General features: G+C 68.6%; 51 protein-coding genes (2 of these 51 only partly in view). 29 read left to right on the forward strand and 22 right to left on the reverse strand.

Annotated features, from left to right (window positions below; translation table 11 throughout):
- Positions 1 to 123, reverse strand: the start of a protein-coding gene (locus ACFTSF_RS30200; RefSeq protein WP_380157600.1) for an amidase. The gene continues 1281 nt to the left of window position 1, outside the view; 123 of the gene's 1404 nt are visible here — the first part of the coding sequence; its start codon is at positions 121 to 123; its stop codon lies beyond the left edge, outside the window.
- Positions 124 to 183: 60 nt separating this feature from the next.
- Positions 184 to 1677 (reverse strand): PfkB family carbohydrate kinase, encoded by a 1494-nt coding sequence (locus ACFTSF_RS30205; protein ID WP_380157602.1) that lies wholly within the window; start codon positions 1675 to 1677, stop codon positions 184 to 186.
- 122 nt (positions 1678 to 1799) lie between these two features.
- Here ACFTSF_RS30205 and ACFTSF_RS30210 point away from each other — a divergent pair, with 122 nt between their 5' ends.
- Entirely contained in the window at positions 1800 to 2462 is a 663-nt protein-coding gene (locus tag ACFTSF_RS30210; RefSeq protein WP_380157604.1) for a class I SAM-dependent methyltransferase, read from the forward strand.
- A 96-nt stretch (positions 2463 to 2558) separates the two neighbouring features.
- Complete coding sequence (locus tag ACFTSF_RS30215) at positions 2559 to 3008, forward strand: DUF805 domain-containing protein (protein WP_344158548.1); 450 nt, start codon at positions 2559 to 2561, stop codon at positions 3006 to 3008.
- 51 nt (positions 3009 to 3059) lie between these two features.
- Here ACFTSF_RS30215 and ACFTSF_RS30220 read toward each other — a convergent pair whose 3' ends face one another.
- Both ACFTSF_RS30220 and ACFTSF_RS30225 read right to left on the reverse strand, forming a co-directional pair.
- Positions 3060 to 4466 carry a metallopeptidase TldD-related protein gene (locus ACFTSF_RS30220; protein WP_380157606.1) on the reverse strand — a complete coding sequence of 469 codons (1407 nt, stop codon included), beginning with the start codon at positions 4464 to 4466 and terminating at the stop codon, positions 3060 to 3062.
- The gene (locus tag ACFTSF_RS30225) at positions 4463 to 5980 is read right to left on the reverse strand and encodes a TldD/PmbA family protein (RefSeq protein WP_380157608.1); all 1518 of its coding nucleotides are present in this window, start codon (positions 5978 to 5980) and stop codon (positions 4463 to 4465) included. The genes ACFTSF_RS30220 and ACFTSF_RS30225 overlap by 4 nt, the downstream gene beginning before the upstream one ends.
- A 95-nt stretch (positions 5981 to 6075) precedes the next feature.
- On the opposite strand from ACFTSF_RS30225, the gene ACFTSF_RS30230 reads away from it, so the two are divergent.
- The 3 genes from ACFTSF_RS30230 to ACFTSF_RS30240 are packed head-to-tail and all read left to right on the forward strand — an operon-like array spanning position 6076 to position 7941.
- Complete coding sequence (locus ACFTSF_RS30230) at positions 6076 to 6588, forward strand: RNA polymerase sigma factor (protein WP_380157610.1); 513 nt, start codon at positions 6076 to 6078, stop codon at positions 6586 to 6588.
- The gene (locus tag ACFTSF_RS30235) at positions 6585 to 7241 is read left to right on the forward strand and encodes a hypothetical protein (protein ID WP_380157612.1); all 657 of its coding nucleotides are present in this window, start codon (positions 6585 to 6587) and stop codon (positions 7239 to 7241) included. Before ACFTSF_RS30230 ends, ACFTSF_RS30235 begins: the two co-directional genes overlap by 4 nt.
- A gap of 22 nt (positions 7242 to 7263) precedes the next feature.
- Positions 7264 to 7941 (forward strand): hypothetical protein, encoded by a 678-nt coding sequence (locus tag ACFTSF_RS30240; RefSeq protein WP_380157614.1) that lies wholly within the window; start codon positions 7264 to 7266, stop codon positions 7939 to 7941.
- On the opposite strand, the gene ACFTSF_RS30245 is transcribed toward ACFTSF_RS30240, so the two are convergent.
- Positions 7938 to 8936, reverse strand: a complete 999-nt coding sequence (locus ACFTSF_RS30245; RefSeq protein WP_380157616.1) for a TerC/Alx family metal homeostasis membrane protein — start codon at positions 8934 to 8936, stop codon at positions 7938 to 7940. The genes ACFTSF_RS30240 and ACFTSF_RS30245 overlap by 4 nt on opposite strands.
- The gene (locus tag ACFTSF_RS30250; protein WP_380157618.1) at positions 8891 to 9808 is read right to left on the reverse strand and encodes an alpha/beta fold hydrolase; all 918 of its coding nucleotides are present in this window, start codon (positions 9806 to 9808) and stop codon (positions 8891 to 8893) included. The genes ACFTSF_RS30245 and ACFTSF_RS30250 overlap by 46 nt, the downstream gene beginning before the upstream one ends.
- Before the next feature lie 146 nt (positions 9809 to 9954).
- Between ACFTSF_RS30250 and ACFTSF_RS30255 the strand changes: the two genes are divergently transcribed.
- Genes ACFTSF_RS30255 through ACFTSF_RS30275 form a run of 5 tightly spaced genes read left to right on the forward strand, consistent with a single transcriptional unit; the run spans position 9955 to position 15578 of the window.
- Positions 9955 to 10884, forward strand: coding sequence for an ABC transporter permease (locus ACFTSF_RS30255; RefSeq protein ID WP_344158532.1), 930 nt, complete (start codon positions 9955 to 9957; stop codon positions 10882 to 10884).
- Positions 10884 to 11888: an ABC transporter permease gene (locus ACFTSF_RS30260; RefSeq protein ID WP_380157620.1), complete on the forward strand. Its 1005-nt coding sequence runs from the start codon at positions 10884 to 10886 to the stop codon at positions 11886 to 11888. The genes ACFTSF_RS30255 and ACFTSF_RS30260 overlap by 1 nt, the downstream gene beginning before the upstream one ends.
- A complete protein-coding gene (locus ACFTSF_RS30265; protein ID WP_380157624.1) occupies positions 11881 to 12879 on the forward strand; it encodes an ABC transporter ATP-binding protein in 999 nt (332 codons plus the stop codon). Before ACFTSF_RS30260 ends, ACFTSF_RS30265 begins: the two co-directional genes overlap by 8 nt.
- Positions 12876 to 13892, forward strand: a complete 1017-nt coding sequence (locus tag ACFTSF_RS30270; RefSeq protein ID WP_380157626.1) for an ABC transporter ATP-binding protein — start codon at positions 12876 to 12878, stop codon at positions 13890 to 13892. The genes ACFTSF_RS30265 and ACFTSF_RS30270 overlap by 4 nt, the downstream gene beginning before the upstream one ends.
- 9 nt (positions 13893 to 13901) lie before the next feature.
- Complete coding sequence (locus ACFTSF_RS30275; protein WP_380157628.1) at positions 13902 to 15578, forward strand: ABC transporter substrate-binding protein; 1677 nt, start codon at positions 13902 to 13904, stop codon at positions 15576 to 15578.
- 3 nt (positions 15579 to 15581) lie between these two features.
- Here ACFTSF_RS30275 and ACFTSF_RS30280 read toward each other — a convergent pair whose 3' ends face one another.
- Complete coding sequence (locus tag ACFTSF_RS30280) at positions 15582 to 16079, reverse strand: HAD family acid phosphatase (RefSeq protein ID WP_380157629.1); 498 nt, start codon at positions 16077 to 16079, stop codon at positions 15582 to 15584.
- On the reverse strand, positions 16072 to 16617 hold the full coding sequence (locus tag ACFTSF_RS30285; RefSeq protein WP_380157631.1) for a GNAT family N-acetyltransferase: 546 nt from the start codon (positions 16615 to 16617) through the stop codon (positions 16072 to 16074). The genes ACFTSF_RS30280 and ACFTSF_RS30285 overlap by 8 nt, the downstream gene beginning before the upstream one ends.
- 1512 nt (positions 16618 to 18129) lie before the next feature.
- Here ACFTSF_RS30285 and ACFTSF_RS30290 point away from each other — a divergent pair.
- Positions 18130 to 19260, forward strand: a complete 1131-nt coding sequence (locus ACFTSF_RS30290) for an exonuclease SbcCD subunit D (RefSeq protein WP_380157632.1) — start codon at positions 18130 to 18132, stop codon at positions 19258 to 19260.
- A complete protein-coding gene (locus ACFTSF_RS30295) occupies positions 19257 to 22022 on the forward strand; it encodes an AAA family ATPase (RefSeq protein WP_380157634.1) in 2766 nt (921 codons plus the stop codon). Before ACFTSF_RS30290 ends, ACFTSF_RS30295 begins: the two co-directional genes overlap by 4 nt.
- Here the strand turns inward: ACFTSF_RS30295 and fdhD are convergent.
- Both fdhD and ACFTSF_RS30305 read right to left on the reverse strand, forming a co-directional pair.
- The gene (gene fdhD, locus ACFTSF_RS30300; protein WP_380157636.1) at positions 22006 to 22839 is read right to left on the reverse strand and encodes a formate dehydrogenase accessory sulfurtransferase FdhD; all 834 of its coding nucleotides are present in this window, start codon (positions 22837 to 22839) and stop codon (positions 22006 to 22008) included. The two genes, ACFTSF_RS30295 and fdhD, sit on opposite strands and share 17 nt — an antisense overlap.
- Before the next feature lie 9 nt (positions 22840 to 22848).
- Positions 22849 to 23829 carry a phosphotransferase gene (locus ACFTSF_RS30305; RefSeq protein WP_380157638.1) on the reverse strand — a complete coding sequence of 327 codons (981 nt, stop codon included), beginning with the start codon at positions 23827 to 23829 and terminating at the stop codon, positions 22849 to 22851.
- Between the two features lie 155 nt (positions 23830 to 23984).
- Between ACFTSF_RS30305 and ACFTSF_RS30310 the strand changes: the two genes are divergently transcribed.
- Together ACFTSF_RS30310 and ACFTSF_RS30315 are read left to right on the forward strand one after the other, a co-directional pair.
- A complete protein-coding gene (locus ACFTSF_RS30310) occupies positions 23985 to 24437 on the forward strand; it encodes a hypothetical protein (RefSeq protein ID WP_380157640.1) in 453 nt (150 codons plus the stop codon).
- A 61-nt stretch (positions 24438 to 24498) separates the two neighbouring features.
- Positions 24499 to 25104: a trimeric intracellular cation channel family protein gene (locus tag ACFTSF_RS30315; RefSeq protein WP_344158508.1), complete on the forward strand. Its 606-nt coding sequence runs from the start codon at positions 24499 to 24501 to the stop codon at positions 25102 to 25104.
- Here ACFTSF_RS30315 and ACFTSF_RS30320 read toward each other — a convergent pair.
- Complete coding sequence (locus tag ACFTSF_RS30320) at positions 25101 to 25976, reverse strand: MerR family transcriptional regulator (protein WP_380157642.1); 876 nt, start codon at positions 25974 to 25976, stop codon at positions 25101 to 25103. The two genes, ACFTSF_RS30315 and ACFTSF_RS30320, sit on opposite strands and share 4 nt — an antisense overlap.
- Before the next feature lie 41 nt (positions 25977 to 26017).
- On the reverse strand, positions 26018 to 27217 hold the full coding sequence (locus tag ACFTSF_RS30325; protein ID WP_380157644.1) for an MFS transporter: 1200 nt from the start codon (positions 27215 to 27217) through the stop codon (positions 26018 to 26020).
- A gap of 93 nt (positions 27218 to 27310) precedes the next feature.
- Here ACFTSF_RS30325 and ACFTSF_RS30330 point away from each other — a divergent pair, with 93 nt between their 5' ends.
- The 3 genes from ACFTSF_RS30330 to ACFTSF_RS30340 all read left to right on the forward strand — a co-directional run bounded on the left by ACFTSF_RS30330 (position 27311) and on the right by ACFTSF_RS30340 (position 29768).
- On the forward strand, positions 27311 to 28384 hold the full coding sequence (locus tag ACFTSF_RS30330; RefSeq protein ID WP_380157645.1) for a ferrochelatase: 1074 nt from the start codon (positions 27311 to 27313) through the stop codon (positions 28382 to 28384).
- Positions 28381 to 29172, forward strand: a complete 792-nt coding sequence (locus ACFTSF_RS30335; protein WP_380157647.1) for an inositol monophosphatase family protein — start codon at positions 28381 to 28383, stop codon at positions 29170 to 29172. The genes ACFTSF_RS30330 and ACFTSF_RS30335 overlap by 4 nt, the downstream gene beginning before the upstream one ends.
- Before the next feature lie 296 nt (positions 29173 to 29468).
- The gene (locus ACFTSF_RS30340; protein WP_130379292.1) at positions 29469 to 29768 is read left to right on the forward strand and encodes a DUF4193 domain-containing protein; all 300 of its coding nucleotides are present in this window, start codon (positions 29469 to 29471) and stop codon (positions 29766 to 29768) included.
- A gap of 77 nt (positions 29769 to 29845) precedes the next feature.
- Here the strand turns inward: ACFTSF_RS30340 and ACFTSF_RS30345 are convergent, their stop codons facing one another.
- Positions 29846 to 30160 (reverse strand): DUF4235 domain-containing protein, encoded by a 315-nt coding sequence (locus ACFTSF_RS30345; protein ID WP_344158498.1) that lies wholly within the window; start codon positions 30158 to 30160, stop codon positions 29846 to 29848.
- A gap of 30 nt (positions 30161 to 30190) precedes the next feature.
- Positions 30191 to 30646, reverse strand: coding sequence for a DUF3093 domain-containing protein (locus tag ACFTSF_RS30350; protein ID WP_380157649.1), 456 nt, complete (start codon positions 30644 to 30646; stop codon positions 30191 to 30193).
- 52 nt (positions 30647 to 30698) lie between these two features.
- Here ACFTSF_RS30350 and dut point away from each other — a divergent pair, with 52 nt between their 5' ends.
- The 4 genes from dut (at position 30699) to ACFTSF_RS30370 (ending at position 33044) form a co-directional block, all read left to right on the forward strand.
- Complete coding sequence (gene dut / locus ACFTSF_RS30355) at positions 30699 to 31151, forward strand: dUTP diphosphatase (RefSeq protein ID WP_344158494.1); 453 nt, start codon at positions 30699 to 30701, stop codon at positions 31149 to 31151.
- A 93-nt stretch (positions 31152 to 31244) separates the two neighbouring features.
- Entirely contained in the window at positions 31245 to 31904 is a 660-nt protein-coding gene (locus ACFTSF_RS30360; protein WP_380157651.1) for a DUF3710 domain-containing protein, read from the forward strand.
- 20 nt (positions 31905 to 31924) lie between these two features.
- Positions 31925 to 32314, forward strand: a complete 390-nt coding sequence (locus ACFTSF_RS30365) for an OB-fold nucleic acid binding domain-containing protein (protein WP_344158490.1) — start codon at positions 31925 to 31927, stop codon at positions 32312 to 32314.
- Positions 32307 to 33044 (forward strand): DUF3159 domain-containing protein, encoded by a 738-nt coding sequence (locus tag ACFTSF_RS30370; protein ID WP_380157653.1) that lies wholly within the window; start codon positions 32307 to 32309, stop codon positions 33042 to 33044. Before ACFTSF_RS30365 ends, ACFTSF_RS30370 begins: the two co-directional genes overlap by 8 nt.
- A gap of 174 nt (positions 33045 to 33218) precedes the next feature.
- Here ACFTSF_RS30370 and ACFTSF_RS30375 read toward each other — a convergent pair whose 3' ends face one another.
- Positions 33219 to 33899, reverse strand: coding sequence for a TrkA family potassium uptake protein (locus ACFTSF_RS30375; protein WP_344158486.1), 681 nt, complete (start codon positions 33897 to 33899; stop codon positions 33219 to 33221).
- The gene (locus ACFTSF_RS30380; protein WP_344158484.1) at positions 33899 to 34561 is read right to left on the reverse strand and encodes a TrkA family potassium uptake protein; all 663 of its coding nucleotides are present in this window, start codon (positions 34559 to 34561) and stop codon (positions 33899 to 33901) included. The genes ACFTSF_RS30375 and ACFTSF_RS30380 overlap by 1 nt, the downstream gene beginning before the upstream one ends.
- A 92-nt stretch (positions 34562 to 34653) precedes the next feature.
- Here ACFTSF_RS30380 and ACFTSF_RS30385 point away from each other — a divergent pair, with 92 nt between their 5' ends.
- From ACFTSF_RS30385 to acnA, 5 genes are all read left to right on the forward strand, one after another.
- Complete coding sequence (locus ACFTSF_RS30385) at positions 34654 to 36681, forward strand: APC family permease (RefSeq protein ID WP_380157655.1); 2028 nt, start codon at positions 34654 to 34656, stop codon at positions 36679 to 36681.
- Positions 36678 to 37859, forward strand: coding sequence for a class I SAM-dependent RNA methyltransferase (locus tag ACFTSF_RS30390; RefSeq protein WP_380157657.1), 1182 nt, complete (start codon positions 36678 to 36680; stop codon positions 37857 to 37859). The genes ACFTSF_RS30385 and ACFTSF_RS30390 overlap by 4 nt, the downstream gene beginning before the upstream one ends.
- A gap of 64 nt (positions 37860 to 37923) precedes the next feature.
- A complete protein-coding gene (locus ACFTSF_RS30395; RefSeq protein WP_380157659.1) occupies positions 37924 to 42189 on the forward strand; it encodes a hypothetical protein in 4266 nt (1421 codons plus the stop codon).
- 10 nt (positions 42190 to 42199) lie between these two features.
- Positions 42200 to 43132, forward strand: coding sequence for an LLM class F420-dependent oxidoreductase (locus tag ACFTSF_RS30400; protein ID WP_380157660.1), 933 nt, complete (start codon positions 42200 to 42202; stop codon positions 43130 to 43132).
- 139 nt (positions 43133 to 43271) lie between these two features.
- Complete coding sequence (gene acnA, locus ACFTSF_RS30405) at positions 43272 to 46046, forward strand: aconitate hydratase AcnA (protein ID WP_380157662.1); 2775 nt, start codon at positions 43272 to 43274, stop codon at positions 46044 to 46046.
- 51 nt (positions 46047 to 46097) lie between these two features.
- On the opposite strand, the gene ACFTSF_RS30410 is transcribed toward acnA, so the two are convergent.
- The gene (locus ACFTSF_RS30410; protein ID WP_380157663.1) at positions 46098 to 47171 is read right to left on the reverse strand and encodes a hypothetical protein; all 1074 of its coding nucleotides are present in this window, start codon (positions 47169 to 47171) and stop codon (positions 46098 to 46100) included.
- Positions 47168 to 47719, reverse strand: coding sequence for an RNA polymerase sigma factor (locus ACFTSF_RS30415; protein WP_380157665.1), 552 nt, complete (start codon positions 47717 to 47719; stop codon positions 47168 to 47170). The genes ACFTSF_RS30410 and ACFTSF_RS30415 overlap by 4 nt, the downstream gene beginning before the upstream one ends.
- A 99-nt stretch (positions 47720 to 47818) precedes the next feature.
- Here ACFTSF_RS30415 and ACFTSF_RS30420 point away from each other — a divergent pair, with 99 nt between their 5' ends.
- Positions 47819 to 48880: a hypothetical protein gene (locus tag ACFTSF_RS30420; RefSeq protein ID WP_380157667.1), complete on the forward strand. Its 1062-nt coding sequence runs from the start codon at positions 47819 to 47821 to the stop codon at positions 48878 to 48880.
- 35 nt (positions 48881 to 48915) lie between these two features.
- Positions 48916 to 49473, forward strand: a complete 558-nt coding sequence (locus ACFTSF_RS30425) for a HEAT repeat domain-containing protein (RefSeq protein ID WP_380157668.1) — start codon at positions 48916 to 48918, stop codon at positions 49471 to 49473.
- Here the strand turns inward: ACFTSF_RS30425 and ACFTSF_RS30430 are convergent.
- Positions 49470 to 52148: a S8 family serine peptidase gene (locus tag ACFTSF_RS30430; protein WP_380157670.1), complete on the reverse strand. Its 2679-nt coding sequence runs from the start codon at positions 52146 to 52148 to the stop codon at positions 49470 to 49472. The genes ACFTSF_RS30425 and ACFTSF_RS30430 overlap by 4 nt on opposite strands.
- Before the next feature lie 30 nt (positions 52149 to 52178).
- Positions 52179 to 52541: a hypothetical protein gene (locus tag ACFTSF_RS30435; RefSeq protein ID WP_380157672.1), complete on the reverse strand. Its 363-nt coding sequence runs from the start codon at positions 52539 to 52541 to the stop codon at positions 52179 to 52181.
- A gap of 154 nt (positions 52542 to 52695) precedes the next feature.
- On the opposite strand from ACFTSF_RS30435, the gene ACFTSF_RS30440 reads away from it, so the two are divergent.
- Positions 52696 to 54333: an alkaline phosphatase D family protein gene (locus ACFTSF_RS30440; protein WP_380157674.1), complete on the forward strand. Its 1638-nt coding sequence runs from the start codon at positions 52696 to 52698 to the stop codon at positions 54331 to 54333.
- Here ACFTSF_RS30440 and ACFTSF_RS30445 read toward each other — a convergent pair.
- Positions 54330 to 54755: an HIT family protein gene (locus tag ACFTSF_RS30445; RefSeq protein ID WP_380157676.1), complete on the reverse strand. Its 426-nt coding sequence runs from the start codon at positions 54753 to 54755 to the stop codon at positions 54330 to 54332. The genes ACFTSF_RS30440 and ACFTSF_RS30445 overlap by 4 nt on opposite strands.
- On the reverse strand, positions 54755 to 56499 hold the 3' portion of the coding sequence (locus ACFTSF_RS30450) for a Na+/H+ antiporter (RefSeq protein WP_380157678.1). 163 nt of this gene lie beyond the right edge of the window; 1745 of the gene's 1908 nt are visible here — the last part of the coding sequence; its start codon lies off the right edge, out of view — the gene reads right to left on this strand; the stop codon is at positions 54755 to 54757. The genes ACFTSF_RS30445 and ACFTSF_RS30450 overlap by 1 nt, the downstream gene beginning before the upstream one ends.

Here is a 56499-nt window from a genome sequence, read left to right on the forward strand (position 1 = left end):
GGCGAGCAGTTCCCGCGCGGAGAGCGTGCGGTTCGCGAGCATCGGCAGCAGTTCGGTGAGAGTGAGATCTGCAGCATCAGTCGCGATGACGGCTCGGCGAGATGGGCGCGCTCGGGTGGCCATGCCGCTCAGTCAAGGCCACGGCAACTGGCTGTCAAGGCGCTGCCAATTGGCAGCTGGCCGCTACAACTGGCCGGTGAGGCCGAACGGCGAGCGCGCCAGCAACCCTTCGATCCGGGCGCGGTCGGGCATCGAATCAGACAGCGGGAACCCGGCCACCGCACAGGACATCGACGCGGCCGCCCACAACGCGACCTGCGCGGAGAACTTGCCGTGGTTGTCGAGCAGCCGGGCCGCGAGCGCCGTACAGAACGCGTCCCGGGCGGCGGCCGACTCCTTGAAGATCGACGGAATCGTCGGCACGCTGAGAACGTCGCCCGAGGGATCCGAGTAGATCGTGCAGCCACCGTTCACCAGCAGACACAGGTGCCCGACCCCGGCGGCGACCAGGTCCCGGGCGACCGAACCGGGGTCGAACGGACCGGTGCCTTCGGCAACCAAATGGCCGAGCTCCCAGGCATGCGCGACCAGGTAGTCGATGCGCGCGAAGGTGTCCGGCGAGAGCCGTTCGCCGACGTACGGCTGGCCGGGCGTGACGATCACGACCGGTCGGGTGGCCGGCGAGCGGTGGGCCAGTGCGAGCGTGTGTTGCATCGTTTCGCGTGGCACCTCGAACGTCATCAGCAGCGCGTCGCAACCGGCGATCTGGGCGGCGCGTTCGTCCAGGTCCTCGGTGGACAGGTAGACCTCGCTCTGGTTGCGCCAGTTCACAGCGATGCTGTCGCCGAGCTCCTTCTCGAAGACTCCGGTGAACGGCGTCCGCCGGCCACGGATGCGCTTCACCAATGAGGTGTCCACGCCTTCGTCGCGCAGGTACTGCAGGATCTCGGTCCCGAACGGGTCGTCGGTGACCGCGGCGATCAACGAGGTCTGCAGGCCGAGGCGGACGGCCGCGACCGCCTGGGTGAGGCCCTTGCCGCCAGGGGAGAGGTAGAAGTCGAATGCCTCAGTCGACGTCTCCGGCTCCGGCAGCGCCTTGGTCCGGAACGTCGCGTCCATCACCGCGCCGCCGACCACGATCACCCGTCCTGTTGACGGCGAGTCGGCCGAGTACACGTCGCGGCGGATCAGCTGGTTCGCCAGCTGACGCAGTACGGCGGGCTCCGTCGTACCGCGGAGTGCGCGATCGCTCGGCGCTTCACCGGCCCGGTGCCCGAGGGCTTCGTGCAGGCGGTGCCAGTTGTTCAGCAGGGTCTCGCGTCTGCGGCCGAGCGAGGTGCTGTAGAGACCGCGGGTGATGCGCTCGTCAAGACCGGCTCCGCGGTACAGGTCGGCGTACAGGCCGAGTGCCAGGATGGTGTCGGCGACGAGTTGCTTGCTGCCGTGCAGGTCGTCGCGGACACAGCTGGTAACCAGATCGAAGGCGGCAGCTGCCGGATCGAGGTCGTGCGCGCTCGCCAGCTGTCTGGTCGCGGCCAGCTCGAGCAGCGGCGCCGCGATCCCGGTGCGGCCAGCGCTGAGCCGGGCCACGGTCAGGCCGTCGTGCGTGCGCAGCTTCTCCAGCACGCTGGTCAGCAGCAGCACATCGGCCGGCAGCTTGTCGCTGGGGTTCGTCACACCGCTCCTGGGTCGTGGATCTGGTCGCACCAAGTATGCGGGCCAACGCAGTCGGTTCGCACGGTAGGCTGGCGCGGTCCGTCGATCGTCCAGATCGGTGTGACGACCACGGGGAGCAACACATGAACACTGGACACGTCGAGCTCGCACGGGCTCAGCAGGAACGGTGGGAGACCGCTTACGCGCGGCAGCCGCAACTGCACGGAGCGGAGCCGTCGGTGGCGGCGCAACGAGCAGCGGAGACTTTTGGTGCCGCAGGCATCGATGACGTCCTCGAACTCGGTGCCGGTCACGGCCGCGACGCACTTTTCCTGGCCAGGCAGGGATTCAGCGTCCATGCCACCGACTTCAGCGAGACCGCGCTCGACCAGTTGCGGCAGCAGGCACAACGCGAAGGTCTCGACGACCGCGTCACCGCCGCCCTGCACGACGTCCGCGATCCACTGCCACCGGCCGACGCCACAGTGAACGCGGTCTTCGCGAACCTGCTGCTGAACATGGCGTTCACCCCCGACGAGCTGCGCGGCCTGGTCGGCGAGATCCACCGCGTCCTGCGCCCCGGCGGCCTCTTCGTGTACGCCGTCTGGTCGGCCGACGACCCGTGTGCGGCGAACTGGCAGGACCTGGGTGGCGGTCTGTCGGTTCACGACGGTTTCGCCGGCCGCTTCTTCGACCGCGCCCGCCTCGACGAGCTGACCGCGGGCTGGCAGCCGGTCGACACCACGGCGTACACCGAAGGCCCGAAACCACACCGGCTGTGGCGGGTCACGGTCGCGAAAAGGTGAAGTTAGCTCGAAGTACGGCGCGCCACGTTGCAGTGTGATCACCGAAGGGTGACCGTGCTGTGACGCGCCTCACCTTCTCACTATCGGAGAGCAGCAATGCACTGGTTCACAGATGTGATCACCAAGCGGTACGCGCAGTTCAGTGGTCGCGCTCGCCGCAAAGAGTTCTGGATGTTCGCCCTGATCAGCTTCGTGATCTCGATCATCCTCGGGATCCTCGACCAGCTCCTCGGGCTGGACTTCAAGAGCGGCAGCGGCAGCACCGCCGTGCGCAGCGGCGGTTGGCTGGAGACCATCTTCGGCCTGGCCGTGCTGATCCCGACGATCGCGGTCGCCGTCCGGCGGATGCACGACAAGAACCGCAGCGGCTGGTGGGTCCTGATCTGGCTGATCCCCTGTATCGGGTGGATCTGGTTCATCGTCTGGCAGGCCCAGGAAGGCGACGCCGGCGACAACCAGTACGGTCCGGATCCGAAGGCGGCCGAGCGTGGCCAAGGGTTCGGTGGACCGGGTGGTCCGGCCGAGCCGGGATACCCGACGGTCTGAGCAGCACGACGCCCCGCGAACCGGTTCATGGTTCGCGGGGCGTTTTCTGTTTCAGCTGGCCTGGCTGACGCTGGACATGTTGAAGTCCGGGATGAGCAGTGGCGGGGTGGCGGTGCGGGAGAACTCGTCGCCCCACTCGCGGGAGAACGACGGCACGGTCGCGCCGGCGGCGCCGATTCGGGACAGGAGGTCGACCGGGCTCTCGTTGAAGCGGAAGTTGTTGACCGCGCCGGTGACCTCGCCGTTCTCGATCAGGTAGACGCCGTCCCGGGTGAGGCCGGTCAGGAGTGAGGTCTGCGGGTCGACCATCCGGATGTACCAGAGGCAGGTCAGCAGCAGGCCGTTCTCGACCCCGGCCACGAGGTCGTCCGTCGTACCGGTGGCCCCGTCGACCGAGAGGACGTAATTGTCGATCGGGGGAGCGGGGTTGGTGGCGCCGATGAGGTCGGCGGTGTGCCGGCTGGTCATCAGCGTTTCGAGTTTGCCGTCGCGGATCCAGTCGGTCGCGGACAGCGTGAGGCCGTTGTCGAACACGCTCTCCGAAGCACCCGACGAGCGGGCCACCGCGAACGGGAAGGTCTCCAGGCCAGGCAGGTTCGGATCCGAACGCAACTGCACCGGCCGCGACGACAGCGTCTCGCCGACCCGGGTGCCACCGGACGCCTTCGCGAAGACACTGCGACCCTCGAAGGCCTGCCGGCCGTCCAACTGCCAGAACAGGTACGTCGTCAGGTCGGCCACCGCGGCCGGCGGCAGAACGGTTGCGTGGCGACCCGGGTCGACGGCAACTGTCCTCGACGCCCATCCCAGTCGCCGAGTGAGCTCGGCATCGAGCGCCAGCGGGTCGATGTCGGTGAAGTCGCGGGTCGCCGCACCGGCCCACGCGGACTGGCTCAGGTCGCCGGACTTGCCGGTGGAGCTGACGAAACCGCGCGGCAGGGACTGACGAAGCCGGAGCCCGGCCGACGAACCGACGTACAGGGTGATGACCTGGTGGTCGGCGAATCCGTAGAGCCAGCGGCTCTCGTTGGTGGCCCGCTTCAGGGTCTCGCCGAGCGCCGGGGCGAACTTCTCGTAGACGGTGACCGAGGTTTCCTCCGGCTCGTCGTCCCAGTCCGGGCTGGTGGTGCCGTCGACCAGCGGTCGCGCGTCCTCGGCCGGTGTGGCGGCCCGGGCGGTCGCGACCGCGGCCGAGACCTGCTGACGCAGCGATTCGTCGGTGACCGCGGTACGGCGGACCACACCTGTCGCAGTGCCTTCGCCGGCACCGACCGTGGCGATCACGGTGACGTCCGAGCCGCGCATCGCGCCGTTCGTGGTCAGGGTGTTGTTGGCCCAGCGCAGGTTCGCGCTGGAGGTCTCGGCGACGATGACCACGCAACCGTCGGCGCCCTCGGCCGCGGCGAGCGCGAGCCCGCGCTCGACGGTGTCCTGCGGGGTGAGCTGAATGGCGGTCACCGGCCGGCCTCCTGCGTGGTGTTGAGAATGCGGACGCCCCGGAACAGGGCGGACGGGCAACCGTGGCTGACGGCACCGGACTGGGCGGGCTGGGCCTTGCCGCAGTTCAGTGCGCCGTGCAGGACGTAGGTCTCCGGGCCGCCGACCGCCTCCATCGAGCCCCAGAAGTCGGTCGTGGTGGCCTGGTAGGCGATGTCGCGGAGCTGACCGTCCAGCTTGCCGTTGGTGATCTTGTAGAACCGCTGACCGGTGAACTGGAAGTTGTACCGCTGCATGTCGATCGACCACGACTTGTCGCCGACGATGTAGATCCCGTTCTCGACCCGGCTGATCAGCTCCTCGGTGGAGGGCCCGCCTTCCGCCGGCTGCAGGGACACGTTGGCCATCCGCTGGATCGGGATGTGGCCGGACGAATCGGCGTACGCGCAACCGTTCGAGCGGCCGGTGCCGAGGAGTTCCTCGTTCACTTTCGCCATCCGGCGGTCGACCTGATACCCGACCAGTACGCCGTCCTTGACCAGATCCCACTGCTGGCCGGCGACCCCTTCGTCGTCGTACCCGACCGTGGACAGGCCGTGCTCGGCGGTGCGGTCACCGGTGACGTGCATGATCGGCGAACCGTACTTGAGGTTGCCGAGTTTGTCGGTGGTCGCGAAGCTCGTGCCGGCGTAGTTGGCCTCGTAGCCCAGTGCGCGGTCCAGCTCGGTGGCGTGGCCGATCGACTCGTGGATCGTCAGCCACAGGTTGGTCGGGTCGATGACCAGGTCGTAGACCCCGGCCTCGACACTCGGCGCGACCATCTTCTCGGCCAGCCAGCCCGGGATCTGCGCGAGCTCGTCGTCCCAGTCCCAGCCGGTACCGGTCAGGTACTCCCAGCCGCGGCCGGCCGGCGGCGCGCAACTCGTCATCGAGTCGAACCGCCCGGTCTCGGCATCCACGGCGTACGCGGTGATGTCCGGTCCGATCCGCACCCGCTGCTGCGTGTACGACGTACCTTCGGTGTTCGCGTAGAACTTGCACTCGTGGACCGACGCGACATGCACACTCACGTGCGCGACGCCGTCCGCCTTGAGCAGCCGGTCGCTGTAGTCGGTGAGCAGCGCGACCTTCTCGGTCCGCGGCACGCTGAACGGGTCGATCTCGTACGACGAGGTCCAAGTGACGTCGTCGTACACCGGCTCGTCGGCGAGCTCGATCGTCTCGGCGTTGATCGGCCGCGACACCTGCGCCATGTGCACGGCCTGCTCGGCGACCTGCACCACCTCGTCGGTCGTCAGCGCCACCCCGGCCGCGAAACCCCAGGTGCCTTCATGGACGACGCGCACCGCGAGACCGAGGTCCTCGCCGTCGCTCGCACTCTCCAGCACACTGTCGCGGAGCGCGATCGACTCCGACCGGATCCGCTCGAGGCGGAACTCGGCGAAGGTGGCCCCGAGGTCCCGGGCGCGCTGCAGAGCGGCCTCCGCGAGCTCATGCCGGGGAAGGGCAAGGAACGATTCATCGATGTCTGGCACGAAACCGACCCTATACAGCGGAACCGACAGACCGGCTGCGGTGTAGTGACAATGACCTGAAGGTGTCAGGAGGTTGTATCAGCGATCTGGATGAAGTGGCGATTCTGGCTCGGGCGCGTGGCGGGGATTCCGCCGCGTACGGCGAGCTGGTGCTGCGGCATGCCCCGATCGCCAAACGTACGGCGGTCTTTCTCGGGGCCGGTGCGGATGCCGACGACGTGGTGCAGGAGGCGTTCGTGAAGGCGTACCGGGCGCTGGGTGGTTTCCGGAGCGAGGCAGCGTTCCGGCCGTGGCTGCTGCGGATCGTCGCCAACGAGACGCGGAATGCCATTCGGTCGCGGAGCCGCCGGAGTCGGCGGGAAGAGATCGCTGCGCCGCTGGACGTCGTACTGGATCCGGCTGACGAGACGGTGTCGCTGGAACGGCGGGCTGAGCTGCTGAGCGCCGTACGGGCGCTGCCGGAGCCGCAGCGGCTGGTGGTCACGTGCCGATACTTGCTGGAGCTGGATGAGCAGGAGACGGCTGTCGTGCTGGGCTGGCCTCGGGGCACGGTCAAGTCGCGGCTGCATCGGGCGTTGGAGCGACTCAGGAAGGAGGTACGGCCATGAACCTGGATGACGAGCTGCGGGCGTTGGGGCGCTCGGCTGTGGTACCTCCGGTCGACCCTGAGCTGACTGCTGCGGTGCTGACGCGGGTGGCCGCCGTACCGGTGCGTCGGCGGTTGCGGGACCGGTGGCGGGCCTTCCTGGCCGGACTGTGCGTGCTGCTGGCCGGTCTGGCGCTCACGCCGCCGGTGCGGGCGACTGTGGCCGAGTGGCTGCGGATCGGGGGAGTGGAAGCGCACCCGGTTGGTACTGGACCCAGTACGGCGCCTCCGGTGCCTGGGGTGCCAGGGCGCATGTCCCTGGAGGACGCTGCGCGGGTTGCTGGTTTCACTCCGGCTCTTCCGCGTGAGCTGGGGACGCCGAAGGGTGTCGAGGCCTCGCCGGGCTTTGTCGCGCTCGGGTGGGACGGGGTGCGGCTGGAGCAGTTCCGGTCGACGGTCGATCCGGTGTACTGGAAGAAGAACTACACCGCGCTCGAGTACGTGCCGGCCGTCGAGGGCTACTGGTTCGGCACGCCACATGAGCTGGTGCTGGTCGACAAGCGCATCGTCCGCATTGCCGGTCCGACGCTGGTGTGGGAGCGCGCTGGCGTCACCTACCGACTCGAGACCGCAGATAAGGCGGATGCCATTCGACTGGCGGCCGGAACCTCCTGACCGCCGGCGGTGTATCCGGTTCATGATCAGACGGTTGCTCGCCCTGCCAGCTGTTGTCCTGTTGCTGCTCACCACGGCCACACCCGCCGCCAACGCGGGCGGTCCCACCAGCGTGTTGCTCAGCGCGCCGCCACACGTGATCGCCTTCGGCTACGAAGACCCGGAGTACACCGAGCTCCAGAAGCTCACGGACGCCAACGGGGCACGCGGCGGTCCCGATCAGGAGCAACACGACCTCGGCTCGTTCGTCCGCCTCACCTGGCTCATCCACGACATGTCCGTCTGGCGTCGCGACATCATCTACCCCGACGCGCCCGGCGGCCCCTGGATCGCCACCACCGAAGTCACCGACGAGGCCAGCGCCCCCACCCACCCGACCTGGCACCGCGCCACCGACCCGGTCGCCCTGGTCAAACTCCTCAGCAGCCTCAAACTCCTCCCCGGCCTCCGCAACGGCGAGCAGACCTCCGGCGGCCCCACCGCCGTCCCACAACCCCAACCGGAGGCCCAACCTCCCGCCGCCACCACCGAGCTGCCCGCCACCACTGAAGCGCCCGCCTCGACTCAGTCCGCCGCCACGTCAGACTTCTTCACCGGCTGGCGTTGGCTCCTCCCCGGCGCGCTCCTAGGTGCGCTGATCAGCTGGGCAGCAACCCGCTTCCTCCGCCAACGCCAGTGGGACCTGGTCGACGCCGACTAGTCCTCGGTCGTCTTGCGCTGGCCTGTCAGCGATCCTGCGTGGGCGACGGCGGTCGGGTCGTTGCGGGTCTTCAGCAGGCTGGCGACGACGACGATCACCAGGATGCCGATGATGACGCCGAGGCTGACGGGGGTGGAGACCTCGGGGATGGACTTGTGGATGTCCACGTGGCCCCAGTGCAGGATGAGTTTGACGCCGATGAAAGCGAGGATGATCGCGAGGCCGGCCGACAGGTACACGAGACGGTCGAGCAGGCCCTTGACCAGGAAGAACAGCGCTCGCAAACCGAGCAGGGCAAAGGCGTTGGCGGCGAAGACGATATAGGCCTCGTCGGTGACCCCGAACACGGCCGGGATCGAGTCGAGGGCGAAGAGCAGGTCGACGCCGCCGATTGCGACCAGTACGACGAACAGTGGGGTGACCACCTTGCGGCCGTCGATGCGGGCGGTCAGCTTGCCGCCGACGTACTCCTCGCTGACCGGGAGGACGCGACGGGCGGTCTTCACGATCACGTTGTTCTCGACGTCGGGGTCCTCGTCGCGGTGCCGGAACAGCTGGACCGCGGTGTAGAGCAGCAGCAGCCCGAAGATCAGGAACATGAACGAGAACAGCGACAGCAGGGTCGCGCCGAGCGCGATGAACGCCGCCCGCATGACCAGCGCGAGCACGATGCCGAAGGTGAGCACCTTGTGCTGGTGCTCCTCCGGTACGGCGAACGTGGTCATGATGATGACGAAGACGAACAGGTTGTCGACCGACAGACTCTTCTCGACGATGTAGCCGGCGAAGTACTGCGCGCCGAAGTCACCGCCGTACTGGCTCATGAACCAGAGGCCGAAGGCGATCGCGACAGCGACGTAGAACACCGACCAGGCGGCCGCCTCCTTGAACCCGACCCGGTGCGGCCGGATCGCCGCGAGCAGCAGATCCACGGCAAGCAGTACGACGATCAGTCCAATCGTGATCGCCCATGTCGTCCCACTGAGCTCGAGCATGGTGCCGAGCCTACCGACCCGCACCAGCCCCGTTCGTTGCGCCGCGCAACCATTCGAGAATTTTCCCGGTATGCCGCGGATGGCGGGACGTGGCCGCCGTCGTACTGGATGGATTCGGCGGCCGGGATCGCCTCGGTCAGCAGCACGGCATGCCGGCCGGCTCGCTCATCGGCGGTGCCGTGCCAGATGATCGTCGGCACCCGAACGTCGGCGAGCTCGAATCCCCAGGGCGTGGCGAACGCGACGTTGTCGTCGAGACAGCCGTCGGCGCTGCCGCTACCGAACGTTGCGGTCAGGCGGGCCATCGCGGCAGCGTCGTCGCGCGCGGGCGGCCCCGGCGGCGAGCCCGGCGCGGGCGGGAACTCCGGCCCGCCGGCGGCGACCGCGGCCATGATCTGCTCGGCCCCCGCCGCGAATCGCGCGCGGAACCGGGCCGGGTCGTGTACGGCGAGCCACGCCGTCAGGCTCCGTCGCGGGTCGGCCACTTCATCGTCATCCGTCGGCTCAGGGCCCTCGGCGGTCAGCGGGGCGATCCCGCCGACCACGGCACAGCAGGTGACCCGATCGGGCAGCAATGCGGCACACGCGAGCGCGTGCGGCCCGCCGCCGGAACCGCCGATGACGGCGAAGGTCGTCCAGCCGAGCGCATCGGCCAGCCGCGCCACATCGTCGGCCCCGTCGGCGACCGAACGACCGAGCCGACGCGGAGAACCGCCGTACCCGGGACGGTCCGGGATGAGGATCCGCAGACCGGATGCCGCCATGTCTTCGACGGCCTCCGGCCGTTTCCAGCGGGTGCTGGGAGAGCCGCCGAGCGACATCACTGGGAAACCGTCGGTGGGACCGTAGAGGCTGTACTCGAGCAGTTCCATGAGCGGAGAGTAGTCAGCCGACGGGAGGTAAACGAATCCGGAGTTATCGAGTCGAGATTCTCAGGATTCAAGATGGGCCGGACGTGGTGGGAGGATGCGGCCTAGCTTGTGTCGGCTGTTCGAAAACAACCTCGTCGGGAGTGCGTGTGAGTTCGTCGGTTGCCGGGGCCGTCTCGCCTACTCGGCAGGCGCTGCGTCGGGTACGACGGGACCGGAGTGCACGAGTCGGTCTGGGACTGGTGGTTGCGCTGATCGTGGTCGCGGCCGCGTCGCCGTTGCTGGTCAAGTTGTCAGGGCAGGATGCGTTCACCTATCACATCGACCTGCTCGATCCGGTCCGCGGCAACGCGCCGCGAGGGTCGTTCGGTGGGGTCAGCGGTGAGCACTGGTTCGGCGTGGAGCCGTTGACCGGGCGGGACTTGTTCTCGATCGTGGTGCTCGGCCTGCGCACGTCGCTGGTGATCGCGATCGTGGTCACTGCGGTCACGACCGTGGTCGGGACCTTGCTCGGCATCACCGCGGCGTACGTCGGTGGTTGGTTCGACGCGATCTTGTCCCGGTTGCTGGACTTCCTGTTCGGGTTCCCGCAGCTCGTCTTCATGATTGCCCTCGGCATCATCGTGCCGGCCAAGGTGCCGCGGACAGTGCTATTGGTCGGCGTACTGAGCGTCTTCGGCTGGGCCGGGCTGGCTCGGCTGATCCGGGCGCAGGCGCGGTCGCTGGTCACCCGTGAGTTCGTCGAGGCTGCCCGTAGCGTCGGCTCATCCGGCTGGTGGGTGATCACCCGCGAACTGCTGCCGAATCTGCTCGGCCCGGTGCTCGTGATCGCGACCCTGTCGATCCCCGGCTACATCGGTGCCGAGGCCGCGCTGTCGTTCCTCGGAGTCGGTGTTCCACCACCGACACCGAGTCTCGGTCGCTCGATCTCCGACTCGATCGCCTGGGTCTACACCGGGACCGATCCGTGGTTCATGGTCTTCCCCGGGATCGCGCTGTTCGTCGCCGTACTGGGCTTCACGCTGCTCGGTGACGGCGTCCGCGACGCGTTCGACGTACGGCTGCGGAGGACGCACTGATGCCCGACATCGTGTGGTTCGTCATCCGCCGCTTGTTCGCCGCGCTGCTCGTCATGCTCGCGCTCAGCCTCGCTGTCTACTTCGTCTTCTACGCGATCCCGGCCGACCCGGCCCACCTCGTGTGCGGCAAGCCCTGTACGCCGGATCGTCTCGAGCAGGCGCGCCATTTCATGCAGCTGGACCAGAGCACGATCCAGCAGTACCTGAACTTCCTGAAGGGCATCTTCGCCGGTCGCACGTACGGCGACGGCGACGGCGCGGCGGCCGTGCAGTGCAAGGCACCCTGCTTCGGGTACTCGTTCCCGTTGGCACGCCCGGTCAGCACGCTGATCATGGACCGGTTGCCGGTGACCGCGTCGATCGCGCTCGGAGCCGCCGTACTGTGGTTGCTCATCGGCGTCTCGCTCGGCGTGATCGCCGCCCTGAACCGGGGCCGCCCGCTCGACCGATTGGCCGTCGGCGTGGCATTGATCGGTGTGTCGACGCCGTCGTTCCTGCTCGGTCTGCTGGCGATCCTGGTCTTCGGGTTCTGGCTGAACATGGTCCCGGTGAGCGGTTACGTTCCGCTGACCGAGAGCCCGGTCGACTGGGCCTGGCACCTGGTCACCCCGTGGCTCGTCCTCGCGGTGCTGCAGGCGGCGTCGTACATCAGATTGACCCGGGCACAGATGCTCGAGGAGCTGAATCTCGACCACATCACCACCGCGCGGGCGAAGGGTGCCGGTGAGGCGCGCGTCGTGGTGACACACGGTCTGCGTGGTGCGCTGGTGCCGATCGTGACGCTGTTCGGGCTGGACCTCGGTGGTCTGCTCGGCGGCGCGATCCTGACCGAGAAGGTGTTCAGCATGCAGGGACTTGGCGAGTTGCTGATCAGCGCGGTCGGGCAGCTCGATGTCGCCGTGGTCGTCGGGGTCACCCTGTTCTCGGCGTTCCTCATCATCGTCGCGAACCTGGTGGTGGACATAGTGCACGGAGCACTCGACCCGAGGGTGAGTCATGGCTGAGCCGGTGCTGGAAGTTCATGACCTGCGGGTCACCTTCGATACCGAGGGCGGCCTCGTCCCTGCTGTCGACGGCATCGACTTCTCGGTCGCTGCTGGGCAGACGCTGGCGATCGTCGGCGAGTCCGGTTCGGGGAAGAGCGTCAGCTCGGCGGCCGTGATGGGCATCCTGCCGTCGAATGCCGAGGTGAAGGGCGAGGTGCTGCTGGACGGCCGCGAGCTGGTCGGCCTGCCCGCCGACGAGCTGCGCAAGATCCGCGGCAACGACATCGCGCTGGTCTTCCAGGACGCGTTGTCCGCCTTGAATCCGTACTACACCGTCGGCTGGCAGGTCGCCGAGGCGTACCGGCTGCACCACGACGTTTCGAAGAAGGCCGCGTTCCAGCGGGCCGTCGAGCTGCTCGACAAGGTCGGTATCCCGGACGCCGCGCGGCGGGCGAAGAGCTACCCGCACGAGTTCTCCGGGGGAATGCGGCAGCGGGTCGTGATTGCTATGGCTCTGGTGAACAACCCGCGCGTGCTGATCGCCGACGAGCCGACCACGGCCCTCGACGTCACCGTGCAGGCGCAGATCATGCAGCTGCTGTCCGACGTCCAGGCCGAGTTCGGTACGGCGCTCGTGCTGATCTCGCACGACCTCGGAGTGGTCGCCGAGGTCGCGGACGACGTACTGGTCATGTACGCCGGTCGTGCAGCCGAGCGGGGGACTGTGCGGGATCTGTTTTACCGGGCCGCGCACCCGTATTCGCTTGGACTGCTCGGCGCGATGCCGCGGATCGACGTACCGCCTAAGCCTCGGCTGGTCACGATTCCCGGTTCGCCGCCGTCGCCTGGATCGATCACCACAGGCTGTCCTTTTCAGCCGCGGTGTGCGTACACCGAGCGGGTCGGCCAGCGGTGCATCACCGAGCGGCCGGAGCTCACGCCGCGCCCGGGCGAAGGCGATCACGAGGCTGCGTGCCATCTGGGTCGCCGGCCGGAGGCAATCGCATGAGCGAGCAGAGCGTGCGGCAGGACGACGCTGCCGAGGAGCTGTTGCGGCTCGACAGCGTCCGCAAACACTTCGGGCTCCGCGGCGCTCCGTGGCGCGAAGCCCAGACGGTGAAGGCCGTCGATGGCGTCAACTTCGTTGTGCGCAAGGGCGAAACGGTCGGGCTGGTCGGTGAGTCCGGTTCGGGCAAGTCGACGCTGGCGCGGGTCGCGACCAGGTTGCTGGATCCGACATCTGGCCGGGTGGAGATCGGCGGTAAGGACGTCACCCGGTTCCGCGGTAGGCGGTTGCGACCGGTTCGCCGTACGGTCCAGATGGTCTTCCAGGACCCACAGGCCTCGCTGAACCCGAGGCAGTCAGTCGGCACCATCCTCAGTACGCCGTTCCGCGCGCAGGGGACCCGGCCGACGCGGGGTCAGCTGATCGAGTTGCTGCAGAAGGTCGGTCTGTCCGAGGAACATCTGGAGCGGTACCCGCATGAGTTCTCCGGCGGCCAACGGCAGCGGATCGGGATTGCCCGAGCGCTCGCGGTCAGCCCCGACCTACTGATCTGCGACGAACCCGTCTCGGCGCTCGACGTCTCCGTACAGGCTCAGGTGCTGAACCTGCTCGCTGACCTACGCGACGAGCTCGGTCTCTCGTACGTCGTCGTGGCGCACGACCTGGCCGTCGTCCGGCAGGTGGCGAGCCGGGTGGCCGTCATGTACCTCGGCACGATCGTCGAGGAGGGCCCGTCCGACCAGGTCTACGCGGCACCGGCCCATCCGTACACGAAGGCGCTGCTCTCCGCGGTGCCGGTGCCCGAGCCCGGTGTGACGCGCGACCGCATCGTGCTGACCGGCGACGTACCGACACCGATCTCACCACCGTCGGGCTGCCCGTTCCGGACGCGCTGTTACAAGGCCGAAGACATTTGCGCGACTGAACGACCTGTCCTTGAGCTCGTCCAGGGCCACACTGAGCTGCATCTTGAACACCGAGCCGCCTGCTACTTCCCCGAGCCAACCATCTCCTGAGAGGACATGATGAAACACATCACCCGAGCGGTCGCGGTTGCGGCCGTGCTGGCGTTGGCGGCCACCGCCTGCAACGCCAACAACAAGGACGCCCCGAGTGGAGGTGGCTCGTCCGCGGCCGCCGAGGCGGGCGGTACGCTGCAGTTCCTGAGCACCAGCAAGGAGATCAGCTTCGACCCGGCCAAGAGCCAGAACCTCGGGACGAGCGCGATCCACCTGATCCTGCGCGGCCTGACCGCCTGGAAGACCGACCCGGGCAAGCCGACCGAGCTGGTCCCGGACCTGGCCACCGACACCGGTCAGGTCAGCGACGGCGGCAAGACCTGGACGTACAAGCTCAAGCCCGGCCTGAAGTACTCCGACGGCTCGACGATCGTTGCCGCTGACATCAAGTACGGCATCGAGCGCTCGTTCGCGCCGGAGCTGTCCGGCGGTCTCGGCTACCACAAGTCGCTGCTGGTCGGCGGCGACAAGTACACCGGTCCCTACAAGGGCGGCGCACTCGCTTCGGTGGAGACGCCGGACGACACCACGATCATCTTCAAGCTGAACAAGCCGTTCGGCGACTGGCCGTGGGTGGCCAGCATGCCGGCCTTCTCGCCGGTCCCGAAGAAGGCCGACACCGACCCGGCCCACTACGGCGAGAAGCCGGTGGCCAGCGGTCCGTACCAGGTGAAGTCGTACCAGCCCGGCTCGAAGCTCGAGCTGGAGCGCAACCCGAACTGGGACAAGGCCAGCGACCCGGCCCGCACCGGCCTGCCCGACGCGTACGTCTGGCAGATGGGCCTCGAGGCCAACACCGTCAACCAGCGCCTGATCCAGGACGCGGGCGACGACAAGAACGCGGCTGCGACCGGTGTCAGCGTTCCGGCCGCACTCATCCCGACGGTCACCGGCAACCCGGCCGTCAAGGCCCGCGTCGCCACCTCGCCGTCCGGCGCGCTGCAGTACCTCGCGATGAACAACAAGCGTCCCGCGCTGTCCAACCCCGAGGTCCGCAAGGCGATCCAGTACGCCGTCGACAAGCAGGCCGTCCAGGTCGCCGAGGGTGGACCGGAGTTCGGCGGCGAGATCGCTTCGACCCTGATCACCCCCGGCATCGAGGGCTACTCGAAGTACAACACCTACGAGGCCCCGCCTGCCGGTGATCCGGACAAGGCCAAGCAGCTCCTGGCCGCCGCGGGTGTCACCAACCTGCGCCTGACCCTGGTCGCCGACAACGCCACCGGCCTCCCGGTCGCCCAGGCGATCCAGCAGGGCCTCAAGCGGGCCGGCATCACCGTCGACATCAAGCCGCTCGACAGCGAACCGCTGAGCGACCTGATCACCGGCAACAAGCCTGACTACGACCTCACCGTCTCCAGTTGGCTGCCCGACTTCCCGAGCGCGATCGGCAACATCCAGCCGCTGTTCGCCACCTCGGAGATCGGCAACGGCGGGTACAACATCTCCCGCTACTCCAACCCCACGGTCGACGCCGCCATCAACGCCGCCACTGCCGAGTCCGACAAGGCCAAAGCAGCCGCGGCCTGGGGCGCGTTGGACAAGCAGATCATGAATGACGCTCCGCTCGTCCCGCTCCTGTACGCGCGCAATGCGTTCCTGCACGGCTCCAAGGTCCAGAACTTCTACCTGCCGAGCTACCCGCCCTACCCGAACACGCTGATCCTGGGCCTCAGCAAGTAGTCCTTACGTCCGGCCCTCTTTCTCCTGGGCCTCGAAGAGGGTCGGCTGGGTCTCGGCATCGAGTCCCCAGTCGGCCCTCATCACCGTGTACCCGGCCTTCTCGGCCACCGCACACACCTTGATGTCATCGTCGACGAGTACGGCGACTTTGCGCTCCTCCGAGAGTCGCTTCAGCCGGTCGAGTTTCATCTGCGCGCCGGCGCGGCGGTCGGTGTTCCGGCGCATGTAGACCGTGCCATCGGGGAAGCCGTTGTCCTTCAGCCACTTCAGCGTGTCCCGCCGCAGCCGCTCGGGCCGGCCCGTCAGGTACACGATCTCGTGATCGGCCGCGAGCGTCGTCGCAACGGCCAGCCCTTCGTCGAGCACCGCGTCGTTCTTGGCCTCGGCGAAGAACGAATCCCAGTCCTTCGGCTTGCGCTCGAGATAGTGGATCCGCCGACTCGTGTCGGACAAGGTCGCGTCGATGTCGAGCACGGCGTACGGGCGTTGATCGTCAGACACGCTGTCGAGTTTCCCAGGTTTGCCGGTCGAGCGCGTACTCGACCTCACCGAACTCGGTCCCCGACAGTGGGTCGTCGAAGTGCTCATGCCACAACCGCACGAACCGCAGTCCGCTCCGCCGCATCACCGCCCGCGACCGGTGGTTGACCGCCATGGTGTCGGCGATCACTCGGTCCATCTTGAGTTGTCTGAACGCGTAGTCGATGAGCGTCTTGGTGCCTTCGGTCGCGTATCCCTTGCCCCAGGCGGTCCGGTTCAGGCGGTAGCCGACGTCGACTGTGCTCGGTTCCCCGGTCGGCTGCAGCCCGAACCAGCCGACGAACGCACCGCCGGCCTTCTCGTGGGCTGCGAACGTCCCGAGCCCCGGGTGCTCGTCATAAACCTTGAGGATCGCCGGCAGCACGACCGTCGTGATCTCCGCCCGCGGAGTCGGCTGACCGGTCAGGAACCGCATCACCTCCGGATCAGAGTCAAGCCCGGTGAGCAGGTCAACATCATCGAACCTGAACTGACGCAACACCAGCCGCTCGGTCTCCACCCCAACACCCTCCCACCCACCTTGAGCCCCCACCAACCATTTCCCACCCCCGCATGTGGTCGATCCATGCCCAAGGCCCGAGGACGAACGTCACCTTGAGCGCCCACCAACCATTTCCCACCCCTGCACGTGGTCGACACGTGCCCAAGGTCGAGGATGCGTGTCACCTTGGGCGCCCACCGACCATTCGGCGAGCCCGTGGATGGCTGGTCCGTGCTCAAGCCGGTCGACCGCTCCTCGCGACCTCACGGGCCGAATGTTCGTCGGTAAGACACGTGGTGGGTGCGTCACGAGCCACGCCGCACGCTCAGCACCCGGCGCGGAGGAGCCCTAGGACCGACTACTACGTGTCCTTGCCGACGCGGCCGACCGCCAGCACTCACCAACGGGGAACACCTCCACGACGGCGGTTGCGAATGGATCGTCGGCGGACCACCGGCCCCGGCCGACCCACCACCGGCCCCGGCCGACCCACCGCCGGCTCCGGGCGAGGCACGCTCAGCCCGGGGCGAGTCACCCCCCGGCTCGGTTGATCGGGCTCCGGCGCGCCCCCTACCCCATAACCACCTGTCAGCTAGCCGCGTTGCACGCGACGCAGGAGCGGGCGTGCCCGGAGCGGGGTGATCGCGCGGGGCGGACCGCCACCACTCACTAACTTGCCGGCGGCCGCGTGGTTCACGCTCAGCGGATCGTTCGTGGAGGGCCTGAACGGGGGTTGATGAGTGGGGCAGGTCCGCGATCGTGGTGCGGCGTCGGGTTCGGGTCATGCAGCGCGGAAGCTGAGGAACTGCTCGGGTAGCCGTGGAAAGTTTGTTCGGGAGGGCGTCCGGTGCGGCAGAGCAGGACGTCTTCGGTGGACCAGCGATGATCGCCACCTGTGCGAACCACCAGCTCCGGGCGAGCCTTCCCAGCCGCGGCCGAGCACTCCAGTCGCAGGCGAACCGGCAGCTCACCCCAGACTGTTGATTGGGCTCCGGCGTGCGCCCCATCCCGACAACCGCGTGTCAGCTAGCCGCGTTGCACGCGACGCAGGAGCGGGCTGGAGCGGCGGCTGCCTGCGAATGAACGGTTGGGCGCAACTGTTCTTGAGGGAAGCGGCGGTAGCCGCGTGAACGGGTGGGTGGGGCGCACGGGCGGAGCACGCGACGTAGGAGCGGGCGTGCCCGGAGCGGGGGTGCTCATCACCTGCACCAGGTAGACCACCACCTGAGCCACGGGCGGGATCCTCCCGGCACGACCGTCCCACTCAACCTCGGTTCAGCAAGCCGCGTGTCTGCGACGGAGGAGTGGACGGGAGCGGCGGCGGTTGCGAATGGACAGTCGGCGGAACTGCTGTTGAGGGGAAGCGGCGGTAGCCGCGTGAATGGGTGGGTGGGGCGTGCGGGGCGTGCCCGGAGTGGGGGTGCTCGCCACGTGCAGCACGAATTGGGTGTCCGGAGTGTGGGCGGATGGGGGTTGGGGGTGTGTTGGGTTGGGTGGATTTCGGGGGGTCGGGTTAGCGTTCTCAGCGCAATGGACGACTCGATCACGTTTCTGCACAGTTCGGACTGGCAGCTCGGAATGCTGCGCCGGTTCCTGGGGCCGGACGGTCAGGCCCGGTGGGGGCAGGCCCGGCTCGATGCTGTCGCGCGGATCGGCGAGGTTGCTGAGCGGACCGGTGCCGCGTTCGTGGTGGTCACCGGTGATGTGTTCGAGCACAACCAGGTCGAGCGCCAGACGATCCTCCGGGCCTGTGAAGCGCTGAAGCGGATCGCCGTCCCGGTAGTACTGCTCCCCGGGAACCACGACGCCCTCGAGCCCGGCTCGCTGTGGACCTCGAGCCAGTGGCAGGCGCACGCACCGGACCACGTCATCGTCCTCACCGACACGACGCCGATCGAGATCGTCCCGGGCGTCGAGGTCGTCGGCGCACCCTGGCGGTCGCGCCGACCGACCTCCGACCCGGCAGCGGCCGCCTACACCAACCTCGAACCAGCACCACCCGGTACGACGCGGATCCTCCTAGTGCACGGCCAGTTGACCAGCCTGAGCGGTGGCATGTCCGAGGTACCGCCCATCGACCAGCCGGCCCTCGAGGCCGCAGTAGCGACGAAGAAGGTCCAGTACGTCGGCCTCGGCGACCGCCACTCGACGACGAAGGTCACCGACCGGATCTGGTTCTCCGGCACGCAAGAGGTCACAACCCCGGAGGAGACCGACCCGGGCAACGTGCTGAAGGTGACCGTCAGCCAGAGCAGCATCGACGTCGAGCCCATCCGAGTCGGCGCCTGGCACATGGTGGATCACCGGGTGGAGCTGTTCGACGAGGAGTCGCTCAAAGCGCTCGAAGACTGGTTCGCCGAGCTGCCGGACAAGGAGCGCACCTACGTCCGCTTGGCCGGCGACGGTTCGCTGAGTCTCCCGTTGCTCAGCCGCCTCGACACGATGATCGACGTACAGGGTGAGGCGTTCGCGAGCGTCGAGAAGTGGGCCAAGTTCTGGACTGTCCGCCCGGCACCCGACGCAGCGGATCTCGACGCGTTGCAGCTGAGTGGTCCCGCACGCGCCGCGATGGAGGAGTTGCGCCAGGCGCTCGCCGGCGGAGACGAGAGTGCGGGTGCGGCGCTTTCGCTGATGCATCGATTGGCGCGGGACGCGGGATGAGGCTGCACTCTCTGACGCTGCGGAACTTCCGCGGCGTCAAGGACCGTACTGTTCGGCTGCCGGCTCTCGGCACCACCGTCGTGGTCGGCGACAACGAGGTTGGGAAGTCCAGTCTGGTCGAGGCGTTCGGGCTGATCTTCGACCTGCCCGATGATTCCAAGTCGACCCGGATCCGCGACATCCAGCCGGTCGGCCAGGACGTCGCGCCGGAGGTGACCGCCGAGCTGACTCTGGGCGGTCGCGAGCTGACCTACACCAAGCGCTGGTTGAAGAACCGCTCGACCGAGCTGGCCGTCGTCGAGGCCGACGGTCGCCGTACGGCGTGGACCGGGCGCGAGGCGCATAACGAGGCTGAGCGACTCTTCCACGAGTACGTCGATCCGGTGCTGTGGCAGACGTTGATGGTCAGCCAGGGTCAGTCGCTCGTGCTGCCGACCCCGGCCGATGCTGAGCCGCTGATCACCGCCGTCACCGCCGAGTCCGGTACGCCGGTCGATGGCGCGTCGATGCCGTTGGTGAGCGCGGTCGAGCACGAGTACTTGCGGTACTGGACTCGCGGTGGCCGGGCGACCGGGGACTATGCGAAGTCGGAGAAGGCGGTCGCCGCGGCTGAGCTGCAAGCGGCGCAAGCGTTGAAGGCGATGGAGGAGGTCCAGCAGGACATCCGCCGGGCCGAGCGGCTCACGCTCGACCTGGCTGACGTCGACGGCCGGCTGGGCGATCACCTGACCACGGTGGAGGAGGTTCGCGAGCGCAAGCAGGCGACCGACGAGATCCTGCTTCGCCGCGACACCGTTCGCTCGAAGGCTGAGACTGCGCGCGCCCGGTTGGTGAACCACACCCGCACGCGGGAAGAGCGGGAGCGGCTGCTCGACGAGGTCGAGCGGTTCACCAAGATCGACGCCGAGCTCGCGGAACGCCGTACCGATGCGGACACCGTCGCCAAGGCTGCGGCCGAGACAGTGCAGGCGGCCGAGGCGGCGCTGGCGGAGGTGATCGAGCTCAAGGACCTCCGCCGGACCGATGTGCAGGACGCGGAGCGGCGGGTCAGTCAGCTGGTGGATCAGGCCGAGCTGGAGCGGTTGGTCGGGCAGCAGACCGAGCTGATCGACGTTCGGGCCCGGATCGTGACGGCTGCGGCGATTCTGGACAAGATCAAGGTCGACGACGGGTTGTTCGCGGCGCTCGAGGACGCTCGCGCCGCGGTGGTCGAGGCGCGCGCGGCGCTGGCGGCCGGCGTGCCGGAGGTCGTCGTACGGCGGCTTGGCGCGGAGCCGGTCGAGTTGTCGGGCAAGGGCGTTGAGGCCGGCACCAAACGGATGCCGAAGGAGCTCGGGTTCGACGAGACGGCTGAACTGCTGGTCTCGGGTGAGCTGGTCGTCGGCGTACCGGGGCAGGTCGAGGTCACCGTGCGCGCGGGTGGTGAGGCGGCGACCCTGCGGTCTCGCGTCGATGACGCGGTACGGCGCGAGAAGGAGTTGCTGAAGAAGGCCGGGGTGAAGGACGTCGCGGCTGCGCGGGAGCAGTTGCGGAAGGCCGATATGGCGTCGGCGGAGCTGCAGGAGGCGCGTCGTACCGAGAAGTCGTTGACCTCGGCAGGCGACCCGGGGGAGCGGATCGCGGTGCTGACCGCGCGGCTCGGGATCGGTGCTGAGGACGAGGGCGAGCAGAGTGGGTCGAAGCAGGCGGCCGTCGAGGGTGTGCCTGGGCAGATGTCGTTGTTCGAGGAGTTTGCCTCGCCGCTCGACACGCTCTTCGACGACTTCGAACTGCCCGCACCCCCGCCGGATGATCTGACCGGTGCGCAGCGCCAGCTGGATGATGCGCGTACCGAGCTGGCAGGTGTCGAGCGGTTGCTGACCGAGGCCGAGTTCGCAGCGGCGCAGGCGCGGAAGGCTGCGGACGAGGATCGGTCCGAGGCGCAGCAGGCGCGGGCGCGGTCCGAGATCGCCGGGGAGCGGCTGACTGCGGCGGTCGACGCTCTGAAAGCGGCTCGGAAGGTGCTGGACGACGAGGCGGTGACGGCGGCCGAGATCGACGCGACGGCTGAGGTCGAGGCGGTGCTGGAGGAGCTGACCGCGGTCCAGGAGCAGGCCGATGCGGCCGGTGCGGATCAGGTGGCCGGTGAGCTGGCCGACGCGCTGGCGGTCGCGACGCGGATGCAGGGGGAGCGGGACACGCTGCGCGATGCGTTGCGGACGACCGAGGGCCGGCTGGAGCAGTCCGGGCGCGACGGGATGGCGACTCGGCGGGATGTGGCCGAGTTGGAGCTGGCCGCGATTCGTTCGGAGCACGAGAGTCTGCACCGGCGGGCCGAGGCGGCACGGCGGGTCTACGAGACTTTGGGGCGGCATCGGGCCGCTGCACAGACGAAGTACTCGGAGCCGCTGCAGACGCGCATCGAGGCCCTGGGACGGGGTGTTTACGGGCCGTCGTTCAAGATCTGGCTGGATGACGACCTGGCGGTCGCGGAGCGAGAGCTGGACGGCGTGCGGCTGCCGATCGAGGCGTTGTCGACGGGTGCGCAGGAGCAGCTCGCGATCATCACCCGGCTCGCGATCAGTCACCTGGTCAGTACCGGCGACGGCAGCGTGCCGGTGATCTTCGACGACGCGCTCGGCTGGTCCGACAAGGCCCGGCTGCGCGACATGGGCGCGCTGCTCGGCCGGGCCGGGGATCACGGGCAGGTCATCATCCTGACCTGTATGCCGGACCGCTACGAGTACGTCCCGAAGGCGACCTTCATCAAGCTGGACGGATGATCCGCTCCGGGTTGCTGTAGATCACACACCGCTCTCCGCGCGCGAACCCGGCCACCGTCACGCCGAACTGCCGCGCGAGATCCACCGCCAGACTCGACGGTGCGCCGACCGCGACGATCATCCCGAGACCGGCCGCGACCGCCTTCTGCACGATCTCGTACCCGACGCGCCCGCTGACCGCGAGCACGAGGCCCTGGCGCGGCTGCTGGTTCAGCACTGTCCAGCCAACGACCTTGTCGACGGCGTTGTGCCGGCCGACATCCTCCCGTACGACGACCTTGCGGCCGTCCGTGGTGAACAGCCCGGCCGCGTGCAGACCGCCAGTGCGGGAGAACGTGGGCTGAGCCTCGCGGAGCAGATCCGGCAGCCGTCGTACGACGTCGATGTCGACCTCGACGGGGTCGACCGGGTCGTAGTCGCGCTCGGCGAGTTCGTCGAGGGACTGCTGGCCGCATACCCCGCAGGCGGCCGAGGTGACGCCGTACCGCTGGGGTGGTTCGCGGTCCGGCGGGCCGTCGAAGGTGACCGTGACGGTGTTGAACTGCTGCTCGCGGGTGAGCTTGTTGTCGGTGCAGTAGGCAACGGTCCGGATCGCGCCCGGGCGGACCGCGAACCCCTCGCCGAGGCAGAAGCCGGCGGCCAGCTCGAAGTCCGATCCCGGGGTGCGCATCGTCACCACCAGCGGCTCCGGCGGCCGGCCCGGCCACTCGAGCCGGAGCTCGAGCGGCTCCTCGGTGACGACGACGTCCTCACGCCGCGAGGTGCGCTCGCCGTCGAGCACCTCGACCTTGAACCGGCTGGTCGGAGCTTTGGTCATACTCCGAGATTAGGTCGTCCATCCACGTCGGGTCGCCAGCCAGTCCAGGAACGTCCATGCGTAGAACCGTTGGTGCTCCCGTAGTGCCTGCGTGGTGCCGGTCGGCGGTGGGGCGTCGGGGTGCTTCAGCATGTACGCCGCGACCACGGCGACGAAGCAGTCGAGCTCATCAGCCGGTACGTCGGCAGTCAGCGGGCTGCTGCGGATCGCCGTACCGGTGTCGATGCCGTGGTGCTGTGCGACCGGGAGCAGGCCGACCCAATCGAGCCAGCGCGGACCGAGGGCCAGCCAGTTCCAGTCGACCGTCCAGCAGGTGCCGGTGGTGTCGATCAGCAGGTTGTCCGGCCGCAGGTCGGTGTGCGCGGCCGCGTCGCCGGACAGAGCCTCTGGTACGGCGAGCATCAGGTCGGCCAGCTCGGGCAGGATCCGCGGTACCCACTCCTGCAGTCCGCGTGGCAGCGGACGATCCCCGGCCAGGATCTGCGAGGGAACCAGCAGCGCCGACTCCCCGGACTCCAGATCCTTCAGGAACGACTCCAGCCCGGCGATCGGGCTCGGGGCCAGCGCCTGCGCCATCGCCTCGCACCTGGCCGTCACCAGCGCGAAGTCCGCCGGAGTCCACGGCGCACCCGGCATCCGCGCGTCCACCCACTCCGACACCACCGCGAACCAGTCGTCCGTCCGTGCTGTGGTCACGATCGCAGGCGCCTGCGCGGCGGCCGGCAGTTGGGGGACGACCGCGGCTTCGCGCTGATAGGCGCCGTACGAGTGCAGTGTCTTGTCGGACGCCTTCACGAACACTCGGCGACCGTCGGCAAGGCGGACCGGCGCCGCGAACCCGCCCGTGAACCCGGAGGTCACCGACGGCGCGGCACCCACGATGTCGGTGCCCAAGGCAACAGACAGCGCCTGCTGAAGAGCCTCCGGCAACGCATCCCAGGTCGGGCGCGACGAGGTGGCACGGTAATCGACATCAGGCGGTCCACTCATGCCCACAGACGATAGAGGGCCAGTGCACTACACCGCGCGGGGTTTATCCGGGGAGGGTTGAAACCCAGATCGAAAGGTCGAGCGGAACCCATCTGTCACCCCTTACCATCGCAGCGAAATTTCTCGTTCGAGCTGGACCGAAGGGGTTGGGACATATGCACAAGGGACGCATGATCGGCATCACACTGGCGGCGGTCGGCATGGCGCTGGCCGGTGGGTCGCAGGCCGTGGCGAAGGAAGCTCCGGCGGTTGTCGCACAGCCCGCTGCGGTCGCGGCGGGGACGCCCGGGATGTCACCGGCGCCGGAACGCGCCACCTACGTCAGCCGGTTCGGCTTCTACGACTACAACTGCCGGTCCGGCCGGGCCTGTCTGGCCGTGTGGAACGAGCCGGGTGGCAACTGGCGCGTCTTCGACATGCTGGCGTGCACCACCTACCGACTGTCGGAGGCCTACGGCCAGGGAGGGCTCAAGAACAACCAGACTGGCGGCGCAATCGTCAGCATGTACGGCGCCAGCGGCAACCACCTGTACTCGTTCGGGACGGCGGGGCAGGAGCCGCACGAGGTCCGAGACCTGACCCCGGTTTACACCGTTCGTCCCTGCTGACACGAGCTTCCACGTGGGCGTCGTACCGGGCGCCCGCGTGGGGGCGCGGTAGCGTGCGGATGTGGCTCTGCACGTGCTGGATCTGATCGGGATCTTTGTGTTCGGGATCACCGGTGCGCTGGTCGGGGTTCGGAAGCAGCTGGATGTGTTTGGGATCCAGGTGCTGGCGCTGGTGACCGGGCTCGGCGGTGGGTTCATTCGCGACGTACTGATTGGTGCTACGCCACCGGCCGCGCTGAAGGACTGGCGTTATCTCGTGGTGCCGATTGTTGCTGGGCTGGTGACCTTCTTTCTGCATCCGGGGATTGAGCGGTTGGAGCGGCTGGTCAACATCTTCGACGCGGCCGGGCTCGGGTTGTTCTGCGTGACTGGTGCGTTGAAGGCGATGGCGTACGGACTCTCGCCGCTCTCGGCGGCGTTGCTCGGGACGATCTCGGGGATCGGTGGCGGGGTGATCCGGGACCTGCTCAGTGGGCGGGTCCCGGTGGTGTTGCGTCGGGAGATCTACGCGACTCCGGCGTTCCTGGGGGCGACGATCGTGGTGGTGGCGGGGGCGCTCGAGTACGACGCGATCTGGGTCTCGTACGTCGCGGTACTCACCTGCTTCACGATCCGCCTGCTCGCCATCCGCCGCGGCTGGAACGCGCCCCTACCCCGAACCCACTAGCCGGCGTGCCGGAGGGCGGTGCGAGTCCAGTCGTAGATCGGCTGCAACGGCTCAGGGTCCTGCCACCCGTTGACCGCGGCGAGCAGCCGGAGGTACCGGAACCACCGCGGATCCCCGGCGGTGTCGAGCAGACTGCTCAGCCGGGTGCGCAGCTCGTCGTCGGCAGGTCTGCCGACCCGGCGCGCATAGTCGGCCGTGATCTCGTCGACCAGCGCACGGGCCTCCGGTGAGGCCGGATCGACGGCTGCCGCGATGGCCGGGCCGACCCGTTGGCGAAGGGTGGAGACGACACCGGGCCGGAGGTCGTCGGCGCGGTAGTCGTCGACCATCTGCCGGACGGTCGCGCGGAACGCGGTGTCCGTCAGCATCTGGGCGAGCTCGAACCAGGCGCAGAGCTGGTGGTCGGCGGCGTCGTCGGGCAGCTCGGGTGTGAGCGTCTGCCGGACGCCCCGCAGCTCGGGATCGTCGCCGATGACGGCGTCCAGGAAGTCGGTGACGAGCGCCTGGCGGTCGTCGTCGGACTCGGTCAGGTCAGACATCTGATGGATCTCCTCAGGGCGTTGAGCGACCACGCGCAACACTGCCTGCCGGAGCTGGAGAGTGCGGATCTGCACTCCCAGCGCCTCGGCGTGTGCCGCGGCCACGTCGGAGAGCGCGCGTTCGCCGGTCAGCACGGCTCGGACAGTCGGTACGTCGATGCCCAGTGCACGCAGCCGTCGGATCAGCTCGAGCCGGCCGACCGCATCCTCGTCGTACCTCCGATGCCCGGACGGCGCGCGCCAGGAATCGAGCAGGCCGAGGTCCGAGTAGTAGCGCACGGTCTTCACCGTGACTCCTGCTCGGAGCGCGATCTCACCGATCGAATGGTCCATGCCCGGAACTCTCACATCTCCCCTAGGAGGAGATGCAAAGTCTAGTTGTGGGCGAAGGTGGTTTTGGGCCGGGCGAAGGTAATGGAGGCGGCGGCGATGAAGGCGCAGGCGATACCTACGGCCACGGGGACCCAGTAGGCGTCCGAGGGACCCCACAGGTCTACCGCGTGACCGGCGGCGGCGTTGCCCGGGGCTACGCCGAGGAGGATGCCGGTGACGGTCCAGGTGATGGCCTCGGTGAGGCGCTCGGGCGGGACCCACTCCTCGACGCAGGCGGTGACCGCGACCATGGTCGGGGCGATCGTCATACCGCAGCAGAACAGGACGACGCCGAGCAGCCAGACGCTGTCGACCCAGGGGAGGGGCGCCAGGGTGATGGCGAGCAGGATCGTGCCGATCAGCAGTCGGCGCTCCACTGGGGCTCGCCAGTGCACCGAGCCGTACCAGAGCCCGGCCAGCAGGCTGCCGAACGCCCAGATGGCCAGTACGACGCCAGCCATACTGGCCTGGCCCTTTCCGGTGGCGAAGGCGACCGTGATCACCTCGGCACCACCGAGGGTTGCACCGAGGCCCAGACCGATCAGGCTGAGCAGTGCGATCGACACCCACGGCATCGGCGCCTGCTCCTTGCCGTTCGCCTTGCCCCGGCCAGGCGGGTCCGAGCCGCGCAGGAACGCGAGCCACAGACCCCCGAGCAGGCCGAGTACGCCGGCCGTGGCGAGGCCGGCGTACGGGCTGATCTCGGTCGCCAGGAAGGTGACCACGACCGGACCGATGATGAAGACGACCTCGTCGCCGACTGCTTCCAGGGCGAATGCCGTCTGCAGTGCGCGGCCGCGGCCGAGCAGGTGGGTCCAGCGCGCGCGGACGAACGAGCCGACCTGCGGACGGGTGCCTCCGGCAACGAAGGCGAGTGCGTAGAGCACCCAGGTGGGCGAGTGGGCGCGGACCGCGACCAGCAGCCCGGCGAGCCCGACCGTGCACAGCACTGAGCCGACGATCAGCAGCATCCGCTGGCCGAAGCGGTCGACCAGCCGGCCCTGGATCGGACCGGTCACCGCACCCGCGACGACGGCCACACCGGAGACTGCACCGGCTAGACCGTACGAACCGCTCTCCCGGGCGATCAGGATGACGACACCGAGGCCGGTCATCGAGATCGGCATCCGCCCGAGCACACCGGCACTGAAGAACGCGCCGGCGCCGGGACGGCGCATCAGGTGCAAGTAAGGCTTCAGCATGGCAGTTGCACCTTAACCGCTCGAGCACTAAGTCCTGACATCGACCTACCGCCCCGAGCACCGCCGTTTCCCCCGGGCTGAGAGACTGGATCTATGCCCGTCGGTACCACAGATGCTGCCCCGTATGACGCCGTCCTCCTGCTGTCCTTCGGAGGACCCGAGAAGCCCGAAGACGTGCTGCCGTTCCTGCAGAACGTGACCCGGGGCCGGGGCATCCCGGACGAGCGGTTGAAGGAAGTCGGCGAGCACTACTACTCGTTCGGCGGCAAGAGCCCGATCAACGACCAGAACCGCGCGCTGCTGGCCGCACTGCGGGAGGAGATCGAGCTCCCGGTCTACTGGGGTAACCGGAACTGGGCGCCGTACCTGACCGACACGCTGCGCGAGATGGCCGCCGACGGCATCCGCCGGGCCGTGGTGATCGTGACGGCCGCCTACCCGTCGTACTCGGGCTGCCGCCAGTACCGGGAGAACCTGGAGGACGCGGCCCGCGACGTACCGAACGCGCCGCGTCTCGACAAGCTGCGCCACTACGCGAACCACCCGGGTTTCGTCGGCTCGTTCGTCGAGGCGACCGCCGACGCGCTGAGCACGCTGCCCGAGGGCAGTGCGATCGCGTACGTCACCCACTCGATCCCGACCGCGATGAACGACACCAGCGGTCCGGACGGCAACGGGTACGTCGACTGGCACCTGGACGTGGCTGCGGAAATCGATGCGGAGCTGGAGCGCCGTACCGGACAGACCCGGCGTACCGACCTCGTCTACTGCTCGCGGTCCGGCCCGCCGCAGGTCCCGTGGCTCGAGCCGGACGTGAACGACCACCTGGAGGCCCTGGCGGCTGACGGGGTGCCCGGGGTGGCCGTCGTACCGATCGGGTTCGTCAGCGACCACATGGAGGTCATTTACGACCTCGACACCGAGGCGGCCGCGACTGCTGAGAAGCTCCGGCTGCCGATGGCCCGGGCCGCGACGCCCGGGACAGACGAGCGGTTCGTCACCATGCTGCGCGACCTGGTTCTGGAGCGGGCAGCCGCCGAGCGCGGCGAGCAGCCGGAGCGGCCGTGCGTCGGCAAGCTCGGCGCCGCCTGGGACGACTGCCGGCACGACTGCTGCCCGCCACTACGCCGTCCGGCCCGACCATCTGCTGTGAAGGAATCTGCATGAACCCCCAGGACCTCTTGAAGCTCGCCGTGACAGTCGCCGAGGAAGCGGCGGCCCTGATCGTCGAGCGGCGCCGGGGGACCATCACGGTCGCCGACACCAAGAGCACGATCACCGACGTGGTCACCGCGGTCGACCGGGAGTCCGAGGAGCTGATCCGGGCCCGGGTGCTGCAGGCCCGGCCGGACGACTCGTTCCTCGGTGAGGAGGGTGACGACGTGGTCGGCACCAGCGGGGTGCGCTGGGTGGTCGACCCGATCGACGGCACGGTCAACTACCTGTACGACCACCCGACGTACGCCGTCTCGATCGCAGTCGAGGTCGACGGTACGACGGTCGCCGGGGTGGTCGTGGACGCGCCGAAGGGCGAGGTGTTCACAGCGACTCTCGGCGGCGGTGCGTTCCTCGACGGCAAGCCGATCAAGTCGTCGGACTGCTCCGAGCTCGCGAAGGCGCTGGTCGGGACCGGCTTCGGATACGACCCGGTACGGCGGCAGGTTCAGGCCGAGGTGATCTCGCATCTGATCGCCAAGGTCCGCGACATCCGCCGGATCGGGGTCGGCGCGATCGACCTCTGCTATGTCGCCTGCGGCCGGCTGGACGCGGTCTACGAGCGCGGCCTGAACCCGTGGGACTACGGCGCCGGCGCCCTGATCGCCTCCGAGGCGGGTGCGCGGGTCGGCGGGCTGCACGGGGAGCCGGTCTCACCGGAGATGTCGATCGCGGCCGCTCCGGAGCTGTTCGGACCCTTCCATGACCTGCTGGCCGGGGCGGACCCACTGCGCGCCTGATTGCAGTTGAGTGTTCGTTTCTGCTCGAACTGAGCAGTAATGAGCATTCAATTGTTCGGTCCTGACAATTGTTGCGACACGCGGGTCACAAGTTGGACCCCGGCGCGCGCGAAGGGCCTCCGATAGGGCACAATCCCGTCCTCGGGAGCGGAAGTTGCCGCTCCCGGCCTGGCTGTCAAGGGTTTCGGGGGACGAAACGTTCGGCGCTGTACCTCAGCGCGGAATTTCTCGGCCACTCCACCCGTTCAAGGGCTCAGCAAGGCAACACCACGGGTACGAAGAGGGCAGGGAACACCATGGCGACTGATTACGACGCCCCGCGCAAGACGGACGAAGACGCTTCCGAAGAGTCGATCGAGGAACTGAAGACTCGCCGTCACGACAAGAACTCCGGCAAGGTCGACGAGGACGAGGCGGAGGCGGCCGAGAGCTTCGAGCTGCCCGGTGCCGACCTGAGTCACGAAGAGCTGGCAGTGCGGGTGCTGCCACGCCAGGCCGACGAGTTCACGTGTTCGAGCTGCTTCCTGGTTCACCACCGCAGCCAGCTCGCAGAGACGAAGAACGGGCAGCTGATCTGCCGCGACTGCGCAGCCTGACCTGCAGCCCTCTTCTTCGTTCTGACGTCAACGGGACCGTCCCCATCGCGGGGAACGGTCCCGTCGTCGTGTCCGAATCAGTCCTTGTCGATGCTCTTCACGAGCCCGATCCGGGTCGTGGAGTCCTGCTCCCACCCGGGCGGGGCGTGCCCGGTCGACTTCAAGTAGTACGACGCGGCCTGGCGCTCGGCGAACACCGTCGCCACGGCAGCGGCCGCCGCGCTGGCAGCGGCCCAGGCCGCCACCTCGACGTACCCGCCCTGGCCCTTCTTCGGCGGCTTACCGCCCGAGCCGAGTTTCCAGGCCGTACTGACCGCCTTGCTGGCGGCGATACCGACTGCGACCGAGAACGCGGTCTGCACCAGCTTCCAGCCGATCTTGGCTCCGACCACGACATGCCCTCCTTGCGAGTTACCTGACAGTCAGGATCTTGTCACGCTGTTCCCGCTCAGGGCTGCTGCCAATCGCTCCGGGTGGCGCGTGGCGACCACCCAGTACGGCGCTGGGTCGCCCGGATCGGTGATCGCGACCCGCACGGCGCCCCGGGCGTAGCTGCGCAGCAGCAGGTAGGACTGGGGGGCGCAGTCGCGGCCGAAGGCGTTCCGGGCGGCCTCACCGGTCAGAGCTTCGGCTGCGCCGAGATGCGTACGTTCGATGACCGCGCGGCCGGCGCGGAGGCGCTCGTCATCCACCTCGACGCGGGCGCCGCCGTACCGGATCAGTAAGGCCAGCAGCACCAGTAGTGCGACGGCACCGACGATCACACCGGCAAGCAGTCCGGCCGGGACGGCAGTGATGACGAACAGCGTCGCAACTGCGGTGGCGGAGATGATCCACCAGGACACCGGGACGCTCAGTCTTTCGCGGTAAACACCCACAGGGCCAGCCTGGCATGTGGTGTGTCGGACCGCGTCGGTAGGGTCGCTTCTCGTGACCGAGGTTCTCATCCAGCGACTCGACCCTGACCTGCCGATCCCGGCGTACGCGCATCCCGGCGACGCCGGCGCGGACCTGGTGGCGGTCTCCGACATCACCCTCAAACCCGGCGAGCGCGGCCTGGTCGGGACCGGCATCGCGATCGCCCTGCAGGACGGGTACGTCGCCTTCGTGCACCCACGGTCCGGTCTGGCGGCCAAACATGGGGTGTCGATCGTGAACGCACCGGGCACCGTGGACGCGGGCTACCGGGGTGAGATCAAGGTCTGCCTGATCAATCTCGACCCGCACGCCGAGGTGACGCTGAAGCGCGGCGACCGGATCGCGCAGCTGATCATCCAGCAGGTCGAGAAGGCCAAGTTCGTCGAGGTGACCACGCTGCCGGGCTCGGACCGCGGCGAAGGTGGGTACGGCTCGACCGGCGGTTTTGGGAATGTGACACGCTGAGGCTGGTGCGCCGGGTGACACCAGTGATGCGCCAGACTACGGCCTGCCCAAATAATCAACACAGTGAATCGATTTAGGAAGTAGGGAACGGCTGTGATCTTCCGCCGTAAGGGCAAGAACGAAGACCTAGAGGCCGAAGGTCGCGAGGTCGAAGAAGCAGGCACGGGTACGGCGGATCCGCGTGCCGAGGGTCCGTTCGACTCCACCGAGGTGGACGCGGAACTGCTCGAGGCCGACGACCGGATCGACCTTGGCGCCCTGGTGATCAGCGGCCTGCCGGGCATGGAACTGCGGTTGCAGGTCGACGAGCAGTCCGGTGAGGTGCAGGCCATCCTGCTGGTGGTCGAGGAGTCGGCGCTGGAGCTGCGCGCCTTCGCCGCGCCGAAGCGCAGTGGCATCTGGTCCGAGGTGCGTCAGGAGATCGCCGGCGAGGCGACCCGGATGGGCGGTACCGCGACCGAGAGCGAGAGCTCGTTCGGCACCGACCTGGTGCTCGTCGTACCGGTCGAGGACCCGGACGGCAAGATCTACAGTCAGACCTCCCGTGTCGTCGGTATCGACGGCCCGCGCTGGCTGCTGCGCGCCACCATCCTCGGCCGCGCCGCGGTCGAGCCGGAGGCCGCTGCACCGCTCGAGCAGACGCTGCGCGAGGTGATCGTCGTCCGCGGTGACGAGCCGATGGCCGTGCGTGAGTCCCTGCCGCTGCGGCTGCCCGAAGGTGCCCAGCCGGTGGAAGGCACGGAGCAGGCGTAACCCGGACTACAATCACGACTATGGGTAGCGACAAACCCGCCGGCCTGTTCCGGCGGGCCTTCCGCGGGCTGGCCGGCGACCGGGACCAGCAGGACGCCGAGGTCCTTCAGGACTACGCGCTCGACTGTGGCGCGCGGTCGATCACCGGCTGCCGCGACCGCGAGGTCGTCACGCTGTACGGCACGTTGCGGACCATCACGTTCAGCCCGCGCGGCGGCGTACCGGCCTTGGAGGGTGAGTTGTACGACGGCACCGGCACCGTGAAGCTGGTCTGGCTGGGCCGGCGCAAGATCGCCGGCATCCACCCGGGCTCCGAGCTGACCGCCTCCGGCCGGATCGGCGTCGTCGACGGCGACCGGGTGATGTTCAACCCGCGCTACGAGCTGCGCCCGACGGCCGCCCATGGCTGAGTCGTCGGCCGTCACCGAGGCGGCCCCACCGAAGAGCACCACCAAGCAGGTCCTCGGCTGGGTCGGCATGCTCGTCGACATCGGCCTGCCCTGGATCGCCTTCACCGTCGTCTACGCCTTCAGCGACCACGACCTGAAGCTCGCCCTGATCGTCGCCATCTCGGCCGCCGCCGTGGTCGGCGTCATCCGCCTGATCCAGCGCAAACCGATCGCCAACGTCATCGGCGGTTTCATCGGCGTCGGCATCTCCGCCTTCACCGCCTCCCGCACCGGCCAGGCCGAAGACGTCTTCCTCCCCGGCATCATCCTGAACGCGAGCTTCTTCACGCTCTACGCGGTCACCCTGATCACCCGGTACCCGCTGTTCGGCCTCCTGTACGGCGCGATCACCCAAACCTGGCTCGCCTGGCGCCAAGACGCAGAGCTCAACCGAGCCCTTACCCGCGTCACCATGGTCTTCGCAGCCCAGGTAGGCATCCGCCTGGCCGTCATGCTGCCCCTCTACCTGACCAACAGCGTCAGCGCCCTAGGCGTAGCCAAGATCGCCCTAGGCCTCCCCTTCTACGCCCTCACCCTCTGGGCGGCCTACGCAGTCCTCCGCGGCTCCATGTCCGAAGACAAGTGGGACGAAGTCAAAGAAAACTTCACCCACCTCCTCAAAGGCACCCAGCCCACCCCACCGGCCCCGGCCGAAGAGAAGAAGACCGAAGAGCCCGCTCGCGAGAACTAGGCAGCCGGTCAGCTCAGCAGTCCCACGTGCATCCCGGGGGTGTGCACCCGGTGTGGGGGGCTTGAACAAGTTGTGCCTTGTTCACCGCCCCCATTTCCTGTCCACACCCACAACAACTGCGCGTCTAGCTCGGGGCACCCAGTCGACCTCTGGACGCTTTTGGGGCTCTTGCTGCTAGTCGCGGCCGGGGCGGTGGTGGTGGGGGGAGAGCATGTCTTCTAGTTGTTCTTCGGTTTCGTCGGCGGCGACGAAGAGGAGTTCGTCGTTCAGTTCGAGGGTGCCGTCGGGGTCTGGGCGGAGGACTCGGCCTTCGCGGAGGATTACTACCAAGGCGGTGTCGAGGGGCCAGTCGATGTCGCCTACTCGGCGGCCGATCATGGGGGAGTCCTCGGGGAGGGTGAGCTCGACGAGGTTGGCGTCGCCTTGGCGGAAGGTGAAGAGGCGGACGAGGTCGCCGACCGAGACTGCTTCTTCTACCAGGGCGGACATGATGCGGGGGGTGGAGACGGAGACGTCTACGCCCCAGGCCTCGTTGAACATCCACTCGTTGCGGGGATGGTTGACCCGGGCAACGGTGCGGGGGACGCCGAACTCGGTTTTGGCGAGCAGGGAGACGACGAGGTTGACCTTGTCGTCGCCGGTGCTGGCGATGGCTACCTGGCAGCGTTGCAGGGCTGCTTCCTCGAGGGAGGAGAGTTCGCAGGCGTCGGCGAGCAGCCACTCGGCGCGCGGGACCGACTCGGCCTTGATGGCTCGGGGGTCCTTGTCGATCAGGAGGACCTCGTGGCCGTTGTCCAGCAGTTCGCTGGCGATCGACCGGCCGACCTGGCCGGCCCCGGCGATGGCTACCCGCATCACAGCTCCTCAGGCTTGGTGCCGAGCTGGGACTCGATCGCGGCGGCGTCCCGCTCCAGCATCACGACGTGGACCAGGTCGCCCTCTTGGATGACCGTGTCGGCCTTGGGCAGGATGCCCTCGCCGAGCCGGGTCAGGAACGCGACGCGTGCGCCGGTGGCCTTCTCGATGTCGAAGGCGAGCCGGCCGACCCAGGCCGAGTGCACGTGCACCTCGGCCAGCCGGACGGTGCCGGACGGGTCGCGCCACTCCGGCTCCGAGCCCTCGGGCAGCAGCCGGCGCATCATCTGGTCGACGGTCCAGCGGACCGTGCCGACGGTGGGGATGCCGAGCCGCTGGTAGACCTCGGCGCGGCCCGGGTCGTAGATCCGGGCCACCACGTTGCCGATCCCGAAGTTCTCCCGGGCGACGCGCGCGGCCAGGATGTTCGAGTTGTCGCCGTTCGAGACCGCGGCGAACGCCTCGGCCTCCTCGATCCCGGCGTCGATGAGCACCTCACGGTCGAAGCCCATCCCGGTGACCGTACGGCCGGTGAAGTTCGGGCTCAGCCGGCGGAAGGAGTCGGCGGACTGGTCGATGATCGCGACCGTGTGGCCACGCTTCTCGAGGTTTCTCGCCAGCGTCGACCCGACGCGGCCGCACCCCATGATGACGACGTGCACTCGCTGATCACTCCTTGCCCCTACCAGGGCACAATGGTCGGTTCGCAGGGATAGACGCTACAGGAGACTCGGGTGCCCTCTAACATCTCCCTGTGACTCCCGCTCTCGGCGATATCGGTAAACGGCTGCTGCTCGGTCGCAAACTGCGTAGCACCCAGCTGGGTGAGACGCTTTTGCCCAAGCGGCTCGCCCTGCCGGTGTTCGCCAGTGACGCACTGTCCTCGGTCGCTTACGCACCTGACGAAATCTTCCTGACCTTGTCCTTGGCCGGTCTGGCCGCCTACAGCTTCTCCTGGAAGATCGGCCTGCTGGTCGCGTTCGTGATGCTGGTCGTGGTCGCGTCGTACCGGCAGAACGTGCACGCCTATCCGTCGGGCGGTGGGGACTACGAGGTTGCCACGGTCAACATCGGTCCGACGGCCGGTCTGACCGTGGCCAGTGCGCTGATGGTCGACTACGTGCTGACCGTGGCCGTGTCGATCTCGTCTGGGGTCCAGAACGCGAAGTCCGCACTCCCGTTCCTGGCCGGCCACGAGGTGCCGATCGGGGTCGGGTTGGTGCTGCTGCTGACCGCGATGAACCTGCGCGGCGTCCGCGAATCCGGGGCCTTCTTCGCGATCCCGACGTACGTCTTCATGCTCGCAGTCATCGGTATGGCGCTGTGGGGTGTGATCCGGTATGCCTTCGGCGAACTGCCGATGGCCGAGAGCGCGCAGTTCGAGGTCCGGCCCGAACCGGGACACGAGATCTTCAATGGGCTCGCGGCGGTGTTCCTGCTCGCCAGGGCGTTCTCGTCGGGCTGTGCCGCGTTGACCGGTGTCGAGGCGATCAGCAACGGCGTACCGGCGTTCCGTAAGCCGAAGAGCAAGAACGCGGCGACCACGCTGCTGCTGCTCGGCACGATCGCGGTCACGATGCTGATGAGCATCCTGTTCCTCGCCGACAAGATCCGGCTGCGGTTCGCCGAGGACCCCGCGACCCAGCTGACCCAGAACGGCGAACCGGTTGGCGCCGGATATGCCCAGAAGACCGTGATCGCCCAGATCGCCGACTCGGTCTTCTCGAACTTCCCGCCCGGCTTCTACCTGGTGATCGGCGCGACCATGCTGATCCTGGTGCTGGCCGCGAACACGGCGTTCAACGGCTTCCCGGTCCTCGGCTCGATCCTGGCCCGCGACGGTTACCTGCCGCGCCAGCTGCACACCCGCGGCGACCGGCTTGCCTACAGCAACGGCATCATCCTGCTGGCGCTCTGCGCGATCGGGCTGATCATCGCCTTCGACGCCGAGGTCACCAAGCTGATCCAGCTGTACATCGTCGGGGTGTTCGTCAGCTTCACGCTCAGCCAGTTCGGCATGATCCGGCACTGGACGCGGCACCTGAAGAGCGAGGCCGACGGCGGCAAGCGCCGGCAGATGATGCGGTCCCGGGTGATCAACACGGTCGGCCTGACGATGACCGCCACCGTGCTGGTGATCGTGCTGATCACCAAGTTCACCCACGGCGCCTACATCGCGATCATCGCGATGGCTGTCCTGTTCCTCCTGATGAAGGGCATCCGGCGGCACTACGACACGGTCGGTAAGCAGACGGCCGTGGACGGTGACGAGACGCTGATGCTCCCGTCCCGCGTGCACGCCATCGTGCTGGTCTCCAAACTGCACAAGCCGACACTGCGCGCCCTGGCCTTCGCCAAGGCGGCCCGGCCGTACACGGTCGAGGCAGTCACGGTCGACGTCGACCGGGCCGAGTCCGACGTACTGCAGTCGGAGTGGGATCGGATGGGGATCCCGATCCCGCTGAAGCGACTGGCATCGCCGTACCGGGAGATCACCCGCCCGATCCTGCAGTATGTGCGGGACATCCGCAGGCAGTCGCCGCGGGACGTGGTGATGGTCTACATCCCCGAATACGTGGTCGGCCACTGGTGGGAACACGTGCTGCACAACCAGAGCGCACTGCGGCTCAAGGGGCGGCTCTTGTTTACACCTGGTGTCATGGTTACGTCCGTTCCTTACCAGCTGATCTCGTCGCAGGCTGCGGAGGAGCGGCAGGACCGGGAGGAACGAGTGGCCGGACAGGTACGTCGAGGGCCCCGCAAGTCGTCAGGAGATCGGTGACAGCCGAGGACACAGCCGACAGCATCGTCGGGACGGTAGTTGAGGTCGAGGTAGGACCAGTGGCGCACGGCGGCCACTGTGTGGCCCGGTACGAAGGGCAGGTCGTCTTCGTCCGCCACGCGCTGCCGGGTGAGCTGGTGCATGCCCGCATCACTGAGCAGACCGCGAAGTACCTGCGGGCGGACGCCGTACAGGTGCTGACGCCGTCACCGCAGCGGATCGAGCCGCCGTGCCCGCACGCCGGTCCGGGGCTGTGCGGTGGCTGCGACTTCCAGCACGCCAACATCGTCGAGCAGCGCCGTCTGAAGGCCACCGTGGTCTCGGACACGCTCCGACGGATCGGTGGGATCGAGCGCACCGTGGTGATGGAGTCACCAGGGGACGAGGGCCTCGGCTGGCGGACACGACAGCGGTACGCCGTAGTGGACGGCCGACCGGGGATGCGGGCACACCGCTCCCACGAGCTGATCCCGATCGACAGGTGTCTGATCGCTCACCCGGGGACTCCGGACGTGCTGGGGCAGCGGTGGCCGGGTGTGACGTCCGTCCAGGCGGTTGTGTCGTCTGAGGGGAAGACCGCCGTACTGACTGACTCCACACCTGCTGGGCGGGTTGTAGAGGTCGTGCGGAACCGGCGGTTCCGAGTGGAGGCCGGTGGCTTCTGGCAGGTGCACCCGGCTGCTCCGGAGATGCTGGTGGACGCTGTGATGAGCGGACTGGAGCCTGCGGCCGGGGAGACGGCTCTGGACCTGTACTCCGGCGTGGGGCTGTTTGCGGCCTTCCTGGCGGAGGCTGGGTGCTCGGTGCTGGCGGTGGAGGGTGACAAGGACGCGGTGAAGAACGCGCGGCGCAATCTGCACGACCTGCCGAGCGTGACGCTTGAGGCCGGCGACGTGGACCGGGTGCTGAACGCCGCGGCCGGGCAGGGGCTCGAGCACGTCGACCTGGTGGTGCTGGATCCGCCACGCACGGGTGCCGGGAAGGACGTCGTACGGCGTATTGCGGCGCTCTCGCCGCGGCGGATCGCGTACGTGGCGTGCGACCCGGCGGCGTTGGCGCGGGATCTGAAGACGTTCGGGCGGCTCGGGTACGGGATCGCGTCGTTGCGGGCGTTCGACCTGTTCGGGATGACACACCACATCGAGTGCGTGGCCGTGTTGCAGCCTGTGGACAGCTGAGTGGTGGGTACACCGGCCACGGGGTAGCGTGCTGGCTCTGGATTCCAATGCGCTGGAGACCTGAATGCCGCTCGTTGACCTCGACGACCCGGAGGAGTTGCGCGCTCGCTGGAGCGCGCTGGCCGCCGTGTCCCACGCCACCGGTTTCGACCGGCGGTGGTACGCCGATGTGGGCGGGTACTACCACCAGGACGAGACCGGCTCCATCCTGCGGCTTCAGCGGCTCGGTGACGGTCGGGCGGTGCTGTTCGGGTATCAGACTCAGCACAGCCAGACGGCTGGGTCGGATCTGCTGGCCGGCTCGCCGGAGTGGATCGGGCAGCCGGAGGTGCGGCAGAGGCTGGCTGCGGGGGAGTTGGGGTTCGTTTACGGCGCCTTCAACGGGACTTGGGCGCGCGCGGCGTACGAGGGGGACCCGTGGGAGCCGGTACCGGACGGGTTCCTCGAGATCGGCGGCTGGATCACCTCGGAGGAGGACTCCGCCCGCGAGATGATCGAGTGGGTCGCGGAGTGGGCCGATTACCTCGGTGGTCTCGACTCGCTGCTTCCGGCGGGGATCGCGTTGATCCGGACCGGTGGGGCGATCACGCCTGAGGCGCTGGGTGCGTTCTTCGCGGCGTTCACCATCGACCCGCGGTCGCCGGTGCAGCCGAACATCCCGGTCGGGGTGGCTGCGGCGCGGGAGTTCACGGCGAATCTTGCAGTCGCGGAAAAGTTTCCGTCCGAGCCTGACGCACCGGTGGGTTCGGTCGTTGAGCCTGTCGTGACTGGAGCACGCGACGACGGCCGGGCCGGGTACGACGAAGAATCGTTCGTCGTGCCGCCGGGAATCAGCCCGTTCACCGGGCAGCCGATCGCCACCGATACCGGCGGGATCCCGCTCGAGTCCGGTCAACCCGCGGCGTACCAGCAGGTCCCCTTCGGGCGTGACGAGAAGTCCGATGAGTACGGGGTGGTCGGCAAGAAGCAGGGTTGGCTCCGCCGCCGCAAACAAGACGAGCCCGCTCCGCCGGCCGCCGCCGCACCTGCTGCTCCCGCCCCTGGCTCCTACGTCCCGACAGACGTCCCCGACAACGGCCTCCCCTACAACCGCCTGCCTTCGTCGGAGCCCCCACGCGTAGGCGACGGCCGCCACGAAGGCGACGACTTCTACGCCAGCCTCTTCGCCGACACCCCAGCAACCCCCACCACCCCCGACCCAGACTGGGAAACCGCCGAACAACCAGCCTGGTCCGACGCCGACGCCACCAGCGAATACACCCCCTTCCAAGACGCCCCGTCGCCCGACGACGCAACCGCCGAGTGCGCGCCGTTACCCCCCGCCTCGGAGGAGCCGGCGGTCCACTCGCCGTTCGCTCCCACGTCGGACCCGGGCGCGACGGCGGCGCATTCGCCGTTCGCACCTGTGTCCGATTCGGACGTGACGGCAGATCACTCGCCGGTCGCTCGTGCATCGGATCGGGGCGCGACGGCACCCCACCCGCCTGCTGCTCCTGCAGCGGACCCGCAGGCGACGGCGGCCTACTCGCCGTTCGCTCCTGCGTCGGATCTGGACGTGACCGCGGATCATTCGCCGGTCGCTCGTGTCTCGGATCCGGGCGGGGTTGCGGCCCGCTCGCAGTCCGCGCCCGCGGCGGATCCGCAGGCGACGGCGGCCTACTCGCCGTTTGCTCCGGTGTCGGATTCGGATGTGACGGCGGATCATTCGCCGGTCGGGCGTGCGTCGGATCGGGGCGTGGCTGCTGGTCACCAGCCTGCTGCTCCTGCAGCGGATGCGCAGGTTGCGGCGGGTCCCGGACAGGCGAACGGGGGCTGGGACGGCCCGGCCTGGGTCAACGGCCAGTGGGTCGAGGCACCGCCGTCCTCCAACGCGTCTGCGCCGAGCACCACCGACGCTCCGGCGGCCCCTAGCACCGCACAACCGACCGCTTCCGACGGCTCGAGCCCCGAGGTCGGCACCCCGGCTGCTGCTTTCGCCGATGACGACGATGCACCCACCGCGGAGATCGCCGCCGTACCGGCTGACGACGAGGCCTCGTTCACCGGACCGTCGCCGTTCGCACCAGCGGCTGCTGATCCCGTCGGCTCGCCGGACCGCGCTGAACCGACGGACAACCCATTCGCGCCGCACCAAGGCGAATCCACCCGGCAGGCGCCGAACCCCGCCGTACCCGCCCCCAACGCGGGTGCGGTCGACGCGTCCCCATTCGCACCGCGTTCAGCCGAGCCAGGTGGTACGCCGGCCGACCAGTTCCCACCGAATCCCGCTCGCGCGGGGGAGCCGGTGGGCGAGGTGGATGCGGGGAGTCCGTTCGGGCGGCAGTCTGCGGGAGTTGGTGAGTCGTCGGGTAGTCCGTTTGCGCCGGGAGCGGCTGCCGAACCCGACGCCGTACTGGATGACGAGACGGCTGAGATCCCGGTGATCGTCGAAGCCTCGACCGATCAATACCCTGAAGCTCAGGTCGAGCCTCACCCACAGCCGTGGCCGCAGCCCACCCCGGGCCCCTGGCCGCAGCCCACGGATCCGCAGCCTGCTCCAACCCCTCATCCGTCGCCGGATCCCCGCCCCACTCCAGGCCCTGACCCGTACCCCGCACCCGGCCCGGACCCCCGTCCGACACCCGAACCGCAGCCGGACCCCTACCCACATCCGACCCCGGATCCGACGCCCACTCCGGATCCGACACCGCGGCCCGGCCCAGATCCGACGCCGTACCCGGACCCTGAGCCGTCGCCCTTCCCAGTCCCGGATCCGACCCCGTACCCCGCTCCAGATCCGACCCCGTATCCCGCGCCGGATCCGTCTCCCTACCCCGGCCCGGACCCGACGCCGTACCCCGGCCCGGACCCAACTCCCTACCCAGGCCCCGATCCGACGCCGTACCCGACGCCTGAGCCGATGCCGCGGCCTGAGCCGGAGCCGGTTCCGCAGCCGGTGCCGCCGGGGGAGCCGGAGCCTGTGCCCGATCCGGTGCCGGCACCTGAGCCTGGGCCGGAGCCGGTTCCTGAGCCGCGGGAGCCGTCGCCTTGGCCGGATGGGCAGCCGGGGCAGGTCGCGTCCGTGGTTGGTGACGACGAGCCCACCGGCGAGATCCCCGTGGTCGACGCCGCTGCGGCCATGCAGGAACCGGCCGAGGACGAATGGGAGCGCGCCGGTGCGTCCGATGCGCTGACTCGCGTGCCGGAGGCACACGCGCAGTACGACGAGCCGGAGGTGCACGCTCAGAACGGGCACGCGCCGTACGGCGAGCCAGTCGCCGAGGCGTGGTCGGAGGACGCGCACGTCCAGGGCGGCGAGCCGGTTGCCGAGGCGTGGTCCGACAACGGACGCCCGCAGGATGGCGGGGTGGTTGCCGAGGCCTGGCCGGAGGACGGGCGCGCGCAGGCCCGCGAAGCGGCGGGCGGGGCGTGGCCGCAGAACGGGCACGTGCCGGATGGCGAGGCGTGGTCCGACAGCGGGCGCGCGCAGGATGGCGAGGCGGTTGGTGACGGGTGGCCGGCGAATGAGTATGCGCCGGGCGGCGGGTCGGATGAGGAGTGGGCGGAGGATGAGCCGACCGGGGTGATTCCGGCGGTGTTCGATGATGAGCCGCAGACGGCGTACGCCGAGGCGGGCGACGACGGGGGCGGGCCGCAGACGGCGTACGGCGAGGCGCGTCGCGAGGGCGGACCGCAGGCGGGGTACGCCGACGCGGGCACCGGCGTGGAGGCGCCAGAGGAGGTGTATGCCGAGGCTGGCCGTGGGGAGGCGGGCTTCGGGACGTCGGCGGGGCTGGGCGCGCTGGCTAGTGCTGGTGGGATGTCTATTCCGGGGCTGGGGCTTGTTGGGGCTGATGGGCCTGGGGTCGAGCTTGTGCCGGGGTCGCTTGAGGAAGCCATGCGGGCTGAGCGGGAGCGGAGCCGGCCGCGGCCTAAGGGATCGCCGGCGTTTGATGCTCTGCATGCGTGGTGTCGAGCGAGGACTGCGATCGTGCCTTCTGGGTTCACGATTCAGGTGCAGGTGCTTGATCCGGGGGCGCCTTCGTACCGGTTTGATCTGGAGCCGCCTGAGGTGGACGACCCTGAGTTCGCGGCCGACAAGTTAAGCGAGCTGCTTGGGGATCTGTGGGTGACCGAGGCGCAGGGGGAGCACGGTGGGTGGCTGTTCGCCCGCCTCGACGCCGCTGGTCGCACACTAAGGATCGACCGGTGGTACGACCAGGTGCCTGAGTGGTGGGACACGCCGGTCGAGTCGCGGCTGGACGTCGGCAACCTCGCTCGTCGCCTGACAGCGCGGGCTCCGCAGTGGCAGCCGTCGTACGTGGAGAAGCTGTACACCAGCGCGAGATAGCGTTGTCCGCATGCTTCTCAGGATCTTCACCGAACCCCAGCAAGGCGCCTCGTACGACGATCTCCTCGCCGTCGCCCAGAAGACCGAGGAGAACGGCTTCGACGCGTTCTTCCGCTCCGACCACTACCTCGCGATGGGCGACGGTAACGGCCTGCCGGGGCCGACCGACGCCTGGATCACGCTGGCCGGCCTGGCCCGCGAGACGAAGCGCATCAAGCTCGGCACGCTCGTCAGTTCGGCCACTTTCCGCAACCCGGGTGTCCTCGCGATCACCGTCGCGCAGGTCGACCAGATGAGTGGCGGTCGCGCGGAGCTCGGGCTTGGCGCGGGATGGTTCGAGGCGGAGCACGCGGCGTACGGGCTGGACTTTCCGGATACGCCGGGCCGGTTCGACCTGCTGACCGAGCAGCTCGCGTTGATCACCGGGCTCTGGGACACGCCGGTGGGGGAGAAGTACAACTTCGAGGGCGAGCACTACCAGCTCACCGACTCCCCGGCGCTGCCGAAGCCGATCCAGCAGCCGCACCCGCCGATCATCGTCGGCGGTGCCGGCAAGAAGCGCACGCCGGCCCTCGCCGCGCAGTACGCCGCCGAGTTCAACGCCGGCTTCCGTTCGGTCGAGCAGACGGCGGTCATGTTCGAGCGCGTCCAAGCAGCCTGTACGGCGGCCGGTCGCGACCCGAAGACGCTGAGTCTGTCGACCGCGCACACGGTCGTTGTCGGGAAGGACGACGCCGAGGTGAAGCAGCGGGCAGATGCGATCGGCCGGGACGCGGATGACCTGCGGGCCAACGCCATCGCCGGTACGCCGGCCGAGGTCGTCGACCGCCTGGGTCAGTTCGCGGCAGCAGGTTCGCAGCGCCAATACGTGCAGATCATGGATCTGCAGGACCTCGACCACCTGGACCTGATCGCGGCCGAGGTGCTGCCCCAGGTTTCCTAACGGAAGTGACTCGATGTCGTGTATCTTGATGTCGAGAGACTTCCCCGCCACGAGGTTAGGTTTACCTGACCTCGTGGCCGGGCCGGGGGCCCGGGAGGATGGGCCCCAGCGGAACTGGACCGGATAGAGGAGCAGGTTGATGGCGAGCGTCGACAGCTTCGGTGCCCAGGGGGCACTCGAGGTCAACGGACAGTCGTACGAGATCTTCAGGTTGGCGGGTATCGAGGGGGCGGAGACGCTGCCCTACTCCCTCAAGGTGCTGCTGGAGAACCTGCTGCGCACCGAGGACGGCGCGAACATCACCGCCGACCACATCCGCAAACTCGGCAATTGGGACCAGAACGCGGCTCCGGACACGGAGATCCAGTTCACCCCGGCCCGGGTGATCATGCAGGACTTCACCGGGGTGCCGTGTGTGGTCGACCTGGCCACGATGCGTGAAGCGGTGGCCGAGCTGGGCGGTGACCCGACCAAGATCAACCCGCTGGCGCCGGCCGAGCTGGTCATCGACCACTCGGTCATCATCGATGTGTTCGGTACGCCGGATGCTTTCGAACGCAATGTGGAGTTCGAGTACGGGCGGAACCGTGAGCGGTACCAGTTCCTGCGCTGGGGCCAGACCGCGTTCGACGAGTTCAAGGTCGTCCCGCCGGGCACCGGCATCGTGCACCAGGTGAACATCGAGCACCTGGCCCGGACCGTGATGGTCCGCAACGGCCAGGCGTACCCGGACACCTGCGTCGGTACCGACAGCCACACCACGATGGTGAACGGCCTGGGCGTGCTGGGCTGGGGTGTCGGCGGTATCGAGGCCGAGGCCGCGATGCTCGGCCAGCCTGTCAGCATGCTGATCCCGCGGGTCGTCGGCTTCAAGCTCACCGGTGCGGTGCCGACCGGCGTGACCGCGACCGACGTCGTACTGACGATCACCCAGATGCTGCGCGCCCACGGCGTGGTCGGCAAGTTCGTCGAGTTCTACGGTGATGGCGTCGCGGCGGTGCCGCTGGCCAACCGCGCCACGATCGGCAACATGAGCCCGGAGTTCGGTTCGACCGCGGCGATGTTCCCGATCGACGACGTCACGCTGGACTACCTGCGGCTGACCGGTCGCGCCGACCAGGATGTCGCACTGGTCGAGGCGTACGCCAAGGAGCAGGGTCTGTGGCACAACCCGGCCGTCGAGCCGCGGTTCTCGGAATACCTCGAGCTGGACCTGTCGACCGTCGTACCGTCGATCGCCGGACCGAAGCGTCCGCAGGACCGGATCGAGCTGAGCAAGGCCAAGGAGTCGTTCCGCGGCGTGCTGCCGGACTACGCCGCCGAGGAGAAGGACGTCGACCCGTCCGAGACCGGCAGCTTCCCGGCCAGCGACGCGCCGAACGGGCACGGCAATGTCGACGACAGCCCGCATGAGGTTGCCGCCAGCAAGGATCGGGCGACCAAGAAGACCAAGATCACGCTGGACGGCCAGGAGGTCGAGCTCGACCACGGCCACGTCGTGATCGCGAGCATCACCTCCTGCACCAACACCTCGAACCCGTCGGTGATGCTGGCCGCCGCGCTGCTCGCCAAGAACGCGGTCGACAAGGGTCTCGCGTCGAAGCCGTGGGTGAAGACCTCGCTGGCCCCCGGGTCGAAGGTCGTCACCGACTACTACGAGAAGGCGGGCGTCACGCCGTACCTGGAGAAGCTCGGCTTCCACCTGGTCGGTTACGGCTGCACGACCTGTATCGGGAACTCCGGCCCGCTCCCGGAGGCCGTATCGGCCGGCGTCCAGGCGGCCGATCTGGCGGTGGTGTCGGTGCTGTCCGGCAACCGCAACTTCGAGGGCCGGATCAACCCGGACGTGAAGATGAACTACCTGGCGAGCCCGCCGCTGGTGATCGCGTACGCGCTGGCCGGCACCATGGACTTCGACTTCGAGACCGATGCCCTGGGCAAGGACACCGCCGGGAACGACGTGTTCCTGAAGGACATCTGGCCGTCGGCGGCCGACGTCGAGAGCGTGATCTCGACCTCGATCACCAAGGAGATGTTCACCAAGGACTACGCCGACGTCTTCGCCGGTGACGAGCGCTGGCAGTCGCTGCCGACGCCGGAGGGCAAGACCTTCGCGTGGGATCCCGAGTCGACGTACGTGCGGAAGCCTCCGTACTTCGAGGGGATGGCGCACGAGCCGTCGCCGGTGACCGACATCGCCGGGGCACGGGTGCTCGCCAAGCTGGGCGACTCGGTCACCACCGACCACATCTCCCCGGCCGGTGCGATCAAGGCCGACAGCCCGGCCGGCAAGTACCTGGCCGAGCACAACATCGACCGCAAGGACTTCAACTCCTACGGTTCGCGGCGCGGTAACCACGAGGTGATGATCCGCGGCACCTTCGCGAACATCCGCCTGCGCAACCAGATCGCGCCCGGCACCGAGGGCGGCTTCACCCGCGACTTCACCAAGGCCGACGCGCCGGTGACGAGCATCTACGAAGCCTCCGAGGCCTACGCCGAGGCCGGTACGCCGCTGGTCATCCTGGCCGGCAAGGAGTATGGCTCGGGCTCGTCGCGCGACTGGGCAGCCAAGGGTACGGCGCTGCTCGGCGCGCGGGCCGTGATCACGGAGTCGTTCGAGCGCATCCACCGGTCGAACCTGATCGGTATGGGCGTGCTGCCGCTGCAGTACCCCGAGGGTGAGAACGCGGAGTCGCTCGGTCTGACCGGCGAGGAGACGTTCGACATCAGCGGCGTCACCGCGCTGAACGACGGCTCGATCCCGCGCACCGTGCACGTCACCGCGACCTCGCCGGCCGGTGAGGTCAAAGAGTTCGACGCGGTCGTCCGCATCGACACCCCCGGTGAGGCGGACTACTACCGCAACGGCGGCATCCTGCAGTACGTCCTGCGGTCCCTGATCGCCAACTGATCAAGAGAAAGGGCCGACCGGACTGCAATCCGGTCGGCCCTTTCGTCGTTCTCAGCGGCAGCCGAGGGCTTCCTGGTAGCCGTCGGCGGGTTTGCCGGACTTGGCCTCGGGCTTGACCTTGCCGGCGATCTCGTCGGCGAGCAGCCAGATCATCTCCGGGGTGTCACCTTCGGCGTTCATGTCGTGCAGGATCTTCCAGGACTTGCTGCCCTGCATGGCCTTGACGGCCTCGGCCGCCTTCGCCTTGTCGCCGGACTTCGTGGCGGCGGACCACTGGTCGAGCCAGGCGCAGGACGCGGCGCTGGTGACCCGGGCGCCGAGGTGGTACCGCGCGATCACCGTCTCCTGGTAGAGCGGTGCGGCGTTGAAGCCCTTCGGCACGGTGACCTCCTTGAGCATCTGGTCGACGGCCGCACGCACCTTCTCCGGCTTCACGACCTCCTCCGGCATCGCCGCCAGCCAGGTGTCGACGTCGACCTTCTTCAGCTTGCCGAGGATCGCCCGGTACGCCTCCTCGGACCCGAGGTCGGCGCGGGTCTCCACGAAGCTCGGGCCCTTCGACGGCAGCATGAACGCGAAGTCGAAGCCGTCGTTCGCGTAGCGGAACAGTGTCCCCTTCTGGCCGAGCACCTCGACCTCGGAGTGCCCGGCCGTGCCCTGGAACCGGTCGTCGTAGTACGACTTGTAGTCCTTGGCCGGGTACCAGGTGATCTCGAAGGTCTTGTCACCGTTGGCGAGCGTCATGGCGCCCGACTCCTTGGTGAACTCGTCGACCCGGGAGATCTTCCACGCCGGGTCGTCGATCAGGATCCGCTCGTTGGCCTCGGCGACCGCGCGCACCTCCGCGCCGTACGCGCTCTGTGGGGCGACGAACGGTGCGACCGGACTGTCCTTGGGCAGCACGGCGCCGACGACGGCGATGGCTGCTGCGACGGCGACCGCGGCGGCGGCACCGAGGGCGATCCGGCGGCGCCGGCTCGGCCGCAACCGGGTGGCAGGTTCGGTGGTGGTCAAGATCTCCTCCAGCAGTTCGGACTCGGCGCTGTCGGTCGGCAGATGCCGGACGCTGTCGTCGCCGAACGGGTTGGCCCGTGCGATCAGCCGGTCGAGTTCGCGGTCGTTCATCGCTCCTCCTGAGCTGGTCGCAGTGCTCTGTCATCCCGTACATGTCCGTGACCGGTGAACGCGTCTCCCAGCCGTTCCCGCAACCGCGCACGCGCCCGATGCAACCGCGTTCGCACCACCCGAGCCGGTACGTCGAGCACCACCGCTGCTTCCTGCGGATCGAGGTTCTCCCACGCGGTGAGCATCAGCAGCTCACGATCGTTGTCGCTCAACCCGGCCATGGCAGCCACCAGTACGGCGTTCGCCTCGACCTCGTCAGCGTGATCCGGTACGACGTCCTGCAGCTCCACGCGGAGTCGCTCACCGAGGCGGTCCCGCCGCTGCACCCCGCGCCGGTGGTTCGCGAGCACCCGGCGCGCGACGCCGTACAGCCAGAGCCTCGCTGTACCGTCGGTGGGCACCTGGTCGAACCGGCGCCAAGCGACCAGCATGGTGTCGGCCACGACGTCCGCGGCGTCGTCGGGGGAGCTGCATCGGCGCAGGGCATAGCCGAGTAGCTCCCGGAAGTTCGCTTCGAAGAGCTCCCGGAACGCGCCCTCAGCCGTCATACCTCTTCCATGTCCGGCAGTATGCGCGGCGTCTCAGGTCATTTCCGGACAGTTGAAATGGCGTCGCGCCTGCCGGGCGGCGGGTGGCATCATGCCCGGATGCCGATCGATGCCGAGCAGGTCGCCCACGCATTCGACCTCGGGCCCGTGCTGGAGGACCGCCCGCTGGCCAACGGGGACCGCCCCGCCGTCACTCGCATCGTGTCGACGACGAACGGACGCTGGGTGGTCAAGCACGACCGCCTCGGCTCGGCCGACCGCCCTGACCTCGCCGAGTGGCAGCGCACGAAGGCCTGGACCGTGCATCGACTCGAGAGCGCCGCCGCCGCGGCCGGCATCCCGATGCCGAGGCCCGTCCAACCGCCTGAACCGAGCGTGGGCTTCTGGTACGCGCCGCCGGACGCCGACGGCGACCTGGCCCGGGTGACCACGTGGGTGGAAGGCAGCGACCTGCGCGACGCCCGCGTTCCCGACGAGGAACTGGCCGGCTGGCTGGGCGGTGTGCTGGCCCGGATCGCCCGGCTGGACGTGGCAGTCGATCCGGAGGCCGACGCGTCGCCCGTCCACCCGCTGGAGGAGTGGAGGGACTGGGTCGGCGAGGCCGAGAGCGCTGCAGACCGGGCCGTAGCGGGGCAGGGCACGGTCGACCCGGCGCTGGGTCGGGCGGCCCGCGCTGTGCTTGGGGTAGTTGAGGACTCGGCCGATCTGCTGGCCGACGCGCTGCGGAACCGCCTGCCGCTGACGATGACCCACGGCGACGCCGCCCGATCCAACATCCTCGCCACCCCGACCGGACTGGTGCTGATCGACTGGGAGTCGGCGACCGCCGAGGTCCCGTGGTGGGACGCGGTGAGCAACGCCGTCCGGCTCGCCGCTCGCGACGAGCGGAGCATCGCAGGCGGCGACCCGCGGATCGTCCGCTCGTTGATCGGGTCCTACCGAGACCACGGCGGCCCGGCCGGGCCCGCTGATGCGACGGCCTTTGCCGGGTTGCTCGCCGGGCACCTGAGCTTCACCGCCTGGTGCCTGTGGGTGGCGCTCGGGCACCGCGACGAGAGCGCGGAGCGAGTCGCGTACTGCACCCGTTCGCTCCACGACGCCGCCGAGCACCTGCCACGGATCCTGCGGGAACTGGACGACTGGGCCCGGCTGCTGGCCTGACAAGTTTTGTCGGTGGCACGGGCTTTACTGAGCCCATGAAGGAACGGGAGCATCCGCGCGAGGTGGTGCACGCTGCGTGTGCTGTCCACGGCCAGGACACGGTGATCGACTGGGCCGTCGCGTTCCTGACCGGCGAGATCTCCGGTACGGCGGCGTTCGGGGCGGACCTGCCGAAGCTGGTCGCGATCACGGGGTCGGCGAATCCGGGCGGCTGGACGGCTCCGGTCGATCCGGCCAACTACTACTGGATCCGGGTCTGGGCCGCTCGGGTGTTTCTCTACGTCTGGCGGGATGACGTGGTGGATGCGCTGCTCGCGGTTTCAGACGATCCGGCGTGGCGAGTTCGTGAGCACGTTGCGCGGATCACTGCGCAGCGAGAACTCGGTCAGTTGGTCGATGCGCTGCTGCCGATGCTGGAGCACGAGTTGCCTCGGGTGCGCGCGGCCGCCGTACGGGCTGTCGGTGCGGCGGGGGAGTTCGAGCATGTGGACGCGGTCGAGGAGTTGGCAGGCGACCCGGACCTTACAGTCCGGGCCGCCGTTGAGCGTGCTCTGGTGAAACTCAGTGAGCGATTGGATCGGCCAATGCCTTAGAACCCCAGAGTGTTGAGCTTCTCCAGCAGCAGGGTTTGCTGCCGGATCTGGTTGCTGGTCGAGGCCGGGTTGAGGCGGATCGCCTCGGCCTGCGCCATCACTGCGCCGAAGGTGCTGTCCAGCTGCAGGTCCAGGTTGGTGTCCACCTGGGTCCCAAGGTCGAACGAACCGTCGGCGAAGTTGAGCCAGGCGGTCAACGCCTGCCGGTCGAACTCGGCCTTCGGGTTCAGCAGCTGGATGTTGAGGACCGAGTGCGCCTTGGCCATCGTCGAGACGTCACGAGCTTCGGAGAAGACCGGGCTCATGTGCTGCGCCACCTGCAGGTAGCAGTTGATCGTGCTCACTGGCAGGTCGACCGGCGGGATCCGCAGCCCGGGGCGGGTCTGCAGGTACCACAGCGGCGCGATCCGGGTCAGGTGCGCGTTGCCCTGCACGATGACCTTGGCCGAGTCTGCACTCGAACCGTTGTCGTCGTCGCGAGCCGTGAACCCGACGTCGTAGTTGCATGCCGAGCCGAACGTGTGCGACTTCGCATCCGTCACGTCACGCGGCTGCAGGCTCGGGCTGCTGGCCGGATCCGTTCCGGGCGGGTTGACCAGGTAGTTGGTCGTCACATCCGGAGCGGGCGGCCCGTCACCCCAGCTCCAGCTGAGCGCGAGGTCGTCACTACCCGGATCGGTCGAGCGACCCTTGAAGTTCACCGGGTCACCACTGTGCGCGATGAACGTCGGTACGCCGTTGATCACCGTCGCCCCGGTCTCGTCGACAACCGCGGTCGGCGCCACGTTCGTCACCTGCACCGGGAAGGTCGCCGTACCGCTGCCACCGTCGTCGTCGGTCACCTTCACACCAACGGTGAACGACCCGTTGTCGCCGTACGCACGGCTTCCGGTGACAGTCGTCCCCACGATCGAACCGGCGGTCGGAGCCCCGAAGCCCCAGTCGATGCTCGCCGTGTGCGTGTCAGCCGACCCAGGATCAACGAACGACGCCTTCACCCCGAGCGTCGAACCCTCGCCGATCGTCTTCACCTGCGCCGGATCGATCGTCGCCGCCGGAGCAACGTTGTTGACGGTCAGGTGGAAGGTGGTGGTCGCGGTCTCGCCCTTGTCGTCGGTTGCGGTGATGGTGACATCGCGACTCTGGGTCGGACCGTCGCTGGTGCTTGAAGTCCAGGACCAGCGACCGCCGCCGACGTCGGCGACGTTGCCGCTGGAGGCGGACAGCGCGACCGGCCGGCCTTCGGGATCGCCAAAGCCACCGGCGTTGCTGGCCGTCGTACCCTCGTTCACCGTCACCGTGTTGTTGTCGGCGCTGATGGTCGGCGGGTTGTTGCCCTGCTGCAGAGCGCCCAGCAGGTCGATCCGCGGCGTGGTCGCGTTGGTCGTCGGGCTGGTCTGGTAGGTGATGTCGACGCCGGTGTCCCGCAGGTACCCGAGCAGGGTGGCTGCGGTGGCGTTCGGGTAGGCGTTCCGCAAGGCCGCGAACGCTCCGGCGACATGCGGGGCGGCCATCGACGTACCGCTGAGGTTGGCCCACGCGTCGTCCGGCACCGATGCGCGGATCGACGTACCGGGGGCGAACAGGTCGAGCATCGGGCCACGGTTCGAATAGCTGGCGGGGCTGTCGACCTCGTTGCCACTGCCATCGGCATCGATCGCGCCGACCGTCACCGCGGTGGAGACGCAGGCAGGCTCGCCGACGCCGTTGGGGTGTCCCTCGTTCATGGCCGAGATGGTCGTGGTGATGCCGTCCGCGAGTAGTAGGTCGATCGATGCCTTCGTCGTGCTGCCGTCACAGGCGGTGGACTGGTTGCTGGTGTCGCCACCACTCAGGTTCGCGGACGCGATCGTGAAGGTGTTGCGCAGGTCGTGGACCCGCTGCATCCCGGCGATGAAGTCCGAGTAGTAGAACTGCGGGCACGGCGGATTGCCGTTACAGCCCACGTTGTTGCGGTGGTAGATCTGGATCGCGATGATGTTCGCGCCCGGAGCCACACCGTTGCCCGGGGCACCGGTCACGCCGGTCCCGGCACCAGCCGCGATTCCGGCGACATGCGTGCCGTGGCGGCAGATGTTCGCCGTACCGTTGAGGCACTGTGCGGTCTCGGCGTCGGCGGATCCGGCCCCGGTCTGGCTGGCCGTCCCGTTCGGGCACAGCGAGACCTCGTTGGCGCCGCTGGTGCTGGAGTAGCAGGCTTCGGAGACGATCCGGCTGCCGAAGAACGGGTGGTCGAGGTCGATTCCGGTGTCCAGGATCGCGACCGTCTGGCCGGCGCCGGTGAAGCCGAGCTGGTGCACGGTGTTGGCGCGGATGAACGGAATGCTCTCGGTCAGCGACGGCGAACCGAGCTTGTCCGGTTGGATCGAGACCACGTTCGGGTCGGCGGCCAGCTCGGTCAGTGCGGCCTTGTCGGCATCGAGGGCGAGCAGCGGGAACGACCGGTACGTCCGGTTCTGATCCGCCGTGCCCTGGTCGATGTTGTCGAGCACCTGCTGCTTGTCAGCGATCCGGTCGACCTGCACGATCACCCGGGCCGAACCCTCCCGACCGGCCTTCTCGATCAGCTGTTTCTCACCGGGACTCGGTTCGGGCGCAGCTTGTGCCGGCATCTGCATCGTGCTCGCTGCCAAACCGGCCATGGCCAGCGCAACGAACAGTCTTCGAACTTGCATCGTGATTTCCCCCATTACTGTGCTGTCGCCTCAGCCGGACTGCTGGGCGGTGTCCTGCTGTACAGCCGCGACTCGCGGTGAGTGCTGCAGCCGGTCGAGGGCAGCCGCGTCGACGACCAGGGCCAGTTGCGGTACGGCGTCGTACCGCCGGATCACCTGAGCCGTGGGAACCTCGGCCAGTACGGCGTCCTGTGCGGCCCGGATCGCGGTGCGTTGGGCACGGCGCGCCTGATCCCCCAGTTCACCCTCGGGCCGGAAGTTCCCGGCCAGGGTGACGATCACGCGCTGCGACTCACCGGATGGAGTCTCGGCAGGCGTGCTGCCCGTCCCCGTCGTACAGGACGCGATGATCAGCAATCCCGCAGCGAGCAGCCCGCACCGGACCCACCCCATGACGACCCCCCTCGTCAGCGGCCAGGTTTGACCGCGGTCACATCGTGCCGGAGCGCCTTCAGCCAGTCTTAAATACGTGTTTCGTCAATTTCTGTCACGCACTGGCCATCTCCTGGTCAACCACTGGCTGCCCGTGATGGGGAGCGTTCGCCGCATGGAGACTTCGCGAAGATCAGTCCTGAAAGCCGGTCTGGCGTCCAGCGCGGTGGTCGCCGGCCTGACCGCTCCGGCCACCGCGGCGGCGACGCCCGTCCGGCAGGACCCGTTCACGCTCGGGATCGCGAGCGGTGACCCGTGGCCCGACGGGTTCGTGCTGTGGACCCGGCTCGCCGTCGACCCGACCGCGCCGGACGGACACGGTGGCATGCCGAACCGCGCTTACGCCGTCCAGTGGCAGGTTGCCACGGACCGCCGCTTCCACCACGTCGTCCGCGCCGGTGTCGCGGTGGCGCGGCCGGAGCACGCCCACTCGGTCCACGTGACCGTCCAGGGTCTACACGCGGGCCGCGAGTACTACTACCGGTTCCGTAGCGAGGGTTACGTAACGTCGGTAGGCCGCACGCTGACCGCGCCGGCCCGGGGGACCACGCCGCGCGAGCTGTCGATGTCGTTCGTGTCGTGTTCGCAGTTCGAGCACGGCTACTTCACGGCGTACCGGCGGCTGGCCGAGGACCGGCCGGACCTGGTGCTGCACCTGGGCGACTACCAGTACGAGTACACGAAGAACACGTACGTCGCGCCCGGCGGGAACGTCCGTGACCACGACGGCCCCGAGACCACGGACCTGGCGTCGTACCGGCAGCGGCACGCGCAGTACAAGTCCGACCCGGACCTCCAGGCCGCGCACGCGGTCGCGCCCTGGCTGGTCGTCTGGGACGACCACGAGCTCGACAACAACTGGGCCGACGAGATCCCGGAGAAGCCCGAGGACGGGTTCCTGGACCGCCGGGCCGCGGCCTTCCAGGCGTACTACGAGAACATGCCGCTGCGCGCGTCGTCGAAGCCGCGCGGGATCGACATGCAGCTGTTCCGGCGGGTGAAGTGGGGTGAGCTGGCAACGTTCCACATGCTCGACACTCGGCAGTACCGCGACGACCAGGGCTGCGGTGATGGCTACAAGGACTGCCCCGCGGCCGTGGACCCGAAGCGGTCGATCACGGGGGAGCGGCAGGAGAAGTGGCTGATCGACGGCTTCCGCCGGTCGGAGGCTCGCTGGGACATCCTTGGGCAGCAGGTGTTCTTCGCGCAGCGCGACAACAACCAGGGTCCGCTGAAGGTGACGTCGATGGACTCCTGGGACGGGTACGTCGCCTCCCGCGACCGGATCACCCGCGGCTGGGTCGACGCGCGGGTGCGGAACGCCGTCGTACTGACTGGCGACGTACACGCGCACTGGGCGTCGGACCTGAAGCTGAACTACGACGACCCGGCGGCACCGGCGGTCGGTTCAGAGCTGGTTTGCTCGTCGATCTCGACCGGTGGTGACGGTGCTGACTCCGGTACGACGGCTCACCCGTGGCTGACGTGGAATCCGCACCTGCGGTTCCAGAACAACCTGCGCGGTTACGTGAATACGACGATCACGCGCGAGTCGATGGTCGCGGATTTCCGCACACTGCGGACGGTTCGGGACCACGAGGCGCAGGCGTTCACCCGAGCCCAGTTCACGATCGAAGACCGCAAGCCGGGCCTGCACCTCACGGGGGAGACCCCGCCGGTCGCGCCCGCCGCCGCCCGCTCCCTCGCGGCTGCGGCCGACGACACGGTCGCCTGGGAGACCGCCCGGCCCTAGAGCCCCGACTCGTCGAGTACGCCGCGCAGCTTCGCGGCGTACTCGGCGGCTTCGGCATCGTCGGCGTACTTCGTCCGCGGCCAGAAGAACCCGCGCAGTCCGTCCCCCTTCGTCCGCGGCACCACGTGCACGTGGAGATGGGGGACCGACTGCGACACCACGTTGTTGACGGCAACGAACGACCCCTGCGCGCCGAACGCCGTACGGACCGCCGCCGCGACCGACCGCGCCGCACCGAACAGCGGCACGGTCAGTTCGTCGCTTAGCTCGACCATGGTCGGCACGTGCTCGCGCGGCACGATCAGTGTGTGCCCCTTGAACACCGGCCGGATGTCGAGGAAGCCGAGCAGTTCCGGCGTGTCCAGGACGATGTGCGCGGGCGTCGTCCCGGCGATGATCGAGCAGAACAGACAGTCCGCCATCAGCCGAGCTTCTCGTCTGCGAAGCACCAGCGCCAGTTCTCGCCGGGTTCGAAGCTGCGCATCACCGGGTGCTTGGTCTCGTCGTAGTGCTTGCTCGCGTGCTTCATCACCGATGAGTCGCAGCAGCCGACGTGACCGCAGCCGAGGCACAACCGCAGGTGCACCCAGGTGCCGCCCTCGGCCAGGCACTCCTCACAGCCCTCAGGTGTGTTCGGCGCGACCACTACGGGCGCTTGGAGGAGGTGCTCGCAGGCTCCGCTGGCCGAGGCCGGTGGACGCAGGTCCTCGGAGCGGCCGCCGACGTCGTCGTCCTCGTCGCGGTCGAGGATCGACTCCTCGATGTCGAGCACGGACTGCGCGCGCTGCAGGACCTCGTCGGCGACCAGGCCGGCGTCGCGGACCTTGAGGATATGCGCCCGCTCGGCCTCCAGCATCGCCATCCGCAGCCGCCGGTACGCCTCACTCGGCGTCTCGTACTCGGTCTCCGGACGCCCCAGCCGCTCCCACGCCGCCAGCGCGCGCGACTCACCACGCTGCCGGAGAACCGCGAGCACCGCTGCGGGATCATCCGCCGTACTGATCTCGTCGAGCTTCTCGATCGCTGCGCGATGCGCACCCTGCAGTACGGCGGCCTCCTGCAGCGCGTCCTCTGCGGGATCCGGTCCGGGCAGCTGCAGACGCCGTACCAGCCAGGGGAGCGTGGAGCCCTGCAGGAGCAGCGTGCCACCGGTGACGGCCAGCGCCATGAAGACCAGCACCTCGCGGTGCGGAGTGTCCTCCGGCAGCGTGAAGACCGCGGCCAGCGTGACTACACCGCGCATCCCGGCCCAGCAGACGACGATCAGCGCACCGAACGAGACCGGCCCTGGGCGGGACCGGCCGAGTACGCGGCGGGACAGGTAGGTGGTCGGGATGACCCAGATCGGCCTTAGCAGGACGGTGGCTAGGAAGACCGCGACTGTCGAGACCGCGATCAGCCAGCCCGGGAGCGGACTCTCGGAGAGGTCGTCGAGGATCCACCGGGTCTGCAGGCCGATCAGCAGGAAGACCGTGTTCTCGAGCAGGAACTGGAACGTGCGCCAGTTGGTCCGCTCCGAGATCCGCGACTTGGCCGACTGGATGATCGGTGCCTTGTGCCCGAGGATCAGGCCGCAGACGACCACGGCCAGTACGCCGGATGCGTGGACATAGTGGTTTTCAGCCGCGACGTACGCGATGAACGGGGCGGTCAGGCTCAGCGTGGTGTCCAGCACCGGGTCGGTGAACCGCTTCCGGATCTTGGCCAGCACGATCGCCACCACCAGGCCGATCGCGACACCGCCGCCGGCCGCCCGGAGGAAATCGAGCCCGACGTGGAGCACGGTCGGAGCGACCAGCGCTGCGCCGATCGCCGTACGGAGAATGACCAGCGCGGTTGCGTCGTTGACCAGGCTCTCGCCCTCGAGGATCGTGACCACGCGCCGGGGGAGACCCACCCGCTTGGCGATCGCGGTCGCGGCGACGGCGTCCGGCGGCGCGATGACCGCGCCGATCGCGAACGCGGCCCAGAGGGGGAGCGGTTCGTAGCCGTGGGACTCGGCCACGATGTTGAGCAACCACCAGGCGACCAGGCCGACACCGACTGCGGTGAACGCGACCAGACCGACCGACAGCAGACCGATCGAGCGGCGGTGTTTGGTGAAGTCGACCAGGCTGGTCTTGATCGCCGCGGAGTACAGCAGCGGGGGCAGGAACCCGATCAGCA

The sequence above is a fragment of the Kribbella sp. NPDC056951 genome (assembly GCF_042674205.1).
Taxonomy (GTDB): domain Bacteria; phylum Actinomycetota; class Actinomycetes; order Propionibacteriales; family Kribbellaceae; genus Kribbella; species Kribbella yunnanensis.

Excerpts from the sequence above, each read along its gene's own strand:
- ACFTSF_RS30425 (WP_380157668.1), top strand. The coding sequence starts at position 48,916 with ATGAAGGAACGGGAGCATCCGCGCGAGGTGGTGCACGCTGCGTGTGCT.
- ACFTSF_RS30320 (WP_380157642.1), bottom strand. The coding sequence starts at position 25,976 with ATGGACCATTCGATCGGTGAGATCGCGCTCCGAGCAGGAGTCACGGTG.
- ACFTSF_RS30240 (WP_380157614.1), top strand. The coding sequence starts at position 7,264 with ATGATCAGACGGTTGCTCGCCCTGCCAGCTGTTGTCCTGTTGCTGCTC.
- ACFTSF_RS30275 (WP_380157628.1), top strand. The coding sequence starts at position 13,902 with ATGAAACACATCACCCGAGCGGTCGCGGTTGCGGCCGTGCTGGCGTTG.
- ACFTSF_RS30265 (WP_380157624.1), top strand. The coding sequence starts at position 11,881 with ATGGCTGAGCCGGTGCTGGAAGTTCATGACCTGCGGGTCACCTTCGAT.
- fdhD (WP_380157636.1), bottom strand. The coding sequence starts at position 22,839 with ATGACCAAAGCTCCGACCAGCCGGTTCAAGGTCGAGGTGCTCGACGGC.
- ACFTSF_RS30235 (WP_380157612.1), top strand. The coding sequence starts at position 6,585 with ATGAACCTGGATGACGAGCTGCGGGCGTTGGGGCGCTCGGCTGTGGTA.
- ACFTSF_RS30420 (WP_380157667.1), top strand. The coding sequence starts at position 47,819 with ATGCCGATCGATGCCGAGCAGGTCGCCCACGCATTCGACCTCGGGCCC.
- ACFTSF_RS30310 (WP_380157640.1), top strand. The coding sequence starts at position 23,985 with ATGCACAAGGGACGCATGATCGGCATCACACTGGCGGCGGTCGGCATG.
- ACFTSF_RS30415 (WP_380157665.1), bottom strand. The coding sequence starts at position 47,719 with ATGACGGCTGAGGGCGCGTTCCGGGAGCTCTTCGAAGCGAACTTCCGG.
- ACFTSF_RS30410 (WP_380157663.1), bottom strand. The coding sequence starts at position 47,171 with ATGAACGACCGCGAACTCGACCGGCTGATCGCACGGGCCAACCCGTTC.
- ACFTSF_RS30215 (WP_344158548.1), top strand. The coding sequence starts at position 2,559 with ATGCACTGGTTCACAGATGTGATCACCAAGCGGTACGCGCAGTTCAGT.
- ACFTSF_RS30335 (WP_380157647.1), top strand. The coding sequence starts at position 28,381 with ATGAACCCCCAGGACCTCTTGAAGCTCGCCGTGACAGTCGCCGAGGAA.
- ACFTSF_RS30375 (WP_344158486.1), bottom strand. The coding sequence starts at position 33,899 with ATGCGGGTAGCCATCGCCGGGGCCGGCCAGGTCGGCCGGTCGATCGCC.
- ACFTSF_RS30445 (WP_380157676.1), bottom strand. The coding sequence starts at position 54,755 with ATGGCGGACTGTCTGTTCTGCTCGATCATCGCCGGGACGACGCCCGCG.
- ACFTSF_RS30325 (WP_380157644.1), bottom strand. The coding sequence starts at position 27,217 with ATGCTGAAGCCTTACTTGCACCTGATGCGCCGTCCCGGCGCCGGCGCG.
- ACFTSF_RS30440 (WP_380157674.1), top strand. The coding sequence starts at position 52,696 with ATGGAGACTTCGCGAAGATCAGTCCTGAAAGCCGGTCTGGCGTCCAGC.
- ACFTSF_RS30290 (WP_380157632.1), top strand. The coding sequence starts at position 18,130 with ATGGACGACTCGATCACGTTTCTGCACAGTTCGGACTGGCAGCTCGGA.
- ACFTSF_RS30370 (WP_380157653.1), top strand. The coding sequence starts at position 32,307 with ATGGCTGAGTCGTCGGCCGTCACCGAGGCGGCCCCACCGAAGAGCACC.
- ACFTSF_RS30270 (WP_380157626.1), top strand. The coding sequence starts at position 12,876 with ATGAGCGAGCAGAGCGTGCGGCAGGACGACGCTGCCGAGGAGCTGTTG.
- ACFTSF_RS30330 (WP_380157645.1), top strand. The coding sequence starts at position 27,311 with ATGCCCGTCGGTACCACAGATGCTGCCCCGTATGACGCCGTCCTCCTG.
- ACFTSF_RS30400 (WP_380157660.1), top strand. The coding sequence starts at position 42,200 with ATGCTTCTCAGGATCTTCACCGAACCCCAGCAAGGCGCCTCGTACGAC.
- acnA (WP_380157662.1), top strand. The coding sequence starts at position 43,272 with ATGGCGAGCGTCGACAGCTTCGGTGCCCAGGGGGCACTCGAGGTCAAC.
- ACFTSF_RS30305 (WP_380157638.1), bottom strand. The coding sequence starts at position 23,829 with ATGAGTGGACCGCCTGATGTCGATTACCGTGCCACCTCGTCGCGCCCG.
- ACFTSF_RS30295 (WP_380157634.1), top strand. The coding sequence starts at position 19,257 with ATGAGGCTGCACTCTCTGACGCTGCGGAACTTCCGCGGCGTCAAGGAC.
- ACFTSF_RS30435 (WP_380157672.1), bottom strand. The coding sequence starts at position 52,541 with ATGGGGTGGGTCCGGTGCGGGCTGCTCGCTGCGGGATTGCTGATCATC.
- ACFTSF_RS30340 (WP_130379292.1), top strand. The coding sequence starts at position 29,469 with ATGGCGACTGATTACGACGCCCCGCGCAAGACGGACGAAGACGCTTCC.
- ACFTSF_RS30430 (WP_380157670.1), bottom strand. The coding sequence starts at position 52,148 with ATGCAAGTTCGAAGACTGTTCGTTGCGCTGGCCATGGCCGGTTTGGCA.
- ACFTSF_RS30250 (WP_380157618.1), bottom strand. The coding sequence starts at position 9,808 with ATGGAACTGCTCGAGTACAGCCTCTACGGTCCCACCGACGGTTTCCCA.
- ACFTSF_RS30365 (WP_344158490.1), top strand. The coding sequence starts at position 31,925 with ATGGGTAGCGACAAACCCGCCGGCCTGTTCCGGCGGGCCTTCCGCGGG.
- ACFTSF_RS30260 (WP_380157620.1), top strand. The coding sequence starts at position 10,884 with ATGCCCGACATCGTGTGGTTCGTCATCCGCCGCTTGTTCGCCGCGCTG.
- ACFTSF_RS30245 (WP_380157616.1), bottom strand. The coding sequence starts at position 8,936 with ATGCTCGAGCTCAGTGGGACGACATGGGCGATCACGATTGGACTGATC.
- ACFTSF_RS30395 (WP_380157659.1), top strand. The coding sequence starts at position 37,924 with ATGCCGCTCGTTGACCTCGACGACCCGGAGGAGTTGCGCGCTCGCTGG.
- ACFTSF_RS30210 (WP_380157604.1), top strand. The coding sequence starts at position 1,800 with ATGAACACTGGACACGTCGAGCTCGCACGGGCTCAGCAGGAACGGTGG.